Raw genomic sequence first — 57671 nt, forward strand, 5'->3', positions numbered from 1 at the left:
GCTGGATGACCCTGCTGGAAGGCGTCGAGCTGGATAAGTCCGATGTGGAGACCTACGGCGAAGAGATGGCGCTGGAGCTCGCCGGCGTGCGCTCCTCGCTGAAGAAGCTGCGCAGCTTCCCGGCTCTGAAGGAGCGCGAGGCGCAAGGGCTCGTCTCCCTGCACGGGCTGCACCTCGATATTGGAGATAATAAGCTCGTCCAGCTTGACACTGCGAATGGCTGCTTCGTGCCGATTGTCGAGGATGTGGCAAGCGTGCCAGGGTAAATCGCTCGAAGCGAGTCGTCACTTAGTTCGGTGTGTTCGACAAGAAGAGTTGGCCACTCAGAGCTCCTTCAGACGCTAAGAAGCATGGTGTATGTAGTAACGCAGCAGAAGGCAACGAAGCTAGCGGATAATTGTAACGCGGCGAGGTCGTTTTCATTCGGTGGAGAGGGCGAGAACTTCCCGCCTAACGCCAGAACCTGCTTCCGGTAGGGGTGACACCAGTCCACGCAACGAGGCGAGGGTGAATTCATAGAACAACTAATCGTCCAACCTTTCGTGTTAGAAGATGCAAATAGAAATACACCGGATTTATGAAAGGCCGCTTCCTTCTGGCTATCGAGTGTTAGTGGACCGATTGTGGCCTCGTGGAATCTCGAAAAAGGACGTTGATCTCGATGCTCACTGGACAGACTGTGCCCCTTCGGATGGGCTGCGGAAGTGGTTTTCCCACGATCCGGTGAAATGGGCCGATTTCAGGAAGAAATACTTGCATGAGCTCAGTCAGAATCGAGAGCGCGTGAGAGTGTTGCTAGAGGGTGTAGGGAAAGACAAACTTGTACTTCTGTATGGGGCCAAGGACGAGGCCCATACCCACGCAAGGGTGCTAAAAGAGTACCTGGAGAAGCTGAAATAGAATCGCGGGGTGTGTCGGCGTCGCCTCAGTCATTCCTGGACGACGTGCCGCAAGCCTTCCAAGGCAATATCTAGGGAGTCATCGTCACTTTGAGCGGAACAAACGGCGTAGACGGGGTAGAAAAAGCTCGGAGCGCCGGGCACAAGATGCAGCCGGCCGGAGCGGAGATGTGTCTCGACCATCCTCTTGCGGAAATATCCGCAGCCACCGCCCTGGACGATGTAGTTCAGACCGAGCAGGCCCAATCCCCCCACGACGATTGGTGGGTTGCTGATCTCGGGGAACGCCATCGCGTGTTGCTTCGCGAATTCCGGGCCCCAATCGACATAGACATATTTCTCAGGTTCGCAGTCACGCATGTCCGGATCGGAGCTGACCAGGACGAGTTTTTCTTCCAGAAGCAACTCAACTCTGACGCCCGGTCGATATTGTGGTGCATACATGATGGCGAGATCGAGCACGCCGGCCGTAACCTGCTCCATCAGCGACTCTGGAAGATCTACCTGGATGCGTAGCGCTATCTCCGGAGCCGTATGACGCATCCAGTGCAGCCACTCAAGCATCCATGGATGCCATAGGATCAGCTCGCCACCGACTGCGAGAGATGCGCGGTGACCTTCGGGAATAGCCACCTGGTGGCGAGCTCGCTCCCAGAGTTGAAGAAATGTCGGAGCGTAGCGTAGGAATTGTTGTCCTTCCGGGGTCAAGGATGCCCCGCTCTTGTTGCGCACGAACATCCGCTTTCCGAGCTTCTCTTCCAAGGACCGAATGCGCGCGCTTACCGTCGTTTGACTAACGTTCAGTTGCTCGGCGGCACGTATAAAACTTTGGGTGCGCACGATCTCTAGAAAAGTGCGTGCTAGCTCGATGTCCAAAGAATGTCCCCTCAACTGGAATGATGCAGAATTATTGCACTCAACGATTGATTATATTCGCTTGTCTGAAGCAAGAGAATCCTCACAATAGGTTCCGTCATCGCCCGTGCCGAAAGGCGACAATCAGCGTTTGCGAAGATGCGACAGAGCCGACTTTCCTCACCTCCGTGCTTCTTGGAACTGTTCGACTCCTCCGACGAGGAGGAGCAGCCGCCTTATCATCTGCAGCGGTGGAGACAGATACAACGCCATCGGTTGATCGACGAGCGGCTCTCTCTGAGCCCGGAGATCCGAGGCTTCTACGCGCGACAGATCATAGAGAAGCTCAACCAATTTCTGCCGATAGTGAAGGATCTGACGGTTAGCGGCTATTGGCCGTGCAAGGGTGAGCCGGATCTTCGCCCTTGGTTGAAGTCCCTGCATAGGGGAGCTGGCCGCGCGGCCCTTCCTGTCGTCGTGGCAAAGAACAAGCCGCTCGATTTCCGAGCATGGCGGGACGGTGATCCGCTCGAACGTGGCGTTTGGAATATTCTTCATCCCGCTCAAGGATCCGACGTTCTCCCTGACGTCATTATCGCGCCGCTGGTGGGGTTTGATACGTCGGGCTATCGACTGGGTTACGGCGGCGGATATTTCGATCGGACATTGGCTGCGTTGGAGAACCGGCCCGTGATCGTAGGGGTAGGTTATGGAGAATCGAAACTCCGGACGATCCATCCGCAGGCCTACGATATCCCGATGGATGTCGTCATTACGCAAACCGAGATACTGACGTTTGATCGTTGATGCACCGCGATCTTTCCGCGGGCCATCGCAAGATGATGCAAGAAAATTGCTTTAAAGAACGAATTATATTCGTTTGCATGAACGGATCTCGGGCGCAACAGTGCTCCGGGCGGCCGGTCAGGTGCAGGCCCGCTGGGCCTTTTCTATCGATGGGTTGCAATGAGCGCGTTAGATTTTCAGAGTCTTGGACTTTCGGAACAGCAGTGGAGCCGCATCAAGGAATTGGCCAACAGCCTGAGCCCTGAGCAGGCTCTATGGCTGAGCGGCTATTTCGCGGGGATGGACTATCGGCTTAGAGAGGCCGGAAGTTCCGGCCAACTGCCTTCCGGGAAGAGTATCGGTAAGGGTGCCGACGGCGAAGTCGCGGCGAGGCCCATCTCAATACTTTTCGGCAGCGAGACGGGCAATAGTCGCGAACTTGCATCCGCGCTTGCGAGCGGGTTGCGAGTAGAGGGGTGTGATATCTCCTTGCAAGCCATGGGGGATTACAAGCCGCGCGAGCTCAAGAGCGAACATGATGTGTTGATCGTTACGAGCACCCATGGTGAGGGTGACCCTCCCGCGACGGCGCTCGACTTCTTTGAATTCCTGGAGAGCAAGAAGGCGCCTGAGCTCCCCCATCTTCGCTATTCGGTTCTGGCTCTTGGGGATTCCACCTACGAGCAATTTTGTGAAGCAGGCAAGCGGCTTGATCGTCGCCTCGAACAGCTTGGTGCAGAGCGTCTTGTCAATCGCGTCGACTGCGACGTCGATTACGAGGATACCGCTGCCGACTGGATCAGAACGGTCACGGAAAGGCTCAAAGAGTCGAACGACCGCGCCCAGCTCGGTGACGGGGCGGCGGACGACATCTCGTCTCTTAACCCAGCGTCCGCCGCCATATTCGATCAGTCCAATCCATTCGAAGCGAGTGTGATCGATAATTTCGTATTAACGGGGCGTGGCTCGAGCAAGGAGACTCGGCATGTTGAGCTCTCCGTCGAGGGGTCAGGATTAGGGTTCGAACCTGGCGATGCGCTCGGAATCTACGCCCGCAACGATCCTCGATTGGTGGAGAAGATACTCGAGAGCCTCGAAATGGCGGCCGACGCCGAGATCGTAATTGACGGCGAACCGCGTCGCCTGGATGTCGCCTTGTCCGAAAGCTTCGAGCTCACGTCTGGAACCACCCGCTTCATCAACAAATGGGCCGAGCTTACGGAGGCGGAAGAGCTCGACGCCTTGCGCGGTAAAGAGCAAGCTTCGGAGCGTGCGGCGTTTCTGGAGCGCAACCACATTATTGATATCGTCAGTCGGTTTCCGGCCAAGGGTATCAATCCGAACGAGTTCATCGCGGGTTTGCGCCAAATGCGTCCGCGCCTCTATTCCATTGCTTCGAGCTCTGCCTTCGCACCAGATGAGGTGCATCTGACTGTTGCCACTGTGAGATATCCGCTGAACGGAGAGGAGCGCAGCGGTATCGCGACGGGCCACATAGCGGATTTTTGTGAGACGGAAGCCATGCTTCCGGTCTACATCCAGCCCAACCCCCGCTTTCGGTTGGCGGCGGATGACACGCCGATACTCATGGTGGGAGCTGGCACGGGCGTCGCGCCGTTCCGTGCGTTCATGCAGGAACGGGAGGTGCGCGGAACCTCGGGACGTTCTTGGCTCGTCTTCGGCGAGCGAAACTTCCATACCGATTTCCTCTATCAGACCGAATGGCAGCAATGGCTTAGGGACCGACGTCTGAACCAGATGGATGTCGCCTTTTCACGAGACCAATCGGCCAAGGCGTATGTTCAACATCGCCTGGCGGAAAGGTCTCGGGACGTTCTCGCCTGGCTCGAAGAGGGTGCGACCCTCTACGTTTGCGGGGGACGAAATCTCGCTCCGGCCATTCACGCGACGCTTACCCAAATCCTGAAGCAGGAGGGCGGACACAGCGACGTGTCGGCGGCCGAGTATCTCGGCGCGATGCAGAGCGACAGCCGCTATCAGATTGATGTCTACTAGCTCCGCAGGCTCCACTCGGTCGGATCGTAGCGCCGACCTCTCTCAGCCTCTGGAAAAGCTGCACCCCGACGAGACGCTGAAGTCGGCGAGCGATCAACTTAGAGGAAGCATTGCGGAGGGGCTCGTCGATCCGCTTACCGCCGCAGTTCCCGGCGAAGATCCCAAGCTCATGAAGTTTCATGGGCTCTATCTTCAGGATGATCGGGATATTCGGGATGAGCGCAGGCGCCAGCGATTGGAGCCGGCCTTCTCCTTTATGGCCCGCGTGCGCCTTCCGGGCGGAGTCTGCAGTCCATCCCAATGGCTCAAGCTCGACAAATTAGCTCGCGACTACGGTGGAGAGAGCCTGCGTCTGACCACCCGACAGACCTTTCAGTTTCACCGCGTTCAGAAGCGGAATCTGCCTTCGCTGATGAAGGGGCTAGACGAGGTTCTGCTCGACACCAAAGCGGCGTGTGGAGACGATTGCCGCGGCGTGATGTGCTCGGTCAATCCCTCTTTGTCCGACCTTCATGCGCAGGTATACGCGATTGCGAAGGACGCGAGCGATTGGGCCATTCCCAAGACTGGAGCGTATCGAGAGATCTGGTTCGGAGAGGAACGGCGGTCTCCGTATGGGCCGGAGGAGCCGCTCTACGGAAAGACCTATCTGCCTCGCAAGTTCAAGATTGGTTTCGTCCTGCCACCGACCAACGACATCGACGTTTACGCTCAGGATCTCGGGTTTATCGCTATCGTCGAGAAGGGCAAGCTGGTCGGCTTCAACGTCGCTATTGGCGGCGGCATGGGACGGATCGACCGCAATCCGAACTCATATCCTCGTCTTGCTGACGTCATCGGCTTTGTGGAGGTCGAGGACGTTCTCCCCATGATCGAAGCCGTTATGTCGACCCAGCGAGATTACGGCAATCGTGCCGATCGCGCTCGCGCCCGCTTCAAGTACACCATCGACGACAAAGGGCTGCAATGGATCAAATCCGAGATTGAAGCCCGCCTCGGCTTCGATCTGGCGCCGGCTCATCCCTTCATCTTCACCTCCAACGGTGACGTTCTGGGCTGGCAGAATGGGAGTGATGGGTTCCATCACTTCACGCTCTTCATTCAGAGTGGCAGGCTCATCAATCGAGAGGAGACGAAGCTTCTAGACAGTGTCCGAGAGATCGCGGAAGTCCATACGGGAGAGTTCCGGGTCACGCCGAACCAGAACCTGATCATAGCGAAGGTTTCTGAAGGTGAGCTGGATGAAATCGAACGCTTGCTTGAAGCGAATGGGCTTTCCAACCTGAACCGTGGAAGCGGACTGCGGTTGAACTCCATGGCTTGCGTGGCGCTACCGACTTGCGGTTTAGCATGGCGGAAGCAGAACGCTACCTACCGACGCTCATTCCAAAGATTGAGTCCATTCTCGATGATCACGGTCTCTATGACGAGCCTATCACGCTCCGTATGACCGGTTGTCCGAATGGCTGTGCGCGGCCTTACATTTCCGATATCGGTCTCACAGGCCGGGCTCCCGGAAAATACAACCTCTATCTCGGCGGAGGATTCCACGGGCAGCGCCTCAATCGTTTGGTGCTGGAGAATGTCGGAGAGGAGGCCATTCTCGAAAAGCTCGCAAGCGTCATTGCTCATTATGCCTCCGAGCGGGAAGCATCGGAGCATCTCGGCGACTTCGTGGTACGTGCCGGCTATCTTTCGGAACAATGAATCGGAGCGGACACTTCGCGCCGGCAAGAGTGAAAGGAGATTCATGTCATTAGAGTTGGGACAAATCGCACCGGACTTCGAACAGCAAAGCACGGAGGGCCGGATCCGTTTCCATGAGTGGCTGGGAGATTCCTGGGGACTCTTCTTTAGTCATCCCAAAAACTTTACGCCGGTCTGCACCACGGAACTGGCCGAGGTCGCGCGTTTGAAACCCGAGTGGGATAAGCGAAACGTCAAGCCGATCGGGCTGTCTGTCGATCTGCTCGACAGTCACGCGACCTGGGAGCAGGATATTTCAGAAACGCAGGGGCACGCCCTCAATTTTCCACTTCTGGCCGACGCAGATAAGAGCGTGGCCTCGCTATACGGGATGATCCACCCGGAGGCCGATCCCGCCGTGACCGTCAGGGCGGTCTTTCTCATCGACCCCGCGAAGCGCATTCGGTTGGTGCTCGTCTATCCACCAAGTGCAGGGCGAAATTTTGCTGAGATCATTCGCGCCATCGACAGCATCCAGCTCAGCGACAAGTCGAAAGTGGCGACCCCGGTAAATTGGGAGCCGGGAGACTCCGTAATCGTCTCGCCAGCGCTTACCGATGAACAGGCGAAAGAATTGTTCCCGCAGGGCTGGCGAGCGTTGAGACCTTATCTCCGTATGGTCGATCTGCCGGATTGATCTCATCGATAGGAAACGCCATGAAGCGCAATCTCAAGCCTGAAACTGTCGCTGCCGGCAATGGTATTGCTACTGACGAGACTTATGGTGCCGTCACGCCTCCAATATACCTGTCGAGCACGTTTGCGTTCGAAGGCTTCGAGAGAAGTGGGCCCTACGATTACTCACGGACCGCAAATCCTAGCCGTGCCCTGCTGGCCGATACGATCGCTCGACTGGAAGGAGGGAGTGGAGCGATCATTACCTGCTCTGGAATGTCTGCAGTCGACCTGCTTCTCAGTCGCCTTTCGGCAGATGAGCTTGTCGTCGCACCGCACGATTGTTACGGCGGCACCTATCGCCTTCTGGCCAATAGAAGTGAGCGAGGGCATTTCTCCGTCAGCTTCGTAAATCAGGCCGATGAGACAGCTCTGGCGGCTGCGATGGAGCAGTATCCAGCGTTGGTCCTGATAGAGACTCCGAGCAATCCCCTGATGAGGGTCGTGGACATTGAACGGATCTCGAAGCGGGCAAAAGACGTCGGTGCCAAGGTAGCTGTCGACAACACGTTTCTCACACCAGCGCTACAACGTCCTCTTTCTCTCGGGGCCGACTATGTCATTCACTCCACAACAAAATACTTGAATGGTCATTCCGATGTCGTCGGTGGGGCGCTGGTCTGTGCTGAGGCTAGCGAGGTCGAAGAATTCGCTTCCTGGGCGAACATCACGGGCGTTACAGGCGCACCCTTTGATTCCTATCTAACGCTTCGAGGAGTTCGGACATTGTTCCCAAGAATGGGTCGGCAACAGTCGAACGCCAAACACATAGCCAGCTACTTAAACAAGCATCCCCAGGTCTCGGTGGTTCACTATCCGGGCCTGCCGGATCATCCCGGACACAGGATCGCGGGACGTCAGCAAAGCGGGTTCGGAGCCATGCTGAGCTTTGAGCTGAAGGGAGGAGTCGCTGCCGTTCGACCATTCGTCGAGGCCCTTTCAGTTTTCACTTTAGCGGAATCTCTTGGTGGCGTGGAGAGCTTGGCCGCGCATCCTGCGAGCATGACGCATCTCGGCATGGGTGCGTCGGCGCGCGAGGCGGCCGGGATCGGCGATGGCCTTCTCCGCCTATCCATAGGGGTCGAAGCCGTTAATGATTTGATCACAGATCTCGAAGAAGGCTTCGGCGCAATCCAAGATCGGACAGCAGCTTGAGGAGAAGCTCGATCGCATCGTTCGCGAGGCACTCATCTAATAGGGAGGCGTGAGATCTTCCGGTGACATCGGATAGAACGTGTACCGGAAGAAGATTAGTGTGATCAGGAGCAGGTAGAGAGCGCCTCCGTTTAGCCACAATACCAAGGCGGCAAGGAAAAGCTGAAGCCGTCGGCACCTTCGACACCGATCAAACGAATCGTTAGGATCGCTAGGGATTGGGCTGCGACAACGCTAACGAGCCATCCCCCATTTAAACCATCGGTCAGTGCTGGCTTCTTTGGAATGACCGTGAGTAGTGCGAAGAGGCCGTAGGTTACCAGCAGCCAGAGAGCTGCGGCTACCGCCCAAATTACGCTGGCCAGGCTCGGCGCGTCCGCCTGAATAAGCAACTGGCTGCCGAACATGGCCGACGCGGCTACTAGAGTGAAGATGCCAACGCCGCGAGTGTGACTTTTGAGATCGGCCATGAAGGCGCCTGGGCGAAGTAGCGCCCGGGCTAGTGTCAGAAAGATCAATGAGCCGAAGAAGACCGCATTTAGCCACAAAAGCAGAATCGGCAAAGACCGACACTTGGTGCAGATGCGTGGAGCGCGACAATGCCGGTGGCCATGACAAGCGCGAAATAAGCCAGATGGAGCGTCTCCAACTTGTCGGGATCAGCTCGCTGAATTCCAGCGCAAAAGAACTTCACCTGTCGAATGCCGGTGCTTCAAATTACGCCAAGGAAGCTCATTGCGTCGGCGACACGCACAAAGCCCGCGATATTGGCGCCGAGGACGTAGTCGCCAGGGGCGCCATATTCATCGGCCGTGGCCGCACAACTGTCGTGGATGTTCCGCATGATCGAGGCCAGCCGCATCTCCGTCTGCTCGAAGGACCAGCTGTCGCGCGAAGCGTTCTGCTGCATTTCAAGAGCCGACGTGGCGACGCCGCCGGCATTTGCCGCCTTTCCCGGACCGAAGAGTACGTCGGCCTCCTTGAAGAGTCGGATCGCTTCGGGCGTACACGGCATATTGGCCCCTTCGCCCACGGCGATGACCCCATTCTCGATGAGCATCTTGGCATCTTTACCGCTAAGTTCGTTTTGGGTTGCGGAGGGCATGGCGACATCGCAAGGCACCTCCCAGATTGAGCCGCCGGCAATGTAGTCGACATGGTCGCCTCTCAGGCGTGCATATTCAGAGATGCGTTCGCGACGGCTCTCCTTGATCTTCTTGAGCAGCGTGAGGTCGATTCCCTTCGCGTCCAGGACGTAGCCGCCGGAGTCCGAGCAGGCAACGACCGTTCCCCCTAGCGATTCGACCTTCTCGATGGTGTAAATGGCGACGTTGCCGGAGCCAGAGACGACCACGCGTTTGCCGTCGAAGTTGTCGTTCTTCGTGGCCAGCATCGACTGAACGAAATACGTATTGCCGTAGCCGGTGGCCTCGGTCCGCGCCCGCGAGCCTCCAAAAGATAGCCCCTTGCCCGTTAGGACCCCTGCCTCGTAGCGATTGGTGAGCCGCTTATATTGACCAAACATGTAACCAATCTCACGTCCGCCCACTCCAATATCGCCCGCCGGCACATCTGTCTTGTCCCCGATATGGCGGGAGAGTTCAGTCATATATGACTGGCAGAACCGCATGACTTCGGAGTCCGAGCGACCTCTCGGAGAGAAATCGGATCCCCCTTTACCGCCGCCGATTGGTAAGCCCGTCAGGGCATTCTTGAAGATTTGTTCGAAGCCAAGAAACTTGATGATCCCGAGATTGACGGAAGGGTGGAAGCGAATCCCTCCCTTGTACGGGCCGAGGGCAGAGTTAAACTGAACGCGAAAGCCACGGTTAATGTGGACTTGACCCTGGTCGTCCGTCCAAGGAACTCGAAAAATGATCTGACGTTCAGGCTCGCAGATCCGCTCGATCAAGGCATGGTTGGCGTATTCGGGATGTTTGGCGACTACCCGTCCCAGGCTCTCAAGTACCTCGCGAACCGCTTGAAGAAATTCCGGCTCTCCGGCATTCCTGCGACAGACCTCGTCAAAAATGGGTTCGAGCTTTTCGTCGAGACTAGGCATCGATCTCCTCTGATGAGAATGCGTAATTTCTAGGCAGGATGTAAACAGTAGTACCGCAATGCACGGGCAGCTTGCAGCTAGAAATGCCCAAAAAATAAGCGCGACTGTCAAAAAATGTTTAGAGGGGGAAGGGATGTTGTCCGAAGCGATGAGCGTAAATGTCCGGCGGCCAAACCGCCGCATCCCGTAGGTGGCCTTGCATAGCCTCTGCGATCCATGAGCGCTCTGGCGCTGTCACCCCGGTAGCGATGCTCGCTGCGTAGTAGATAGGCTTATTGTAGCCTTCAGGCCGGGCTCATTATCGGCAATTTCGAGCTGGGCGTCGTGAAGCTTCGCAATAGCTGCACTGAGGGGTATTCCCATCCCATGCCCCGCCACGCCAAGTGTGGCTTCTGGTCGGAAAAAAGGCGTAAAGACCTGTTCTCGATCATCTGAGGTCATTCCCGGTCCATCATCTGCGATGACAATAATCCAACCAGTCCGGTTGCCATTCTCTGTGAGAGAAATGGTGATGGTTGTGCCCGCCGGGCAATACCGGATGGCGTTCTCGATGAGGTTGCTGAGCATTTGGAACAAGAGTTCTGGCTCGCCTAAAATACTCCCATCGCCTGCTGTCAGTTCTTTGTTGAGAATCTGCCCAGCATCCTGGATGACGGGCTCGTAGACATCCATGAGCTTGTTCACTAGGCCTTTGAGGCTCGTCTTCATGAACCGTGAGCGCAAATGACCTGCTTCGATCTGTTTTATGTCGAGCATGGAATCGACCATGCCCAGCATAGAGTCGATCTCGCGAACCGATGTTTCCAATATACTCATAATATTCTCGTCCCCGCGGTTGCTTGCGTGCTCCAGCTGACTGCGCAATCGAATCAAAGGATGTTTCAGCGTATGGGCGATTTCTGCCGATGAATTGTTGAGGTTTTGGATCAGCAACTGCATCCGATCGAGCATGACGTTAATCTCGGCCATTGTCCTGCCGAGTCCGGTGCTCGATGTGGTGATCGGGATGCGTGCTCCTAAGTCGCCCGCCGCGACATGAGTGAGCGTCGATGTGATTCGGTTCAGATGTCTGTTGTAACGGGAATAGAGATAAAGAGCGGCTAGCACACCAGCTGAGCCAAGGATCCCAAGCAAAAGCGCGATGGCAAGGGCAGACGTGTGCAGCAACACCGAGATGCTGGTACATAGGTTTTTCATAATTGCCTTCGCTTATTCACCACTATCGACGCAATAGCCGCTACCGCGAACTGTGCGGATCAGTGGAGAAAAGGGGTCTCGATCCACCTTGGCCCGCAATCGAGAGATGTGAGTCTCTATGACGCTCGTCTTTGGTTCGAACCGAAGACCCCAGACTCTCTCCAGCAGCATCGTCCTCGTCACGACACGCCCCTTGTTCTGTAAAAGCACCTCAAGAAGGGCGAACTCACGCGGTAGGAGGTCAATCCGACTGGTTTGTCGTGTGACGCTGCGCGTGGCTGTATTCAACTCGAGATCTCCGGCTCTAAGTACATCATCTTCGGCACGCATCGGGGGACGGCGTGCGAGTGCATTGACCCGAGCGAGAAGCTCGGAGATCGCAAACGGCTTCACGAGGTAGTCATCTCCTCCGACTTCGAGCCCCTGCACGCGATCATTGATGCTGCTTAGAGCGGTCAAAAAGAGAATGGGACAGACGATCTGACTACTGCGGAGCGATTTGGCGACTGAGAGACCATCGAGGCCGGGCAGCATTCTATCTAAAATGATGAGGTCGTATTCTTCCTGGATTCCCAACACCAGGCCATCTCGACCATTCGCGATCAGGTCTACCGAGTGCCGGGCTTGACTCAGTCCATCGATAATGAGCGATGCTGCTTCTTCGTCATCTTCGACAACCAGGATACGCATCTCTGTTCCTTAGTAAGCCGAGGCTTCGTTCCGGGTAGGATTTGCTTCCAGTCACCTGGCCCGTCTCGACCGCGGAAGTGGATCATTACAGAATTTGTAAGCTTTATGAGAGCAGAGCCCAAGGTTCGATTGCTAGCATGTGATGGTGGCTATCTTCTGAAAGCGCTCAGCCGGCCCACACGGATCGATGATTTTTACTGCCACACATCATGGATCGAGGGCTGAATGTGAACGGAAGTGTTTATTCCTCACCTTGTCCGGCGCGATTTCGGACGCTCGGTTTGCCCGATGTCAGGCAATCGACATCGGGCAGACCTTTTTGCCGATATAGGCGTCGTGACCGAAGGCCTCACCCTCGGGCGAGGCGTTCCAGGTCTTGTTCCAATGCCTCGTGCAGCGCCTTGAGATCCATGGGCGCTAATGAAGGAGCGTCTCGTTTGGGGCAGAGTCGCGCTGTTCGGCCTTGGCTTCGGCGATGGCGGCGAGCTGTTCTGCATCTTTTACGGCCTTCGTCACGAGCTTCAGGGCGGCCTCGACATTGGTAGCGAATACGGCGAGCGTCATCGCTCGGACCAGAGCTGTCTGGCAGGGGCGGGGCTCGGTGCCGGTGAGCGTGCGGATATAACGGGCCGCTTCTGCGATCAAGGAGAGCAGGTGCCCTTTGGCAGCTTGGCGATCGATGGCGTCGCGTTCGATGAGAGAGGCAATCCGGGCCTCCAATTCAGCGCGTTGCTTCTCTAGATCCATGATTTCAGAATAGCACAACAAGTAATCATTGGAACTTATATTATATTGACGAAGTGACGATGCTTATATTATTGCAGTTATTGCGGTATTATTCTGCCGTGCACAGCCCCCGCCTTGGCGGGGGTCTTTTTGTGAGTGCCGCGCGTTTGAGCAATCACGTAGCGTTGCCACGCTGAAGTATACGGCTTAACGCCGTAGACTCGATCTCGTGAAACGTATCGCCGTCCTGTTGGTGCTGGGCCTCGCCGGGGCGGCGGTGGCATGGGCGCAGGACTGGGGCAGCTTCACGACGATCTCGAGCACGCTCGGCGTGAATGCAAACAGGCTCTGCATCGGGGAGGGGAGCCGGCCCACGGATATCGGCTGTCCCAGCTATACCCCAACCGTCGACGCCACGGGTCTTCTGAGGACGGGCAATGTCTCGGTGACCGGGAACGTCTCGGCGACGGGCACAATCTCGGCCGACAGGTTCGTCGGCGACGGTTCGGAGCTCACCGGCGTGATCGCCGCTTCCGGCGACCGCATCACCTCGGGCACGACCGGCATGGTCGCGATCTCCGAGACCGGCTATATCAGCATCACCACCGGCGGCGTGACGACCGGCTACTTCACCCCCGGCGGGGTCTTGGTGGCCAATGGGATCAGCGTTGCCACCGACCGGATGAGTGCGACGACCGGCTACTTCAGCGGCAAGGTCGGTATCGGCACCAAATCTCCCTCCGCCACGCTCCATGTCTCGGGCACCATCTCCGCCACCGACGCCATCCAGGTGGGGACGAGCGGCCTGGAATGCTCCAGCGCGGTGTCGGGGACCATCCGCTTCAGCCATGTCGGCGATACGTTGCAGGTCTGCACGGGAGAGGGCTGGAAGAGCCTGGTGAGCGGCACGATCGCCACCGCGCTTGCGGATTTGACCGATGTCGAGGTCTCGGGAAGCGTCGCCGGCAGCTATCTGCGCTTCGACGGCTCGAACTGGGTCACCAGCACGACCGAGGCGATCGAGATTCCGGCCACCGACCGCATCACCTCAGGCACCACCGCGATCATTGCGAACAGCGCCACCAGCTATGTGAGCCTCAGCAGCGGCGGCACCAGCTGGGGCTATCTGGGGCAGGGGGCCAGCTACCTGCCCAGGCTGACCATCGGCGCCGAGCTCGCCGCCGGCAAGGTGAGCAGCAGCAACATCTCCAGTACCTATGTCCAACTTTCCAGCGCCACGACAACGCTTAGCTGTAATGCGGGCGCGACCGGCACCATGCGCTACACCAGCGGCACGATGCAGGTCTGCGATGGCACCGACTGGAGCAATATCGGCATTGGCGTGCCGACCGGCACCATCGCGGCCTTCGCACGGAGCAGCTGCCCGACCGGATGGTCTGAGTACACGCCATCGCGCGGCCGGTTCCTGCGAGGAATCGATAACGGTGCGGGGAACGATCCGGATTGGCCTCGGTCGGCTGGATCGATTCAGGAGGATACGCTTCAGAATGTAGCGGGCGGCTTCAACCTAGGAAATGGAATGAGGGTCAATGGCGCGAGCGGGCCATTCAGTCTCTCAAACTCGACCAACAATGGTGGGCCGACAGCATCAAACGGCGGTTATCGCAGCGTGAATTTCGACCTTTCAGATGCAGCCCGCACAAGTTCCGAAACCCGCCCCAAGAACGTTGCCGTCACGTTCTGTCAATACAATGGCTATGGAAGCGAGATCGGATCGGCAGGCGTCGCAGCACTTGCCAGCCTCTCCGATGTCTCGGTGGGCGGTGCCACCAACGGCCAGGTACTCACCTATAGCGGAGGCACCTGGATCCCCAGCGATACCGCCGCCACCGTCTTGGCCATCGACGATCTCTCCGACGTCGAGACCTCCGGCGCATCGGCCGGCAGCTATCTGCGCTTCGACGGCTCGAACTGGGTCACCAGCACGACCGAGGCGATCGAGATTCCGGACACCGACCGCATCACCTCTGGCACCACCGCGATCATCGTCAACAGCGCTACCAGCTATGTGAGTTTCAGCAGCGGGGGCACCAGCTGGGGCTATCTGGGGCAGGGGGCCAGCTACCTGCCCAGGATGGCTATTGGCACGGACCTCACGGCCGACACGATCAGCGCCACGAACATCTCCGGCACCTACGTGCAGCTCTCGAGCGCGACCGCGGTGCTCACCTGCAATGCCGGCGCGACCGGCACCATGCGTTACACCAGCGGTACCATGCAGGTCTGCGATGGCTCCGACTGGAGGAATATCGGCATCGGCGTGCCGACGGGGATCATTGCTGCGTTCGCCCGTTCGAGCTGCCCGACCGGGTGGAGCGAATACACCCCGTCACGCGGTCGCTTCCTGCGGGGGATCGATAACGGCGCGGGGAACGATCCGGATGGCACCCGCGAACCCGGTGACACGCAGGGCGACGCCGCGCCGAATATTACCGGGAGCCTGGCTTCGGGTTCCGCCCGTCCGGTCTTCCTATCGGTGGGCGGTGCCTTCAAATCGCTGAACGGCGGTTCGGGCGGGTCATTCGAACCGGGTGGCAGCGGCACCCGGTATTCTACCGCAAACTTCGATGCATCGAAGTCAAGTTCCAAATACGGCGCCGCCGACGAAATCCGTCCCAAGAACGTTGCCGTCACCTTCTGCCAATATAACGGCTATGGAAGCGAGATCGGAACGGCGGGGGCTGCAGCACTTGCCAGTCTCTCCGATGTCTCTGTCGGTGGTGCCACCGACGGTCAGGTGCTCACCTATAGCGGTGGCACCTGGATCGCCAGCGATACAGCCGCCATTGTCTCCGCGTTGGACGACCTCACCGACGTCGATACCTCCGGCGCATCGATCGGCAGCTATCTGCGCTTCGACGGTTCCAGCTGGGTCATCAGCACGACCGATGCGGTTCAAATCCCGGACGCCGATCGCATAACCTCCGGCACCACCGCCATCATCGCCAACAGCGCCACGAGCTATGTGAGCCTCAGCAGCGGTGGCACCAGCTGGGGGTATCTGGGGCAGGGGGCCAGCTACCTGCCCAGGCTGACCGTGGGCGCCGATCTCACCGCCGGCAAGGTGAGCAGCACCAACATCTCCGGCACCTACGTGCAGCTCTCGAGCGCCACGACACCATTAGTCTGCGCGACAGGTGCGACCGGCACCATGCGTTACACCAGCGGCACGATGCAGGTCTGCGATGGCACCGACTGGAGCAATATCGGCATCGGCGTGCCGACAGGGACCATCGCGGCCTTCGCACGGAGCAGCTGCCCGACCGGGTGGTCTGAGTACACGCCATCGCGCGGCCGGTTCCTGCGAGGAATCGATAACGGTGCGGGGAACGATCCGGATGGCACCCGCCTACCCGGGAGTGTCCAAGCGGACGAGTTCAGAAGTCACAGGCACAATATGAGTTTCGAAGGAGGTGATGAGTTCAGCACCGTCACCGCATCTCCTGCCGGCCGACGAGCCGCAACCTCACCCGGTCCGCAGGTCCAACCTGCTGGTGGCGATGAAACCCGCCCCAAAAACGTCGCCGTCACCTTCTGCCGATACAATGGCTATGGGAGTCAGCTCTCCACCGGCGTGGCGACCCTCGCCAGCCTTAGCGACGTGAACATCGGCGGGGCCATAGCGGGGCAAGCGCTGGTGTTCGACGGCGCAAGCTGGGTGCCCAGCGCCACGACAGGTGGAAGCGGTGGCGCAAGTGGGAACGATACCGAAGTCCAGTTCAACGACGGCGGGAGCACATTAGGAGGCGACAGTACCTTCACCTACGACAAGAACGCTGGCTTGCTGACTGTAGGCACCGTCAGCACCGCCCTTGTGTCCGGAACCACGCTGTACATCGCGGGTAACATACGCTACGGCGGCCAGCTGACTGATGCGTCGGATAAGCGCCTGAAGACGGATATCAAGCCCCTAGAACGACGCTCGCTGGATAAACTGCTCAAGCTACGACCGGTGAGCTTCCGCATGAATGGAGAGGGGACCTCTATTGAGTTGGGCTTCATCGCTCAGGATGTACAGCCGGTGTTTCCCGACTTGGTGGCTACTGAGGCGGATGAAGTTGGTACCAAGAGCCTCAACTATATCGGCCTTATCGCGCCGATCGTGAAGGCTATTCAGGAATTGCGGGAGTGGGTTCTGACAATCGTGGCAGACCTGCGAATCGAAGACCGAAAACTCCGTGCCGAACATCAAGACCTTCGCGAGCAGATTGAGACGCTTCGAGTAGAGTTGAAGGCGGCGAAGGAGAATATCGACGCTCTGCGATTTCGTATCAATGCCGCACGGTGTGCCAGTGCAGCGGGCCATTGAGAGCCTTCTGCGAGACGCTCTATCCAATCCCAATAATGCAGCACGGAGAATCGCACGTCCTGCTGGTCGGTTAAGCTCCGCTGCGTTGACGCGGTGGGTTTGCAACCTACTTCTGCTTTGGGGCTCGAGTAGTCGTAGCAAGTTTCTCCACCAAGTGGAGGATGGCTCGTCGTTGATCGGCTCGCTGAATTTTTGCGAAGGCCTGCACCAGCCGTAGGGTCTTCGCATCGGAAATGAGGTTTGAGGCGACTACGGCATTATCATCGTTGGCTTGGTTCTCAAGACCCTCAAACAGCGATTGGATCGATGTCTCGAGTACCTCCGCTATCTGTTTCAATCGGCTTGCCCCGATACGGTTGGCTCCGCGCTCGTACTTTTGGATCTGTTGGAAGGTGACACCGATCTGATCACCAAGACGGATCTGGGAGATGCCCTTTGCAAGGCGGTGAAATCTGACGTTCCGGCCCACGACGACGTCAGTAAAATGCGGTGAGTCTTTGGGCATCGAATGAATGCGGCTTAAAAATTTGATGATGGAGTTGTAATGAGACTGTTTTTTGCCGCCACTAAGAGTCAATTTTTGGGCGCTATACACTGCGCCTGCACTCGGAGACGTGGCCGGTTGGTGGGCAGAACAACGTCGATGCTGTCGGAGAACCGTCAAATGGGCTGACGTCACTTAGGGCGATAACGTGGGCGCGCTCCTCGCCGAACTGGGTGGCTCCTCTTCGGTCTCGAGAGTTTGTCGAGACCTTCAGCTAGGATTTCAGAACATGTGAAGTGGCTCCGTCAGATCCAACGAGCGGCGGTGCAGTAGCGATCGCGTTCCGCCCATTCGATTTCACCGAATAGAGAGCACTGTCGGCTTCGGCAAATGCACCATCGGGGTTCTCAATCATCTCTGATGACCATGTTCCGATGCCGATGCTGCACGATAATTCGATTTCATCCTGACCGTAATGCAGCGGATCGGTTCGCAGAGCTTGTGCGATACGCATGCCTACGCGTGCGCCTCAGAATCCGACGTCTCAGCCATCAGGACACAGAATTCGTCACCGCCGAGTCTGGCGAGAACGTCAGTCTTCCGCAGACAGGACTTTGCGACACGAGCGAAATGAACCAGGCTTGCGTCGCCTCCCCTGTGTCCGAGCCGGTCGTTAACGGACTTGAAGTGATCGAGGTCCATTAGTAACAGGGCGTAGGGCCTGCCATTGCGAGCTGATCGTGCATTCTCAAATGTTAGCTGCTCATCGAACTTGCGCCGGTTCCATAATCCCGTAAGCGGATCTATATGGGCCAAAGCGGAAACCTCATCGCGCAGCCTCTCGATCGTCATCACCGCGAAGCCGAAGTTCCAGAGGACACCGCTGAATATGACGCTCAGCATTGATATGGATACGATAGCGGCCATAGCTATGACGGGCGGTTGACCAACCGCCAAGGCCACATTCATCGCCACGACAACGCTATGGCCTGCAAGTCCGATCCCGATCCCGATGCATGACATAATCGCTCCGGCCGCACGCGAGGAACGTTGCAGAAGAAACGCTATGCTTAGGACCATCGGGATCGACTGACCGATCGCATAAATGAGAGCACGCGCTTCGGCGCTTTCGTAGAGGGCGACCGTGAGCAACACGCATAAGACGGTTGCTGAGATGGCCAAGGTCCAGCCGCTTGTCACGTCGTAGAACCGGCGCAGGCCCAACCAGAACAGCCAGAATCCCAGAATGACCAGCCATTGCCGGCAGCCCCCGGTACGACCGGGATTGCAGCTGTATGCTGAAAGGGAAGTAGCAGACCGCCGAAGGCGGTGAGGGCGCATGCCGCGCACCAGATCCGAGCCGCATAAAACGATCGATATAGCCATCCGATCGTGGCCCAGATCGCCGCGAGCGAGATCGAGAGCAAAATGATCGTTATATAAAGTGTATAAAAATCCAGTACCACGACGAGAACACCATCCCGCTGACGCCGATCAAAATCGTAGTTGTGTAGGCCGGCGGTAATCGAATTTATGGAATTCGAATTCTCTCAATTATTGGAGAGAGGACTGTCACTGCAATCATAGCGGTAGATCAGGGTGTCGAATCGGTTAGTTCAGGATGCTGGCAAGCCTAAACCGACAAGCCGTCGTTATTTGAAACTCGTGCGTACAGGATAGAAAGCCAGACTAGGTTCCGGTCGTCAGAATCACGGCCGCCTCGGACGTCTGGGTCATATAGGTGAGCGTTTCTTGCAGATAGAGCGTTACCTCTTCGGCCGAGTGGCTGAGATAGCCAATTGAAATATCCTGGCCGAGATAAAGGTCGAAATCGCCGCCCCGCGTAGTCATAACGGCACCTCCCTTGATGGCTGGGCTCCAGACAATCTCCTTATCGACCAAACGCTGGATGTGCTTCAGCAGGGGATAGCCGTCCTCGCTGCCGCCGGTCAGTGCCGTATAGGGTTCGGCACCGAGCAGTAGCGCGTAGGGTCCGTTCACGCCCACGAGACGGAGTTGATTCACCGCCGCGGCAATGACCTCGGGGTAATTGTCGAGGTTATCCGGTAGCGCCATAGCGGGATTGCTGGATGTGTGCAGCATCCCTTCGATGCTGGCTTCACGGTAGCCTTCGAATACGACGTGATCTTCGGCGAAGGCAATTGTCTTGGCCGCGTTCTTGAGCGGCTGCCAGTCTGAATCGTTCGAACCGCGAGCCACATCGTCGATGGCGGCGCGGGTGAGCTGGAACGGCACTCTCAATTCGAGCAGCGGCTTCACATCGCGCCGGGAAACTTCAAGGCCTTCGCAGAAGGATGAGCCTTTGACGGTGTGCCCGGTCCCCACGGAAGAAAAGTCGAACCCGTTCGGTCCTTGAACGTCAACCATCCGCCGCGCACCGAGATAGCGCTTCAAGGTCCGCGTCGCTTCCTCTTCGATCTGTTCCCAAGCCTCGGTCGAGACTGGCGCCAGTTCGCGGTGAAGATTATTCATGTGTTTCATGCCTCGTGCTTCAGAGGTCCGATATTGAGTGAGCCGTCGGAATTGGGTGACGGCGAGGGTGCCGTGTTGGACTGTTCACTGCTCGTGGTGTCTAGAGCGGAAGGCGGAGTGCCTTCTGCCGTCACGCTGTCGAGAAATGTGATCGTGGGGCAGAAGAATAGTGAGCCGGTAATGGCGGTGCTGAAATCGAGCAGCCGGTCGTAATTGCCCGGTGGGTCCCCGACGAACATATTGTCGAGCATGCGCTCTGTACGACTCGGCGACCGCGCATAGCCGATAAAATAAGTGCCGTACTCGCCCTTACCGACTTCGCCGAACGGCATGTTATCGCGGACGATGTCGAGCTGATTGCCATTCTCGTCGTTGATCGAGGTCAACGCGTTATGTGCGTAAGACGGTTTCACGCTGTCCAACAGTTCGATATCGGAAAGCTTCTTGCGGCCGATGATATTCTCCTGCTGCTCGATCGGCACATCGTTCCATGCCTTCAGATCATGGAGGTACTTCTGCACGATGACGTAACTTGCGCCGGCAAAATCGGGATCCTCTTCGCCGATGAGCACTGCATCGAGACAGGGCTGTCCAGTTGGGTTCTCCGTACCGTCAACGAAGCCAATGAGGTCCCGATCGTCGAAGAATTTGAAGCCATGCGTCTCGTCGACGATGATGAGAGCGCTACCAAGCCGCGCCATGATCTGCGACGCGAGTTCAAAACAAAGGTCAGGTCGCTGCGCTCGGATATGAAAGAGGATGTCTCCGGGTGTCGAGGGGGCATGATGCACGCCATTGATCTCACGGAATCGGTGCAGCTCTTTGGGGATGGCGCGCCGAACAGGCGCTTCCAAGCGTCTGCACCGAAACCCGTAACACAGGAGAGATCGCCATCGAGATCGCGGAAGCCGACAGCCCGTACGATGCCAGAAAGGTCGCCGCAAAACGAGCGCAGGGTGGATGCCGCGCTGTCATCGTCGGCCAAAGTCCCAACGAGGAAGATTGCGGCGCGCGAGAGCCTCGCTGCAACTGCCTGGCTTTCAACTGAGTCCACAAGAACCGCTCCCCAACCGCAGGGACAGACGTTGTAGCTCGCTCCACGGTATCCTCTCAACCCCGAGCGGGCGAAGACGGTTTTCCCCTAGGGCGATCTGCTCTTTACGTCTCGAACCCCGCGAAGCCAAAGACCGAAATTGGTGATGAAGGTAAGAACTACCGTTGATCTGATGGACGTCTAAATTTTGCTCTTCGGGACGTCAATTGACATAATAATGATTATACGCAGATAAACTCTTGAAAGTAAAAGGTTTGTTCTTTCGTGTGTCGTGTATATTTATGTATTAGTTACAGAATTGTCCGTCACTCTGCCTGATTTCGAATAGTATATTGACGAATGCTTGATTTTCAGTCAAGTATTACTTTATGAAGATCGAAGCTGTCTCAAGGTCATCTGATGTGCAGCGAGAAGTTGCCGCAAGCAGCACCGAGCTGACTGAGCTTCAGGCGCTCTGTGCCGAGTATGCGGCATCCGGCAGCGAACTTGGTGAGGTCGCCTCGGAGATCTCTCGGATCAGTACTGAGCTCGGCCGGCTCTGCGCCATAGCCGATGATTTCCTCGCATCGTAAGGAGATGAGCTCCGGAGAGGATCAGCTCGAGCAGGCTCTTTTGACCCTTGGTCGGCAAGAGCTCGATTTGGAGATCCGCATAAGACGCCTGCAAGAACGTGCAAGGGAAGCTGGACGGAACGGCCGATTTGACGAGGCCGATAGAGCGTGGGGACTTCTGGAACGAACCCGAAGATCGTTGAGCGCGCTCCAATCCGATATCACCAATGTCGAACGCAAGCTCTACGGGCTGCGCTGGCGGCGCTAGGCGCTCCAACCACATCCGCTAAGTGGACGGTATGGATCAGGGAGGCGCGCGATAGGGTGATCGGCACCTCCGCAACGATGTCCGCTAGACCCGACCCTTCAGCCAGGCGACGGCTTCGGACGCTTGGCGGCGGCGGTGAAGATGGCGCGATTGTCGTGCTTCAGCAGCTCCAGCCAGCTTGAGAGATATTTGGAGTGGTCGGGCCGGGTGTCCTGGGTGACGCCAAGCTCGCTGCACAGGAAGGCGGAGCCGATCTCGGCGACCAGCTCCTCGGCCGCATAGGCCTTGGTGCCGAAGCGCTTGGCGAATTGGCGATCGAGACGGGATTTGCCACCGGTCCAGTGCACCAGCTCATGCAGCAAGACCGCATGATAAGCCTCGTGACGGGTCATGGTGTCGGTCCCGCAGAAGAGATTTTCATCGGGCATCTGGATGTGGTCGGTCGAGGGGCTGTAGAAGGCACGCTGTCCGCCATGCTCGATCCTGGCGCCGCTGGCGCCAACGAGCCTCTCGGCGGATCCGATCCGCTCTACGGGTCCAAGAGATGCAAGTGACGGTTCGGGAGACGGTATGGCGACTCCGTCAACCTGGTCGGCGTTGAAGACGGCCGAGGCTCGGGCGACGCGACGGCTGCCGTCATCGCTCTCGTCTTCAGGATCGGGATCTGCCCGATACTCCTTGTAGAAGATGACGGTGGCGGCTTTCTCGCCCTTGCGGACCTGAGCCCCCTTCTCGGCCCATTGGCGATAGGTCGCCCAGATCGGCGTGGTGAAGTGGCGGAGCTCGGCTGCCACCCACAGGGCGATGACGTTGATGCCGTTATAGGCGTTACCGGTCTGGGCGTTGACCGGCATGGAGAGCGGACCGGATGATTTGCGCCAGGGGAGCTGTGGTTCACCGGGATCGGCTTCGATGGCGGCGATGAGCTTCTCGGTGATTTCGGCGTGCAGGTCGCGCCGGCCGTTGGATTTTCTCGATATAGACATGACGTCGCTCCTTTCGCTTTCGGAGCCCGCCAGGCGGGGGCTCGAATGCCGGCGAAAGGCGACGGCGGCAGGCGGTCGTGGAACCGGGCCGAAGGCGCGGCGGCCCGGCGATAGCCGGAAGCCGAGGGCTTGCCCCTTGAAGCGGCCGCGCGCCGGCGCAAGGTCGGCATCCGTAAAGAGCCGCCCGGTAGGCGCATGAAACAGGAAAGGACGGAGTGACTGGTCGGGGAGAATCTACGGTCGTGTCAGGCGGGATGGCGTGAAGTCATTGGTGGTGGAGCTGCAGGCATCGCGGCCGAATTTCTAGAGACCGTGTGCAAGATCTTGTTACGACCCTTCTGAAGCAGCTCACGGGCCGGGCTCTGCGAGTGTAGTCTAATAGGTGCTTGGATCTGCTCAACGGAGTTTGATCACAGCGGAATCGCTTGATCGTAGGGGTTCGAATCCCACTCGGTCTCCTTTTGTTATCGACCTCACGATGTTACAGGGGTCAAATATTGGAGGCCAATGGCTATGGCTATGGCTCGGGCTGCCGCGAAGTCCAAAGTTTAGAGGGGCGGCGCATGGTTCATGGGAGGCTCGATCCTGACTTGCACCGGCCGCTCAGGATCGTGGTCGCAGCTGGGGACACGCCGATTCAGGACTGGATGCCACAGGTCGTGGAAAAGGCCGTGTCCGAGCACTGACCCAAGGTCGCCAAAGAGGGGGAATGATCGTGGCTGTCCAAGCTGCCGAGATACAGAGAACAACGGCCAAACCTGTGGCCGTCATCGTTCAGCAGGGCAAGCTCCTCGACTACATCGATGGCATAACCCAGCGCAACGAGACGCCCGAGGAGTATGTCAGGCAAGAGATCGCGAAGTCGCTTGTTCGCGAGTATGGATATGAGAAGCAAGAGATAGCGGTCGAGTTCATCCTTCGTCTCGGGTCACGTAAGCCAAGGGTTGACTTGGTGATATTCGACGAAAGCGAGCCACACGAACAAGACCGCGCCCGCGTCATCATCGAATGTAAATCGCAGAAGGTAAAATCCACCGACCGCAAAGAGGGTGTGGGTCAGTTGCAAAGCTACATGGCCGCATGCCCTAACGTCGCCTATGGGATGTGGACGAACGGCATCGAGCGATACTGCTATCGACGGGTCGATACCAATGGCAAGGTCGCGTTCGACGAAATTCCCGACATCCCCGGCAAGGGACGGACAGAGGATGAGGTCGAACGGCCGCGGTTCGACCAGTTGAAGGCCGCATCGTCGGACGCGCTGTTGTTCGCTTTCCGCCGTTGCCACAATTACATCGCCGGCAATCAGGGCCTCCAGAAGCCAGAGGCCTTCTGGGAGTTGCTGAAAATCATCTTCTGCAAAATTCACGACGAGCGCAGTTCTAACGAGGTAGAATTCTACGCTACTTCGAAGGAGCGCCACGGCTTGAATGGACGGCTGAAAGCGAAGAAGCGTGTCGATGGCTTGTTCGACGAAGTGAAGGCCGAGTATCCGACTATCTTTCGCGAGAACGAAGTCGTCGAGTTGAACCCTGAGGTTCTGGCCTACATCGTCAGCCAGTTGCAGATGTATTCGCTCCTTGAGAGCGACATCGATGTGAAGGGTCGAGCCTATGAGGAGATCGTCGGCTCGAACCTGCGAGGTGACAGGGGCGAGTTCTTCACGCCGCGCAACATCTGTCAGATGACCGTCGCCATGCTTGATCCCGGCGAGCGGCAAGTGATTCTCGATCCTGCCTGCGGCACTGGCGGCTTTCTAATCACCGCCATGAACTATGTGATCGAGAAGATTCGGGCTGCGGAAATCAGTAAGTGGGGAGATGTCGAGCGCGCAGAGATCGCGATCCGTCAGCGTGTCCAGCGGTTCGCGCAAAACTACGTCGTAGGGACGGACCTAAACCCGAACCTCGTCAAAGCCTCGAAGATGAACATGGTGATGAACAACGACGGGGCCGGCGGGTTGTTTCAGGCGAACTCGCTCAAGGCACCCGCCACATGGGATGAAGAGCTGCGGGACCGTCAAATTATTGGGCAAGTCGATCTCCTTTTCACCAATCCCCCCTTCGGCTCCAAGATTCCAATCGACGAACCGTCGATTTTGGAGGCCTATGACCTTGGACACATCTGGAACTATGAGCCGGATACCGACACGTGGACCAGGACGGACGCGGTGCAGAAATCGCAGCCGCCCGAGATCCTATTTATCGAACGATGCGTGAAATTCCTGAAACCAGGCACCGGGCGATGCGCAATCGTACTGCCGGATGGTATCCTCGGCTCGCCGGGGCTTGGCTATGTGCGCGAGTGGATTCTTCAAAATACGCGCGTGCTCGCCAGCATCGACCTGCATCCAGACACGTTTCAACCTCATGTCAGCGTGCAGACAAGCGTGCTGGTCTTGGAGCGTAAGACCGGTGAGCAAATCGCCGTCGAAACGGCTGCAGGTTGCCTGAACGACTATGAGGTTTTCATGGCCGTCGCGAACCACATCGGTCACGATAAGCGCGGCAATGTAACCTACGTACGCGATCGAAAAGGCAACGAGATAGTCGAGGAAGTCGAGGAAACGCTCAAAGAATACGAAGACGGCAAGCCGGTCTACAAGAAGCAGCGTACGCAGCGCAAAGTCATCGACGACAACACTCTCCAAATCGCACAGGCGTTCCGGTCATGGCTCTACGAGCGAGACTAACCCCGCCGCGCGAGACCAAGACGGATTGGCCTTGGCACAAGGTTAAGTCGTCCTCGCTTCGTGCGTCGCTTCTGTTCGGCGGTGGTCGTCGAATGGAGGCCGAAAATTTCCTCGCAGATGGCTTCGGCACGAGGCTGTCAGTCGAGTCGAAATCAGCTGGATGGACTCGGCTCGTCGAGGTCGCCCGCACATGGCAGCCCTCGCGGCTGAAAGGTATTCAAGTTAGCCCGCAGTTCGGGACACCGTTTCTCGCTGCCACACAAGTATATGATGCCCGCCCAGTCCCTAGGAAATGGCTTTCTCTGGCTCGAACCAACGATCATTTGGAACGCTTCGTTTCGGAAGGGACAATCCTACTTACTTGCTCTGGGAGCGTGGGCCGCGCGACTTTGGCAGATGCTACGATTGATAACACCTTAATCTCTCACGACCTTCTTCGTATTGAAGCCACCGATGATAGTTGGCGAGGCTGGATATACGCCTATCTGCGCGCGCCAGCTGTTCGCGAGATGATGAAAGCCGCGCAGTACGGGCACATAATCAAGCATCTAGAAACACATCACCTCGATGGACTTCCGATCCTTCGGCTTCGCCAGGAACTGAGGGCACCTTTTGAACAGACTGCGAAAGCCATCATCGCTGCACGGGATCGAGCACATCATCTCGAGCTCGATGCGGAAGCTGAATATTCGCGAGCAATTGGCGCGCTTTTAGATCAGAACTGGGAAGCTGGCGGCTTTTCGGCCCGTGCAAGTGACATCTTCGGGCGCGGTCGCCGTCTCGAAGGAAACTACCATAACCCGAGAGCACGCGCTGCAGAAGAAGCCGTACGGAATGGAGCGAAACGCCTCGAGAGGGTGGCCGATCTCGCCGAGCGTGTATTTGTTCCTGGGCGCTTCAAGCATATCTACGGTGACGAAGGGGCGCCGTATCTCGACAGTGCACAGATCTTAGAGGTCGCGCCGGACGTCGATAAAAGGGTGCTCTCCTTAAAGGGTGAGAAGCAGGCAGGATACTTTGTCGATGCTGGCACACTTCTGATCCCGTGCTCTGGCCAACTTCATGGGATCATTGGGAGCGTTGTCCTTGCGACGGGATGGCATGAAAATAAGGTTCTAACCAATCACATTCTGCGAATCATTCCTAAGCCAAAGGCAGCCATCCGCATCGGCTACTTGCAAATGGTACTCGGCCATCCTCAGCTAGGAAGGCCACGAGTTTTGAAAGGCGCCTTCGGGTCGAGCGTGCCTGAGCTAGGGCCAGACTATATCAAAAATCTTACTGTTCCACGAATTTCTGCTGGGATTGAGGATAGGATTGCCGACGCGATGGAAGAAGCCGCCCACCTCCGTGGCAAAGCTGACGAACTGGAAGAGAAGATTTCTGCAGAAGCCGAGGAGCATCTAAACCAGTTTCTCGGGGGAGACTTGGGTCACATTGAACCGAGTGTTGCCTCATCGCCCTCATTTTGAGATCTGCGGTATCGTCGAACCCATAAATTCACGTCGTCAGAGTTAGCAAAGGGAATATAGATGTAGCGACCTCGCCGGCCTCCGGCTCGGCTTTCTGTACTTCTGGGCGGACGCCTGAGCATCGGGCTCGGTGCCTGTGCCATCTGTGCCATTCTCAGCCGACGGCTCTTCTGGCGTTTCAATCGTCTGTTGCTACCTGAACTCTGACTGCAGCCTCTTCGGAATAGACTTCGGTCACGATCACGCTAACGCTTACTGCACGAGCCATACGCAAGCGCCCTGGACGACTTTTATTACACCCCCCAGTGTTCGCTGCAACATAGTGCGTAGAGCACACGCGGTAATAAAAAATTAGGAATTCTAGCGATGCATAGAGTGCATTTCCGTGCTTGAACGAACTTGTCGTTACGTTGGACGAGCCGACCTGCGGACCATAAGGCTTTCATCGACAGGCTGATCTATAGCTGATCTATAATTGTCGGTATTAGTAAATTGGTTCGTCCTCTTCATAGTCAATTTCGCCTGTGCGCTTCTCAAGCCACTCCTCGAACGCATTTCGCACCGTCCCAGCATCCTTATCAGTCGGGACGGCAGCGAGCAGCTCTTCGCGCCGTAGGATGTGCTTCGGATCATTCTGGCAGGTTTCCCGAACCTCGGTCTCGAACGCATCCTCCGCAACCAGTCGAGCTCCAGTTGAGCGATTGAGATCTGCCTTGAGCCGGTCGAGTAGCGTCTCCACGTCTTGGAGAGGTACATTCTCTCGCTTCCAGTCGCCCCATTTATAATACCAGACGGCACGCTGATATGCTTCCTTGGCGCGCCTCTCGGTACGCTTCAGCGTGACGACGTAGAGGGCTTGATTTTCGAGCACGGGTTGCGCCATGTCGACATCTCTGGTGGGCCGGCTCGGGGCAGTTGATTCCTCAGCCGTGACTTCCGCTGATTGGGAGGGAGCATCAGAAGATCGCTTCGGCGACTCCTTACCTTCCAGTCCGGCCCGTTCCACTTCGCGAAGGCGTTGGCGCATCGCCGGATCGGCATTGATGACGCTCAGTATGCGATCTCTCTCTTCGCTCGCCTGGCGAAACTTCTTTGCCAGCCGTGCAATGAAGCGGTCTCGCGTCGCCGGCATCCAGAACGCCATCCGCACCTTCGCCTCGTAGTCGGTGAGGCGTTTGCGTCGACGGTCGAGACGCTGCAGGCGGGCGATCGGATCCATCGTGTGTGTCCCCCATAGATTCCCAGGAAGCAGAAACTACCGAGTAATGTGGCACGGCCGCCCGAAGGCTTCTAGGGTGGGGGAATGAACGACGAGCCACGAGAGATCTGGGACGTCAGAAGGCTTGCTGCGCGCATCGAACAACGTTCGGTCCGAGACGATGCGGTGCCTGGGGTCGAGGATGTTCTGATGGCCTATGCTCGTTGGACGTCGTGGGAGGGGTCGTACGCGATCGCCGCAGCACAGGAAAAGGAACGCCTTGACCGTCTGCTGGATCAGCTTCCGCCGGAGCGCTGGGAGGATCTGAAGGAGCTCGTCGGCCAGGTAGACGACAGATTGCTTCTGGAGGTTATGCGCTATTCCTCCCAACGGGCTCTGGAGGAGAGCAAGCAGATGGTCCGTGACCTTGAGGCCTTGCGTGACGCCCCAGACCGGGATGCAAAAGAGAAACCGTCGGAGCCGGATAGTGACGAGAGTAATGAGCCCCGCATGTAGATGCCATTATGGAGAGATGGAGAAGCTGCCGTTTCTCCAGGCCTCCCATTCTCTCGTCAGACCTCAGCGCGACAGCTCGGTTTCGCTTTGTTTGGCGTACCGTTTCCGAGTCTGGTTTGCTTTCGGACCGGTGAGCGCCTGCGCTTCCTCGCGGCTGAGCGGATATTGCGTGGTGCCGTCCAGGAAGGGGCCGTAACGGCCGGCACGGTCCCAGAGGGAGCCCCGCACCTCTTTCTCGCCCGATCCGCGCTGCCATTTGAGCCAATAGAGTGGTCGACGGTCGTTCGCCTCGGCCTGTGGTGCGTCGAGCTCGCCTGCTTCCGGCTTCAGCGTCTTGGCGTTGTTCAGGCGGATGACGATGGTATTGGGATTGAGCTCGTAGGGGTTCCCTTCGATCTCACCCGTTTCGGGATCCACTCGCGCCGCCTCGGCGTCGCTCATGCGCGCGGCCGCAAGATGATCCTCCACACCCGCCCGCGTCGACAGAGGCCGGACCGGTCCTGCAAGGAACGGTTTGTCTCCCCTGCCGATATAATCCCAAACGGCAAATTCGAACTGCTCGTCGGGCTTTTCCGGCGACGAGATCGTCCCGCGGAATAGCGGCTGTCGGTCGTTGTCGCGACGCTCTTCCGGCGTCATTCGCTGATAGCGGGCGTCGTGGGGAAGGATGCGGACGAAGTTCGCCTTCACTTTTCCGGTAGGTTGCTGAACGGGTGTTTCCATGGACCTCTCTTTCCTTGATTGATGGTCCAGGGAATCGTGCGCGTCCTCTAAGGCGTCGGTCAACGACACTGCCTAAGGCGGCGGCAACAAAATTACGGCCGGCGCTCAGTTCGACGAGAGGAGATCGTTCTCAGATTTCTGTCTCGGGCTTCGGCGTGTCCTGCTCTACCTCATCGTCGGATGCGAAGGGGTGCGCGTTCGAAGTGCGTAGCTGCGGGACTTCGGGTGGTTCTTGAACGAGATAGCCGAGATCCTGGAAGGCGGGACGTCGCTCAAGAATGACTGGGTAATCCTCCGAGGCGAAGACGAAAGTCTTGTTGCGGAATTTCGGCCCCCGGATCTCGGCGGCCGTCGCGAGTGATCGGCGCTCGCCGGTGAAGAGGTTCTCGGTTTCGCCGAGCGTGCGTGCGATGTGCTCGGCAATCGACTCGTCCGGCTTCATATAACAGCGCACGCGAGCGTCTTCCGGAATCGCCCTCCCGGCTTCCAGCCCATAGGCGGTATAGAGCTGACGAAGGTTCTGCACGAACATCCAGAGCCGCAAGCCTGCGCTACGGCCCACCGCCTGCATCTGCAGTATGCTCTTGAAGTTGCCGAGTTGTGGGAGCTCATCGAGAAAGAAGGTGATCGGGGGCTCGCCTGGTGCCGCGACGTGGTCGAGCAGAATCCGCATGTGCTGATAGATCATCAGCCTCAGAAGAGGTGAAAAGCTCGGCAGATCGCTGGTTGAAACGTTGAGATAAAGCGTGGTGCCGGTCTCGCGACGGAAATCGAGCGGGTGCCAGTCGCTCGTGCGGGTGACCTCCTGCACGAAGCGTCGTTGACTGAAGGGCGCAAGATGGTTGCGCGCGATATCCAAGATGCTCTCGCCACGATTGCTGTGCAGTCCGATGCCCGCTCGGATGGCATCGGAGACGGCACGAAGATCGGGGATGTCGTGCTTATCGCCGAGCGCGCTCAGTAACTTCAATGCGGCTTCCGTGGACGAGGCCAGGGTGATCACCCCATCCTCCTTCGTGCCGATGGTGCTTATGTTGAGGCATTGTGCGAGATGGGCGAGATTGCGCAGGCTCTTCGGCGTGCTGATCGCGATCATGGTGGCGAAGGCCCAGAGAAAATTGCGGGCGCGGTTCTGCCAGTAGGGGTCTCTCGTGTCGGGATTATCCGAGATGATCTCGTAGCCGAATGCGTCGCAATCGGCGGTTGCCTGGGCCGGATCGTCGGAGATGAAGTCGAAAGGATTGTAGCGATGAGAGCGTTGGTCCTTGTCGGCCGGCGAGAAGCGGTAGACAGGCCCGAAATGGGCGGCACGATGGCCCGCCGTCTGCTCCCAAAGCTCGCCCTTCACATCCAGCACGATGGCGGAGCCAGGATAGGTCAGAAGGTTGCGGATCACTTGCGAAGTGGTCTTGTAAGAGCCCGGGCCACCGGCCGTAATGAGGCTCTCATTACCGTTGAAGTAAACCGGTCGCTGACTGGCGTCGTCGGTGAAACCCAACGTCAGCGAGGCCGGCGTCCAGTCCAGTGAGAGCGACGCCGCATTCTCCATGTCCTCCGGCGTCATCAGACGAGGCGCGGAGAAAGGTTCGGGAGTTGGCGCTGTCGGACGGGGCGTGGCCGAGGGTGTCGGTGGTATGGCGTGAGCAGGGGCCGCTAGTCTCCTGCTGACGGCTACGACGCGCCTTCCGGCCTGGGCGATGACCGCCTGATAAGGAGACAAGGTCTGTTGCAGCAACAGCTGGGCAAGGCCGTAGGCGTCATTGATCTTTGGGTGGCGCGCACCGAGGAATCGGGTTCGAGATAGGCGAAGTTGCCCTCACCCCAAGCGAGCCGGGCCACGAACGCTCGCCAGTCGTCAAGATCGAGCTCCTGCAGCATCAGCAGCCGGGCCATGCCACGTAGGGTTTCCTGCTCGCGGGTATCGAAGGTGACGGTAGGGCGGCGGATGGTGAATGCGCCCATCAGATTCGCGGCCTTACCGTGATTGACGGCATGGGTCACTTGCTTGGTGGCGAAGGTGCCAATCGTCATAAACAGATCAAGCGCAGAATCGATCTGCCCAGCGAACGAACTGCCGCCAGGCTTCGACGAAAATGCCTCCCAGATGGCCTGGCTCTTCTTGGGCGGTTCCGCATAGTTCTTGTTCAGAAAGTGGTCCAACTGACGCTTGGTCAGGAGCGACAGGAAATGGCCGAACGGAACGACGATTTCCTCGCTCGGCTCGCGCAGCATAAAGTCGATCGTCAGGAGGAGATGCTCGGGATCTTCGAATACTTCAGGGTAATACACGACCTGCGTTTCCCGTCGTGTCTGCGGTGCTGCAACTATCGCTCCGGTTCGAAACCATGCTCATCGTCAAGGTCATTGATGCGCGTCTTCCGAGGCTTCGTGAGCCGCTTGCCTGAGGCGTCTGTTCGCTCTTCGGAACTACCAAAGAGGGTCTTTGTAGCATCGACAACCAGCTGATCAACAGCGGCCTGGTAGTTCGCGAGTGCGTCCTCTGCCGCTTCGCGCTCGGCCACGGCCTTCGCCAGCTGGCTTTCATCGACCAATCCGATCCGATGAAGGCAATAGGCAAAATCGGCCGAGGCTGCCGCTTCCGCATAGGAGAGATAAGCGCCATAACCCTCCTCATCCTTCGAAAGGGCTGCCAAGGGCCAGGCGGCTGCATCCGCCGACTTCTCATGGTGCTCTTGTTGCCTTTGCAGCTCTGAATCGTCGATCAACTGTTGGCCATGCAACAGCTTGGCAAGTTCCGCTCGTGTATGGGCGGCACGAAGATTGGGCTCCAGGGATTCAGTCTCAACGCTCTCCCTGCGCCGAAAATCGGTTAGGCCTTCGCCGAAGCGTTCCTGCAGCTGCTTGAGACGCACATTCTTGCCAAACGCCGACAATTTATGCTCGGCGCCGTCGCCAATGAGCACCGCCCCTTGCCCCTTGGCCTCAAGACGCAGCCCAAGGGCAGTGAGGGCATCGTCGAGCTGGCTCCAACTGCTGGCACCGCGGTAGATCGCCATGAAGGCAGCCTGCATTTCATTCGAGAGAGTGTTGGGGCGCATGCGTTCGCCGAGCCGCCGGGAACGGTGATAGCCACCGCTTCTGAGTCGGCGTCTGGGAGCCTGGGCATAGAAGCGTTCCGGATCGTTGTGACGCCCCGGCACGTAGTCTCGTCCCATCTCCTCCGATTGGCGCCTAAGACTTTTCTCGATGCGGCGATAATCGTTCGACGTCCTCCAGGCGCGTCTGGTCTCAGGATGAACCCTATTGACCACGATATGGACGTGCCGGTGATCGGTGTCGTCATGGCCGATGTAGAGCGCCTGATAGTCCGACAGGCCGAGATCTTCGCATGTCGTGTCGGCGACCTGGCGCATGAGATCGTCCGATGGTGCTTCGTCCCGGTGCCAAGAGATGACATAGTGATAGACCGGCTTCTTGACGCGTTTCGAGAATGCGGCTGTCGCGCGCATCACGGCAGGTACCTTCTCAGGATCGTCGACCAACAGGTTGCGGAATTCGCACCAGGCCACGCGATCCGGATCGTGAGGTTTCTTGCGATCGCCGTGCAGTAGGTAGCGCACGAGGCCTTTGAAGCCTTTCCCCGGCCTGGGCACCTTGCCGATCATCCAAGCGCTCGCTCCAACGCCGAAATTGCTTTGCTCATCACGACCTGGTGCTGGTTGAGCATATAGATCACTTCAGCGCGGGAGATTGGCACCATGCCGGCATTGGCTTGACGCGCAAGCTGGTTGATGTTGGTGCCAAGCTTCTTGATCTGCATGGCGAGGGCATGCATTTCAGCCAGTTGGAGCATGGCTGCGTGATGGCGTGCAGTGCTGGGGCGATTCGTCTTCGCCGATCGATCTTCAAGTGTCGTCAGGACTGTCGCGCGGATATAGCCGGCAACGGTCTGCCCGGTGGCATTCGCCTGGCGCGCAAGGGCATCCACTTGCGCATCGGTGAACTGGACCTTGATGCGATTGGACAGGGGATCGGTCTTGGTGTGGCCACTCGCTGGCATCGGTCTTCGAGCCCTCCCGGCGTCTGAGGGACAAGCAATCGTGCTCTTGAGGCCACGGGCCGAATGAGCGGTCTTTGGGTCCATTTTTGGGCCCAAAGACATTGCTTGCTCCCACTACGCTGACGATACAGCTGTTGCCCGGCCTTTCTCCATATGCACTGCACAAAGAATGCGCACTAACCTGCGTGGCGGCCATGCCCAGGGCGTGACGTTCTTCTCGGCGCGGGGGCGCTGCCCCCGGACCCCCGGGATTTATGGTCGATGATGCGTTTGGAGGGGATTGCTGCCGGAATAGGCCCTGTCGTGGCGCCAGCGGCCATCAGGAGCGGTTTTGCGCCGGCTCTCGGGCTCCGGGCTATGGACGAAAAGACCGGCAGAACGGCGCTCTAGCGGGCGGGATATGCGCGGTTCTTGCTGCGCCGGGCATAACGATAGTGCTCGGGCAGCTCAGGGGCGGCGATCTCCTTCAGAGCCGCCATGGAAACCGAGAAAAGTCGCGTCGGATCGACTCCGAGGCGCTCGGCCACGGAAGCGACGATCGCCTGGCGCACCGCCTCCACATTGCGCTCGTATTCGGAAGGCCAGGCCATCAAACCCGGCTCGGTATGCAAGGTGACGCCGCCGGTATCCTCATCGGCGGTGAAATAGCTCAGCACGGATGCGAAGCGCGTGATGTAGACGCGCTGCTCGCCGAGCTCGGTGCAAAGACTGATCAGCATGGTGCCAAGCTTTGCCCTGCCAGGTGCCACTGACAAGAGAGGGTGGTGCCAAGATAGGCACCCTCCGATCCTGGTGCCAAGATACGCCCGGGCTCTGTGGCACGTTGGAGACAGCTTCCAAAACCCTGCCGCATTCGCGGTGGTTTTCGGAGCCGCCCGTCGCTGGACCGGGTAGGCCCGGCGGGGCGGGGCCCGTCAAGGGGCTCTCCCAGCACTTCCCTTCTCTTGACGGGGAACGTCGCCGGGCTAGGCCAGCATCGGACGGGCGGCCCCGCCGCGGTATGACGGTGTTTCCGGCCGAGCTAGAATGTCTGGCTGTAGCCGACGCGCCCGTTGAGCGTGGCGAAATCGTCGAATTCCGTCGACACGCGACCCGACACCGAGACGACGCCTGCCTGGCTCACCTGATAGCGAGCACCGCCCATGAATTCCGCCCAGCCGTCGATATTGCCGGCCCCATCGGAAGACACTTCGAAGATATCGAGCACTGCGCCTCGCACCTCCGGATTGTCGACATCGAGCACCTGCGCCCAGGCGATGGAGCCGAAGACGGTGATGGTCTCGCTGACGTCCGTCTCCTCCATCACGCCGATCTGACCGACCGTGGTGTTGGTGTCAATGTCCTGGAAGGTCACCGGGAAGGGGCCGCCCGTCTCGCGATAGCCGTCGATCTGCACGTCGGTGTAGGCGAGCTGCACGAACGGGGTAATGAGGGTCTGCTCGTTTGCGCGCATGCCGTAGCCTACGCGGCCCAGCACGCCCCAGCCCTCGCCTTCCGTATCGCCGAAGGAGTGGGTGAGATCGACGCCGTTCAGATAGCCGCGTGCGATCTCCACGTCGGAAAGATCGCCCCACAGGCCGGCGCCGAACAGACGCAGTCCGGTACCGGGCATGTGGGCGAGATAGCCACCGATATGGAGTTCGTCGCTCCGGTAATTGCCGTCCCAGAGAAGGTCGGTGTCCGCCTGCCCCGCTCCGATGCTGACCCCCGCCGACGTCAGAGGCGTGAAGTAATGGGCCAGGCCCACATCGCCGGCGAACTGACCGCCACCGTCGATATCGTCGCCATTGAAGAGCCCACCCGTCCCAAAAGTGAAGAAGCACCAACCCTTTCCATCCTGATCCTCTGGTCGGATGCAGCGGTGGTTCTCCGCCATCTCGTTCAGTCCGGTGAGCGTCGCGCCGATATTGGTGCTGATGACAAGGGCCGTTGTGGAGATCTCGCTGAAGGAAACTGCCTGCTCCGCCATTGTAGTGAAACCTGAAAGAGATTCGGCGTCGCGACCGAGCCTTGCGATGAAGCCTGGAAGCGGTGCGCCCCGGATCTCGCCGGTGTTGGAGCCGTCGCCGGAGATGATGAAGAAGTCGTCCTGCTCCCGGACGCCAGTGGCCGTGAACAGAATCCAGGAGCCGATATCCACGCCTTCGGCCTTTAGAACGTCGCCGAGATACTGGCCCTGCTTTCCGTATTCCTCGCTCCAGAAATAGGCCAGGCGGAAGAGCGGGTCTCCGCCTCTCTCGGTGTCGTAGCCGAAGGACTGATAACCCGCGATGCCCTTGCCGCGCTCGCTGACACCCAGCGCGACGGAGCCGAGAGGAATGATCGGTCTCCCCTCAATGTCGTCGGAAAAGTCGGAGGCCACCGTTGCCGCCAGGCTCTCGGGAAGATCGAAAACCCCGAGCCCCTGCGCGCCGGACCAAGCGCTGCCGGACCGGGTCCAGCGGACGGCTTCCAGATAAGGCTGACCGTCGCTGCGTGCCGGGCGGTCGCTCCAGCCGACGATGGTGCTCGTATCTGCACTGATGGCGGTCGCCTCGCTTCGGTGCAGGTTTGCAGCCTCGCCGGATAGACTGAGCAGCGCCTTCATGCCGGTTTCCTGCGTCCAGACGAACGCGTGCGGATTGAAGCTGGAGCTGAACAGATTAGAATCCTCGTCACTGCCCTGGATTACGTGACGTTCAGAGCCGGCGCGGCCGCTCCAGCCGACCACGACCGGTTTGCCGCCATCATCGACCGCGACGCCGTTGGCCACGCTGTCGTCGTCGTCATCGGTGAGATAGTAGAGCCTCCGGGCCGTGTCCCAGCTGTTGGCGCCGGTCCTCACCCAAAGGACAGCCTGGGTGTTGATGAACCCATCGAGATTGTTCTGGCTGTTCCAGCCGACGGCGAACTTGCCTTCGTCACTCACACCACGAGCACCGGCATAATCAAAGTACTCGTGGGGCTTCAGTTCCGTTACGCGCGCATTGGAGCTGGACCAAGGCGCGTTTGCATTGCGGGTCCAGACAAGGGCGCGGAAGCGTGGACCGTCATTGGTGAAGCTGCCCGGCGGATCCTCGACGAAGTAGTCGAACTGGTCGCGCCCGACGATGGTGTCGCCGTCGGCGTCGATGGAGCGGGCCTGAGACCAATACCGGTCCCGCCCCGTCGGTAGTCCCGCTGTAAGGACCGGCAAGATAAAGGGATCGTCAACCCCAGGACCTCCGTCGAAGCTCGGCGACCAGACAACCGCCATTGTACAGACCGAGCCGGGACCCGGCCGGATGGTGTTGACGCTGCAACCTTCGACATTGGCTTCACCGGCCACATAGGCGGCGCCCACAGACGTACCCCACGCGAAGGTGTAAACCTCGGAGTCGTTGTCTGGATTCGGGCCTTGATGTCGAAAATCGGCTCGGGCTATGTCAAACGCAAAGCAATAAAAAATACCTGCCGCTGCGACGGCAGCGGGCCTAAAGGCAATACCCACAGCTCCCCCCAAAGCAATATGAGAATTCGTGCGCCCCGCTGCATGGTAGAATAATGTGGGTGGTTCTACCACACGACGTTGAAGTTCTCAATTCATACGCTGGTCCTCATCTTGGACGAGAACTTGGGCCGCATCGCCTTCGAGGTCCGTCTTGCAATGCCTAATCTGATGAGGGAACCGCGGACATAATCTCCGAATAAAACTTCGACGGCGTCCGGGTGCTATTTGGCAGCGAAGGGACGCAATCGATCGCGCTTCGACAAGCTAATTCTGAAAACATTCGTGCCTCCGACTGGATTCGAACCTTCAATCGTCACATCAGAAGTGGGCCAATAGCCTTGCCTTGGTGGTCGAGATCACATTCAGCGAATTCTGGGCTCGCTCGTGTGGTAGCTATTGGGCTCTAAAGTGATCTTCCCACAGAGCAACGAAGGCATGCTCCTGTGAGAAGACCGGTGCCGGCTGGTGGATCCGGGTGTCCGCTCTACTGATCAGGAAGCATGGTGCCATGCTTTGCCGCCCGAGGTGCCTCTGACACGAGAGGGTGCTGCCAAGATTGGCACTCCCCGAGCTTGGCACCAAGATACGTCCAGGCTCTGTAGTACCTTGGAGCAGCTTCCAAAACCCCTGCCGCATTCGCGGTGGTTTTCGGAGCCGCCCGTCGCTGGGCCGGATAGGCCCGGCGGGCCGGGGCCCCGTCAAGGGGCTGTCCCAGCACTTCCCTTCCCCTTGACGGGGAACGTCGCCGGGCTAGGCCAGCATCGGACGGGCGGACCCGCCGCGGCGTGACGGTGGCTTTTGGTGCGACCGGTGCGGATTACAGCCGATCGCGATTTGCTGGCGTTCTTACGGCGAGGGCGCCGGCCGATATGCGAGCCGTTGGACTGCACGAATATGCAGTCCGTCCGTTTGATCGTTGGTGCAACTGCGTATCGAGTAGCCCGATCAAAGAGTGAGTCTGTTGCCGCTGATTAGAGAGAGCGGCCGATCCACATAGCTGCGAAAAGACCAGCTATGCCGCCTCCGATGGACATCCCCATATACAACGCAGCGAGGGCAGGTTCGCCACGGTCCCAAATCGATACGGCATCGAGTGAAAACGTCGAGAACGTCGTAAAACCGCCAAGGATGCCGGTGGTAAGGAACAAGCGCCAAGCTTGGCCGGGATCCGCCTTAAGGGCAAACCACGCAATGGCCAGCCCCATGATAAAGGAGCCGACGACATTTACGGCCAAGGTGCCATACGGAAAATTGTGTCCGAAGGTTCGGAGACAGAGGATATTGGCTGCATGACGCAAGGCGCCACCGAGGCCGGCACCTGCAAAGACAAGCAAGAATTCGTACAACGTCGTTCTCCTGTTCGTAGTCGAACTAGCAAACAGGAGTCATCAGTCCTCATGGACGGTTGTCGGGGAACCCCATCCCCTTCATTGGTAGCGTAATCTACTTGGTGCGGCGATCTAGGGGAAGGGAGACTTCGCTCGCCCAAATGTACGTGCATGAGTGACGGTTTGGTGCGCGTTCGGTCTCGCAGCGTAAAGGAGCCCGGCCACTCCGAATAGAGTGGCCGACTCCGATAGCTAGGGACTCTCAAGGAAAGAAAACGTCGTCTTCAGTCGTCCGTCCGTGCACAGAAATCACGAACGATCAGACAAGCCTAGCTCAAACGAGGTTGCCGGTCTACGGAGTCGCCTCAGCCGTCTTTTGAACGGCTGAATCGATTCCACAGCGCACGTCGTCATAGGTTTCCGGCCGCGACCAGTTGATGACTCGCGTGATGCCGGCCTCATCGGACGCCAGGTTCATCACTTCTCCCCTGCCGTGTCCGACCCCCGTTTCACCGGCCAGCCAGTCGCAATGGAGATGGATCACCAGATAGGTCTCGCTGCAAGCATTCTGCACGCGGGCTTCCGCTGAGACGATTCCTGACGCTCTGTACGTGTCCTCGACAGTCAGTTCGAGACATGTGGGCGTTTGGGCTGCGTGGCTTGGGGCTCCGGGAATTATCCATCCCGCGCCCCAGAGCAGATAGAGGAGGACGCGCATCTCGCTCTCCTTATGGCAATGCGGTTATGGCGATATGGCCTTCGCCAGAGTGCAAAGACTGAATTGCAGGTGGTCCTTCAGGCCCTGTCTGGCATAACGCAAGAAGTGCGGCATGGGTTGAGCGGTCGAGCGCTGGTTTATCGATTCCCTCGCGTCTCAGCTTAAAACGCGGTCTGGCACGACTTCCAGCGTGGCGATGCCCTAGAATCTCGGCTCGTCGTCCGGGTGTTCTCGCTCGTAAGAGCCGGTGCCCGGCTCGAGGGATCTGCTCTCGAGTTCCTGTGCGTCTTTCGTCATTACTGACTCAAGACGATAGCCTCGTCCGGGGTCGTCCAGAAACGTCAAGGTATCGGAGATCGGGTCGATGACGCATTCACGCGCATCGATGCAGTAGCGGCGCTGCCTGGTGGGATCGGCGGCACAGAGAATATCCTCGCGCCTTGCGTAAAGCTCGTCGAGAAGCTCGGTCCGTTGCATCAATTCGTCGAGAGCCGCGGTGACCTCTTTCGCCTCCGACTCGCTGACAGGCCGTTTCAAGCCGAAACCACCTGGACTTTCCTGCATGCGGGCAACGGCAAACTCTACTCCGAACTCGTCGCAGACTTCGATCAGCACGGCGCGATTGATGTCGGATGGGGAGACGGATAGCACGTGGTTGACGGCACTGGCATAGTCCTGCCGTGCCAAGTCTATTTGGCTCTGAAGATTGTTGATGTCGAGCGTGTCGGCCACGATAGTGCCTCAACAAGAACCAGGGGGCGAATATAAGCCGTGGCAGAGAATTGGGAAAACCGCAAGACGTCGCCCTATATGCGGCCGGCGGAAGCTGCCGAATATGTGCGGCTGTCGGTTTCCACGCTCGCCCAGATGCGTGTCGAGCAGCGCGGGCCGAAGTACTTCAAGGCCGGGGGGAGAGTGCTTTATCGGTTGAGCGATCTCGAAGAATGGGTGGAATCGCGCATCTACGTAGGTACGGGAAGCTCTTTGCCTAAGGGCGCATCGAACTGAATCTGGTGTTGCGGGATTAGCGACGGAGACCGGATTCTGAAATCTAAAATGCGCACGCGTATTCGATATTATTGCTTAGAATGCCGACGTCCGGAGGAATGGCGGCCGGGAATACATCGGTGGCCGGCTGGAATGTTGCGCCGAAAGCGACCTCACTGCTGGAGTTGGGATATTGATGCGGTTCTGATCCGAACGCCCACGCGGGACCGACGGGGCTCGCCTGAGCGCGGATATGACCGCCGCGGCGCCGCTTCTCTGAGTTGCGTTACCTGATGTCTCTTCCACGCCACATTAACGAGTGCATCTTGCGGGATTAATTCTCGCCTGCTTGCTGAACGGAAGCGAACGGGAATTATGGGGCAGGCGAGTTGCCGAGGCTCGGCTGTCAGAGGGAATGCCAATGTATCAGCGCTGGCTGATTACCCCCATTATCGTGGCCATTGGTCTCGTAGCCGGCGGCTATCTCTCTGCGCATCGCGGTCTCGCCGTCGCTGATAGCGCGAATGACGAGTTGCACTCTCTAAATCCGATCGCGGTGTCCACGGTTATTGCCGAGAAGGCGGATTTTCCGATACGGCGGCGCTCGATCGGCGTCATGGAGTCGCCCGCCGTCGTGATCATCCGATCGCGCATCGATAGTCAGATACTCGAGCAGCACGTCAAGGATGGACAAATCGTCAGGACGGGCGATCTCTTGTTCAGTCTCGACGACCGCGAGGTGAAGGCAGCTTTGGCGCGAGCCGAAGCAACGCTCGAGAAGGACCTCGCCAATAAGGCGAGAGCGGATCTCGATCTCAACCGAATGAAGCAACTTCTCGAGCGGAACGCTGCAGCGAAGCAGCAGCTCGACCAGGCGACAGCCGACGCCAAAGCGGCAGCGGCCACCGTCGCAAGTGATCGGGCACAGGTGGATACCGAGAAGCTCCGGCTCTCTTATACGGAAATCCGAGCACCGATCTCGGGCAGGATCGGCTCGGTTCGAGTGACCCCCGGCAATCTCGTATCCGCCAATGATATGAGCGGGACTGGCTTGGTCACGATCACCCAGGTGCGGCCAATCCGTGTCTCCTTCACCGTGCCGGAAAAAGATCTGGCGCTCGTCAGGAATGCATATTGGCGTAAGCTCCGGCGCCCAGGGCCACCGTCAGGGTGCTGCAGCCTGTCACCGGTCAGCTCATTGCATCGGGTCCCCTGAGCTTCATCGACAGCGCGGTCGACAGCTTGTCGGGGACGCTCACCGCAAAGGCTGTGTTCGACAACACCGATTACACGCTTGTGCCGGGGCAGTATGTCGACGTTCAGATCGATCTCGACGTGGCCCCCGGTACGGTCATCATACCGACCGTCTCACTTCAAACGGGCCCTGCCGGTTCCTTCGTCTTCGTCGTCGACGACGAGAACCGGATTGATGTGGCGCCCGTCACTGTCCTTGGTACGGAAGGCAACATGGCCGCCATCGAGAGCGGGCTATCGGCGGGTGCTCACGTCGTCGTGGAAGGACAGTTGAAGCTCGAACGCGGTACCCTGGTTGCAGACAATGTGAGCGAGGCCGATTGGGCCACGCTCGATACACCGGAATCGCTCAGGGATAGACATCCGAAGACGGTCGCCGATCACAACGATACCGCGGAACGACGCGCCCAATGAGCGTCTCGGAATTCTGCATTCGTCATCCGGTGGCGACCACGCTGATGTCGGCGGCGCTGATCATCGGCGGCCTTTTCGCTTTCGTTCAGTTGCCGGTCGCAGCGCTGCCCCAGACCGATTTCCCGGTGATCGATGTCTCTGCCTCGCTGTCCGGGGCCTCGCCGGACACGATGGCGAATGCCGTGGCGACACCGCTCATCAAGCAATTCGCGACCATTTCGGGCATCAGTTCCATCACCGCGACCAGTTCCCTCGGTGCCACCTCGGTGAGCGTGGAGTTTAATCTGGATCGCGATATCGATGCCGCGGCCGCCGACGTTCAGGCGGCCATCGCACGGGTCCAGCGACAGCTGCCGGAGGAGATGGTCGAGCCTCCGAGCTATCGGAAGATCAACCCGGCCGACAGCTCCATCGCCTGGCTCGCGCTGCAAAGCGACACCCTTCCGCTCTCGAAGCTCGACGAAATGGCGCAGCAGATGCTTTCCCCGTCCATCGCGACGATCGATGGCGTGGCGCAATTGCGGGTGTTCGGCAGCCAGAAATTCGCCGTACGCATCCAGGTCGATCCGAACGCGCTTGCCATGCGAGGCATCGGTGTCGGGCAGGTGGAGGACGCTGTGGCGGCGGCGAACTCTTCCACCCCCGTCGGCACTCTGCAGAACAACAATCAAAGCGTCACCATCGACGCCGATACGGAGCTCTTCAAAGCGGACGAGTTCGGCGAGGTCATCATAGCCAACCCGAACGGACGGCCCGTTCGGCTGAAAGACGTGGCAAACGTTATCGACTCGGTCGAGAATAATCAGACGGCGAGTTGGGTCAACGGGGATCGCGGCATCCTGCTCGGCGTCTACCGCCAGCCGGGGGCCAATACGGTCGATGTCGTCGACCGGGTGAAGGCGGCGCTCCCGCAATTGCAGGCTCAGCTTCCTCCAGCGGCAAAGGTAAGCCTGCTGCTCGACCGGTCGACATCCGTCCGCGCCGCCGTCGAGGATGTGGAGTACACCCTCATTCTGACGATCGCGCTGGTGATCCTCGTTATCCTGATCTTCCTCCGAAAGCTGTCGGCGACCTTCATCGCGGGGCTAGCGGTGCCGATCTCGATCATCGCTACCTTGGGTGCGATGCATCTTTTCGGCTTCTCCCTGAACAACATCTCGCTTCTTGGCCTCACCCTCTCCGTCGGTCTGGTGGTGGACGATGCGATCGTGATGCTGGAGAACATCTACCGGCATATGGAAGAGGGAAAGACCCGCTATGAGGCAGCGATCGCGGGTGCGCGCGAGATCAGCTTCACCATCATCTCGATCACCGTTTCGCTGGTGGCGGTGTTTATACCGGTGCTCCTCATGGGCGGCGTCGTCGGGCGGGTCTTCAACGAGTTCGCTGTCGTGGTGACATGCGCATTGCTGGCATCGGCATTCGTTTCCCTCACCCTGACCCCGATGCTGTGTGCCCGCATGTTGACCGCGCCAACGGCCCATAGGGAGTCTGAAGGGTGGAAGGCCGGCTGGTTCGAGCGCGGCTTCGACAAGATGCATGCCGGGTATGACTGGCTGCTGCAGGCGTCGTTGCGGCACCGCGCTACCGTGCTGATGATCTTCGTCATGAGCGTCGCGGCCACCGCCTTCTTATTTTACATCATACCGAAGGGCTTCTTCCCGACGCAGGATATCGGCCAGCTCCGGGTCTCGACCGAGGCCCGACAGGACATCTCGCTCCAGGATATGGCGAGGCTTCAGGCCAAGGTTGAGCAGGTCTTCGAGAAATCTCCCTATGTCACGGATCTGCTCTCCATCGTCGGATCCACCGGCGGTTCGAGCGACTCCACTCTCAATCGGGGAAGGCTCTTCGTGCAGCTGGTTCCAAAATCGGAACGGCCGCCACTGGACACCATGCTGGAGGCCTTCCGCAAGGAGTTGGCCCAAGTACCCGGTATCGATACGTTCATGCGGCCGGAACAAGATCTCAGATTCGGAACGCGCAGCAGCAAAAGCCAATTCCAGTTCGTCATGCAGGGCCTCGACCAGGAGAAGCTTTACGACTGGTCTGAGCGGATGAAGACCGCTATGGGCAGCGATCCCATGTTCGTCGACGTCACCACCGATCTGCAAAATCACGCTCTGCAGTCGGAGGTGGTGGTCGACAAGGACAAGGCACAGCATCTCGGCATTACGGCCGACCAGCTTCGGGCGACGCTGTATTCCGGCTTCGGCACCCGGCAGATTTCGACGATCTATTCGACCGGTGACAGCTATGCGGTGATCATGGAGTTCGATCCCCGCTTCGCGTGGACGAACAACCTGTTGGACGGCATCCATCTGCGCGCCTCGAATGGCAGGGTCATTCCGCTCAGCGCGGTGGCGGAGGTGCGCAGGGGGAGCGGCACCCTTTCGGTCAATCAGCTCGGCCAGCTGCCCGCCGTCACGGTGTCTTTTAATTTGCCCAACGGAGTGGCCTTGGGCGAGGCGACCAAACGGATCGAGCGGCTGAAGGCCGAGATCAGACTGCCGGCGGACATTTCGACGACGTTTTCCGGAGAGGCTGACATCTTCCAGCAATCTCTCGGCAATCAGAACCTGCTCATCTTTGCTGCGGTGCTTACCATCTACATCGTGCTCGGCATCCTCTATGAAAGCTTCATCCATCCCCTGACCATCCTCACCGGATTGCCGGCGGCGGCGTTCGGCGCGCTGGGGAGCTTGATGATCTTCGGTATGGATCTCAGCGTGATCGCCGTTATCGGCGTCCTGATGCTGATCGGCATCGTGAAGAAGAACGCGATCATGATGATCGACGTGGCGCTTGATCTGCAGCGGCAGGGAATGCCGTCGGAGGAAGCGATCTATCGCGCCTGCCTTATGCGCTTCCGACCCATTATGATGACCACGTTCGCGGCGCTGGTGGGTGCCTTGCCGATAGCGGTCGGACTTGGCCACGGTGCAGAGCTGCGGCAGCCGCTCGGCGTCGCCGTAGTCGGCGGACTGCTCGTTTCGCAAGCCCTCACGCTCTTCATCACCCCGGTGATTTATCTTTACATGGACCGTCTGGCGGGCGCTCTGGGTGGCCGGGGTATTGAGACGCCCACCCCGACCGACGAGTTACGCGCCTAGGTCGCTTCGGACCAGCGTCGTATGTCAGAGAGATTCATTGACTGAGATTGGTCGCGATCTTCTGGGAGCGATCGTCCACTGCGATATTCCCTGAATTGATTGTATATGCATGAACCCCGACGATGGTGAAGTCTTTGGTGGGTCAAAACGGAGGCATTCTCGGTTGGGAGCGCTCCGGTGATCCACGCTAGCTGGGCTCCACGATCTGCGAAGGGCGCGATGTGGTAATGGCATGGAGCTATGTGAACTCGGAACAACGGTAATCTCCGAGAGTCTCGTGCTGCTGCCGGATACGCATCTATACGGGCGATCAACTCCGTTATTGCGGCGCGTGCTTTGATACAGTGAACCTCTGGTCGAGCTTGCTAGTTAGCGGTGGATTTACTGCGTCGCAGGCGGTGCGAATCCAAATGCCGTAATAACAGTGGAGAGCAATAGGCCTCCGCCAGACACCGCTAGGCTCCACCAAAGCATACGAAAAGCAAAGCGCCGCTTCGGCTCCTCGGCCGTGCCCAATGAGCCTGGCTTGGACGCGATCCTGAAAATTCGGAAGCCCATCAGTGGCGTCTTCGCGTCCAGTTGGATCAGCTCTGGATTGCTTAATCGAATGTGCGAGAGGTTGCGAAGGATCACGATCACGACAAGCACCGCGCCAAGAAAGGCGCAAATCCAGCCCAGGAAAATCGCGATGAAGGTTATTCCCATCAGCACATTCATAAATCCGCCCCTCATCCAAATTGGTGGGCAGAAGCTTAGCCGAAGGTGGGGGCTGCCGTACCGGACTTTCCAGCGTTTTCGCGGGGATGTGAGCGTATTGAACGTGGCTTCCAGGAAGGACGGCATCTCAGTGCCTGGCTCGAGACGCGGCACCGTCCTATGGCTTCCTGCCTGAATGCGCGATAAGGCTGCATAGCACTCCACATAGGTGACAGTTCCATGTCCTCGCAGAAATCCATCTCGGCCGAATTTCGAACAAGCGTCGCGGCTCTACGAACCAAGCCGGGCCGCAACAGCTGACAGTTAACGGTCTATCCATCCCCGTAGCTTACGCCTGCTGCAGCTCTTGGAAGGCTGTTCGCTTGAGATGAGGTCTACTGTGCTAACGCTCCTCAGGATGAGGTCACTACGTTTTTGGGTGGCACTTGGAATGGCGGTCGCTCTTCTCCCGGCGGCCATTTCCGCGAGCGTCGGCGGGCTGCTCGCCTTACGTTTGGCTACCGCGCTTGGGTCTTAGAAGTCTCGTTGACCTTCTCCAAATCTCCCGGCCGCCAGGTGCCGTTTAGAGCGGCTTGGGCGGGAGCGTAGAGTCGTAGAATGGCGAAGAAGCCACGGTTCGGCGCGGTCGCCAGCCAGTTCTCCTCTTTCCCTTCAGGCGCTTCCGGGCCGATATAAATGTCGGTGCTACCATCTGCATTTTGCTTTGGCTGGTCGAGCTTGCCCAACGAGGGGAACGGTTGACCGTTGGCAAGACCTGAAGCGTTTTCCGCTTCATAGAGCGTGACCGACCAAAAAAGTTCGGCAGGGATGTCTTTTGGCAGATTGACCACGTAGCTCTGCTTGCCGACGAGCGGATCACCATCCGCATCGTCGAATGCGATCATGTAGAAGGCACCCTTGCCAGGCGTCATGGATACCATGCCAGGACTAATCGAGTAGTAGTCGGTGAAAAACCACGCCCGCGCGTCAAGCTCACGGAATCCCGCATCGCCAGTCGCTTTGAAAGTGAGGTCGAGAGGTGTGTTGGGCCAGTGAGCAGTGACATTGTTGACGGGGTTCAGCCATCTGCGGTCTTCGTAAACATGGAAATTGACGCCCTTCATGCCTGGGGTGAACCCGAGCACCCGGCTGGTCTTGTATCCTGTCTTCGCGGCGGCCTCTAAGATCGTGCGAGTCCGCTCGTCCGGATCGAACGGCAGATCAAAAACGATGCCGATGCCTTGCAACATGCCTAGCCAATCAGGACCGGCGAGGTTTGTGCCCTCATCGTCGACGATCTGCTTAAGCTGATCAAATGCGGCGGCGTCGTTCGACGGGAGCATGTTCAGTTGTTTGCCCGACGCATCGGGAAACTCCATTGGCTTGGCGCTGTCCTTTTTGTCGAGCGGATAGATTGCCGATTGTTTGAGCAGATCCACCGCAGGGCTCGTGTCGGCCGGATCCGCATAGAACGCACGGAGGAAAATGAAAATGTTGTTCGTCGTCGAGCGGTAGATGTAATAGCCGTTGGGAACCGCCTGGTTGTAGCCTGGCGGCAGGATCAGAAACTTGCCGCCTGCGCCGGCGTCCGGTCCAGGCAGGCCGAGGTCGCCGAAGAACTTGCCGCCATCGACAGGCATTGGCCGCTGCCAGAAGTCGAGCAGGATTCCTTGCAGCTTCGATGGAGCCTCGAAGACGAGAGGTCCGGTGTTGGCGAGGTTTGCGAACACCATGCCGTAGATCAGATCCGAATTTGGTGTCGTGATCTTGGTCTTGGCATCCAGACGCTTAGTCCAGATCGGCATGACATTGTAGCCCGTGCCGAACGCCTCCGCTGCCCCGTCTCGCATGCCTGCCGTATTGAGAAGCGGCATTGCCCAGAGGTAGGTCTGCATCGCCCGCTGAAAGGTGAGCTCGTCCATGAGCGTCTTCGCCGTTTCGGGTGTCGGGCGATTCTGCTCGAACGGTAGTTTGGCGAGCGCTTCGATGCGCTGCATCTCAGCGGCCATGCCATGGGTCGTTGCCAAGGTTGCCGACAGGCACGCCGCAACGAGCGAAATGAACCGAAGCTTGCTCATGTGGCCGTCCTCCTTTGACCGGGGTGCCTCACTCAACCTTTGTGATGTCTGGCAACGACCAGGACTTGTCGAAGAAAGCTTCGGTCGGGCCGTAGAAGCGGAAATAGGCGAACCACCCCTTGTCGGGGTTGGTCTGTACCCAGTTCTCCAGGTGGCCCTTGGGCGCCTTGGGACCGAAATAGACATCGATGGAGCCGTCGTCGTTCTTAGCAATATCTTCCTTTCGCGAGGAGATGTCCGGACGCCCTTGCTCGGTGATCTGCATCTGCCGCGTGCCCTCGTCGTAAGCCGTAACCGACCAGAAGCCTTTGGCAGGCGGATTCGGTGGAACATGTAGCTTGTAGGTATTCTGGCCTGACAGCCAGTTGCCGTCCGCGTCCTTGTAGGACGCGATGTAGCGCTGCCCGACGCCCGGCGTCTGAGTCAGCATCGCTTTCGAGATAACCACCGCTTCGTAGAACCAGGCCGCACGCTCATCGAGCTGATCGTAGGTGTTGGCCTTCTGGTCGGTCGCGACGACCAGCGCGTGTTTCCAGTTCGTGCCCTTCCAGAATGGGGGTTCGACGCGCTTATCCGTCGTATTGACCTTGGCCATTGCCTCGCCGACAACAACCCCATCTTCGAGGATCTTCTTTTGGCGCGCATCAGGCTTGAAGGATTTCCCTTTCTCGATGCCGAGGAACTTGAGCTGTGCGAGGGTCAGCCGGTCGCGCTCGTCTACCGGGTTGCGCTGGATCACCTCGTTGAGGCTGTCCCAGTAAGCCATGCCGTGGGGCGGCATCTGGCTCCACTTCTTTTCGCCGGCCGCACGGGCGACCATCGGCTCGCCCGTGCCTTCAGGCCCCCAACTATAGGTCTTGATCTGCGGAACAAGCTCCGCGATCGCCTGCTCCTTGTCATCGCCCAGCAGCCGGAAGCCCGCTAAAACGTCCCGGCTCGTCGCCTCCACGACGAAATATCCGTCGGCTTCGACCGGACCGTATCCGGGGGGCAGGATCAGGTATTTGCCGCCTCTGCCCATGTCGGGCCCCACGACGCCGAGATCGGCAAGCACGCGCTGCCAATTGTCGAGAATCATGCCCGCGATCAGTCCGGCAGGCACCTCGATGACAAATGGCCCAGTTTCCCTCAAATCGATAAAGGTGGCGATATAGGGTGTCGTGTAATTAGGCGTAAGAATCCCCAGCTTCTCGGCAAAGTCGAAATAGTTCAGCATCTCGCCGCTTTTGCCGCCGAAGACGACATAGTGGGCTCGGCGCCACTCGTTGAGCCCGACGGCGGGGATACCCCAGATGTAGGCCTGAGCTGCCCGCTGGAAGTCCATCTCGTCATAGAGCTTCTGAACTGTCTCTCGAGAGGGATAGCCGCTCTCGAAGGTGAGCGGGCCGATGCGAGTGTCGATCGTCTTCTCGTTCTCTGCGGTAGAGTCTTCGGCCTTTGCGACAGATTGCGTCGCGACGACGCAAAACAGTGCTGCGATTGCAGCGACCGGTGCCAATGCACTTTTCATCGGACGTCCTCCTCTTAATTCTTTGCTGATCCCTCGTCGATCAGTTTGTGATGCTTGCTAGCCTCCCGTCGGGAAAAGGAACTGCACCTGGAAGCGAAGCTGCCAGTCGGCGGCGCCTTCCGGCGCAATGACGTTGTCGTAGGCACTCAGGGACATGTTTACGGGCTGCGAGCCGATATCGAAGACGCGCCCCACGCCGCCGCCCAGCGGCAGCGTCCACTGGTCGTCGGACGGGGCATTCCAGTCTGCGGTGATGATCGGCGCCGAGGTCAGATACCAGCCATCCTTCAGGTTGTAGTTCACGAAATACTGGAACAGGAACTGGTTGACGTCCGGCTCGTTCGAATCGCCCGCGAAGGACCAGATGTTGTTCACCAGCCCGCCGACCACCCACTTGCCCGGCGTCCAGACGACCGCGGCCGTCGGCCCGGCGCCCCACTTGTCCACGCCCAGGCTCGCATCCGTATTGGTCGGCAGCAAGAAGGTCGGTCCGCCGCCGATCATCAGCTCCGGATTGACCTGGGTGACGAAGAAGAAGCTCGGATTGAAATTGCCGAGGCCGAAATCGCTCTCATCGCCTTCATAGACCGGCGGCTGATACACCACCGGCAGGATCCAGCGGGTGACCAGGTTCCAGTCGTCGTTCAGCTTGAACGGAATGACCGGCTGGATGTTGAGGATGTTTTGCTCGTCTTCGAACGGCCCGACATTGAAGTTCGTATTGTTCTGGAAGGGGACCGAGATCAGATTGGCGATGGGATTCTGCGCCTGCTGAGCGAGATTACCCTCCTGCGCCTGGACGGAAGACAGCCCCAGGATGCCCAGCGATAACCCGATTAAGAATATGGCGACGCGGAGCCAATACATGAAACAGCCTCCAGGCTGAAGATCCGCTTTCGATCCTATATTCAGGATTAGAAACGCGTCTCTGGGTAGCGGCTATTGGCTTCTCGATCTATGCGGATTGTGCCAACCTTGAAATTGTCACTTCCGCTGAGTTTTTAACTCTGTCTATTCTGTGCGCGTGTTTTGGAAGGAAGCTCACCGAATAATTCGCGATACCACCCTGAAAAGCGGCCAAGCTCGCTGATGCCCCATTGATTGGCAATGGTCGCAATGGTGCAGGCTCTTTCTACCTCCGAGGTGAGATCCCGTCGTATTCGGTGCAGCCTCAATTTGCGCACATAAGTTTGCGGGCTCTCGTCGAGCACCCTTGCAAAGGCGCGGTGAAGCGTGCGGCGGGAAACGGAGGCTGCATTGGCTATGTCGTCGATGTTCAACGGTCGGTCTAGATGGGCCAGGATATATTCGCGACTCCGAGACACGATCCGAGCGTACCCCTGAGGATTTGTTTGTCCGAGCGGTGCCTTTGGCAGACGGCTAAAATGTCCCGCAATGGCATCAAGCATGGTTTCGGCCACCTGTGCGACGGATGGCAACGGGCCTTCATGGAGACGTCGGTATAGGCGCTGCAATTGGATCAATAGCCTCTGATCGCAGGGGCGCGCATGTACACCGCTGCCGCCGATGGATCGTACGTCAAGAATAAGGCCGCGCGCTTCCGCCATAGTTTCGATGGCTTCGGAACTTAGGGTGACGGCGGCATAGATCGTACCAGGAGTGTAGAGTGCGTCGTGCTCATCCCCCGGCATGAAGACGCCGATGTCTCCGGTCGAGACTTCGTTCAGCCAATGCCTGGTTCCCGGTGCGAGCCAAACCCCGAGACCGAAGGTTATCATCGATTCCGAAAGCGGGCCCCTGAGGGATATGCGGCCATCGATATAGCCGGAGCTCAGCAGAATACCCTGGTGCTGGGCAGAGGCTAGCTTGGCCGATAGCGGTGGTCGGGAAATCTGTACCGCATCGAGTCCGGCTCCCAGTACTGCATCGCTCAGCTCCTCAATCCGAGTGATACGAGTGCAGGTCCAACCTTCTCCATTTAACGGATCAACTTGCGCCGGCGCGGCAGCCGAACTGCGGTCCTCGGTGGTCCGGCCAAAAGGTGGAGCGACGCTTGCCATCCAGAAACCTCCGAGCGCACATCCTAAGACAATACTACAGGCCTTGCTGCAGCAAAGATATCGCCTAGGCCGCCGGATAATCGCGATAGCAACTGGTTGCTATATGGTAGCTACGATCGGCTCGCGGAGGAAAAGAGTATCACTAAGCATTTGAGTTAATTGGTGACCCCGGCTGGATTCGAACCAGCGACCCTCAGATTAGGAATCTGATGCTCTATCCTACTGAGCTACGGGGCCAGTGGCGCGCATACTGTAGCGCGGGGCCTCGAAGCTCAAGAGGAAGCCGGCGTTTCGGTGCAGATTGCGGAACCGGAAGTCTGCCCGCTAGCATCAGCCATGGGTTTGCGCCGCTGTTTCGCATTGGGTTTGATCGTGGTCTTCTGCTGGCACTCGGCACTGCTCGGGGCTGAGGGGGCGCCGGGCTGCGAGCTTTCGGAGCCGGAGCAGGGGACGGTGGTCGAGATCGTCGACGGCGAGACGCTGAAGCTCGCCGATGGCGGCACGGTGCGTCTCGTCGGGGCCAAGGCCCCGCGCCCTCCGGCGAGCACGGACGAGGGCGATTGGGCCTACTCTCGCAAAGCAATCGAGGCGTTGGAGAGCCTGACCAAAGGGAAGACGGTCTCTCTGCGCTTCGGCGGCAGCCGGACGGATCGGCACGGCTATCTGATGGCGCAGGTCTTCGTGGCGCCTGCGCCCGGCGAGGACCCGGTCTGGGTGCAGGAGGCGCTGGTGGGGGACGGTCTGGCCCGGGTTTATAGCCTTCCGGACAACGCGGCCTGCACCGATGCGCTGTTGGAGCGGGAAGAGGGCGCCAGAGCAGCACGGCGCGGGCTTTGGGCGTCCGGCTTCTATGGGGTGCGCGACGCCGGCGCTGTCGACCGCATGCGGCGCCTGAGGGGAACATTCCAGCTGGTGGAAGGGCGTGTCGCGAAGGTGGCTCAGGTAAAGGACTGGGTGTTCCTGAACTTCGATGAGGACTGGCGGGAGGATTTTACGGTCGCCATCGAAAAGAAGCAGGCCAAGGCCTTCGCGGAGGCCGGTTTCGATCTCCTCGCTCTCGAAGGAAAGCCGGTCCGCGTGCGGGGCTGGCTGGAATGGCGCTACGGTCCGTCCATCAAGGCGACTCATCTGGAGCAGATCGAGGTGCTGGAGGACGACGGCGAGGCGGAGGCTCCGCCGCCCCCTTAGGCCTCCGGCTCTTCGGGATAGGGCCCTTCGGTCTTGAGGCCGACAAGGCAATAGCTCATGGGAATCTGAGCCTCCTGATCGGCGTAGCCGTCGTATTCCGGCTCGCGGCCGCTTCGTCGGAAAAGCGTAAGGCAGCCTGACAAAACAAAAGGGCGGGAGATGCTCCCGCCCTTCGAACGCGTTCTGAAACGAAGCCCGGCTGCTTACGCGGCCTGCTCCTCGTTCTCGGCCTCGACTGCCTCCTGCGCCGCCTTCAGGCTTTTGGCGCTCTTGGCGAGGATGTCGTCGATCTTGGTGACGGCCACATCGGTCTCGGTCTTCTCGACGGCCGCGATTTCGCGGGCCATGCGGTCCAGGGCAGCTTCGTAAAGCTGACGCTCGGAGTAGGACTGCTCGGGCTGGGCCTCGGAGCGATAGAGGTCGCGGACCACTTCGGCGATGGAGATGAGATCGCCGGAGTTGATCTTGGCTTCGTATTCCTGGGCGCGGCGCGACCACATCGTGCGCTTCACGCGGGCCTTGCCCTTCAGGATCTGAAGCGCCTTCTTGACCGTCTTGTCGTCGGAGAGCTTGCGCATGCCGACAGTCTCGAGCTTGGAGGTGGGCACCCGGAGGGTCATCTTGTCCTGCTCGAAATTGATCACGAACAGTTCGAGGCTCGCGCCGGCGATCTCCTGCTGTTCGATCTCATGAATGCGACCGACGCCGTGAGCAGGATAGACGATGAACTCATTGGTGCGAAAACCATGCCGCTGCTGTGGCTTCTTTTTCTTCTCAACCATACTCTCTCGCTTTGCTATCTTGGGGGACGCGGCGCTCAAGCCGTTATTCGTACGCTCCGGGCATCGAAATACCTGCCGCGGACGGAATATGCCGTATGCGGCCTAAACAAACGATCCACGCTGAAAGCTCCGACGCCGGCCATTGTTCCCGTTCGCCCGGGAGGCCTGCCGCAGGCGCGGGACCGGACACGGCGGAACATGACAGGCGCTCCTGCTCGTCCGGCTGCCCTCGCGCCGGAAACAAGGCTTGGTGCGGAAACTGGCGACCCGTAGAGGGGGTGCCTCACCTGGTTCTCGTCCCGTGGTGCCCAATTGGCGGGCAAATGACCGCCAATTCACAACCCTACCATATTTTTGGCTATTTCGGAAGACGTGCTGCAGTGCAAGGCGGCGAATTCGCGCTTCGCCCCTGCGACATTTTATCCTACCGGTAAACGGCCGATGACCGGCCGCCTTGCCGTCTAGTCGCCCTCGCCCGGCTCCGGCGAGAAGTACTTCTCGTACTTGTCCTGCTGCTTAGCCATTTCGTCGGCGTCTTCCGGCGCCGGCTTCTTGGTCGTCAGGTTCGGCCACTCTTCGGAGAACTTGGCGTTCACCTCAAGCCATTTGTCGAGATTGGGCTCGGTATCGGGCTTAATGGCCTCGACGGGACATTCCGGTTCGCACACACCGCAATCGATGCATTCGTCCGGATGGATCACGAGCATGTTCTCGCCCTCGTAGAAGCAATCCACGGGGCAGACTTCGACACAGTCTGTATATTTGCACTTAATGCAAACTTCGGTGACGACGTAAGTCATCTCATCTCACACGTGCTTAGGGATCGGCCGGATCACAAGGGCCGAAAGAGCGACCTTAGAGGCAGCCAGCCGGATGGCCTGCCTATAACACTCGCCGGGTTTGCACAAGGCGTCCGGTGGCCGCTGCAGGAATTCGCAGCCTGCATCGCAATGGTCAGGCATTGGTCGCAAAATATTTCCAACGTGAAGCCTGAAATCAAGAGAAATTGCTAGGCGGTACAGGGCTTTGGCGAGAAGCGGAGAACGGATTTCTCAAAATCCAACGCTTCAGGAGCGAATTCGCTCCGTGATCGAACCCGGTGTCAGGTTTTCGTATAGCCCTGCCACGGCGCTGGGCGGCACGCGCCGCTCAGCTGAATCGATCACTCGTACGACCCAAAGCCTGCCGCCATGGGCACCTGTCAGCACGTCGCCGGGCCGGACGCGGCGGCTCGCCTTTCGGACACGTTCGCCGTTGATGCGGATCTTTCCGGCTTCCACCAGGCTGGTGGCGAGAGTCCGCGTTTTCACGAGGCGTGCGCACCAGATCCACTTATCGAGGCGCTGGCCGTCGACATGCTGGTTGTCGGGACGCGAGCTCTGAGAGGCGCTGTCCTGCACGGAGGCGTCAGTTCCCTTCCGATCCGCGAGACATCATGTTGCGCTTGAGCTGCTCCAGGGCGGCGAAGGGCGAATGTGCCGGATCGGGCGCTTTCTCGCGCCGCTCCCGCGGCGGCCGGTTCGGCTTGCCGTTGTTGCGATTCTGGGGCGGCCGATTGCGCTTGCGCTGGCCTTCCTGCTTGGGGGCGCCGCCGCCCCGGCGGGCGCCGCGCTCCTGAGGACGGTTCTGGGCGCGCCGCGACGGACGCCAGACCTCGTCGAACCGTTCTTCTGGTTCAACGGACGCCTTGGCTTCTGTCTTCTCGGCCGCGACGGGCGAAGGATCGCTCCCCTGGGCCGCGTCGGCGGCCGGTGCCGGCGCTTCCGGCTTCGTCTCTTCGGGGGCGGGCGGAAGAGGAGTCCGCTGGCAGCGGAAGCCGAGGGCCTTCAGAATGGAGGTGAAGTCCTCGCCGGAGCAGCCCACCACGCTCATCAACTCGGGCACGACGCGAAAGCCGCCATCGCCGGTGGCACCGCTCGGCGGCTCGTTGGAGGGCGCCTGCTTCTTCTTCTTGCTGATGCCGGCGCGTTTGGCCAAAGCGTCGGACCGCATGCGGCTGAGCGCGGGTTGCGGCTTGTCCTGCTTGTCGTCGCCCGGTGCAGCTTGGCCGTCGGTTTGAGCGGTCTGGTTGGGGATATCCGCCGCCGTCTCGGTCTGAGCCGCTGCACTGGTTTCGGCAGGCGCTTCGGCTTCCAGTATGGCGGCGGGAGCGCCGTCGGAGGGCTGCGCCTCTGCCATTACCGCAGGCTCGTTCGTTTCGTCTTCCGCCTGAGCCTCGGTGTCCGGCTTCACGGGCTCGATGCCCGCCTGCTCCGTCGGGGGCCGCCAGCTCACCCGCTGGCGGATCATATCGGACAGCCGTTCCAGCATGTCGATGCGTACGGCGCGGGCGCCGGCGACGTGGAATCCTGCGGCGTGCCAGAAGGCGACAGGCACCGATTTGTCGATGGCGACGGAGGTAAGCCCCTGGCTCGGGCGCTCGGGCATGGAATCGGGCGTGATGCCGTGGGCCTCGCCGTCATGAAGGACCCAGAGCAGCAGCAGCAGCTCGGCGGCGTCGGGCTTGAGCAGGGTCGGCACGTAGACGTTGAAACCGCCGAACCGGACGCCGTGCTGGCGGAGCTGCCGGCGGGTCGGCTGGTCGAGGGCGCGGATCTCCTCGGCGAGGGAATCACGGCGCAGTACGCCCAGATTCTCGGTGAGGCGGAACGCGAAGCCTCGGGCGAGCCCCGTAAGGTGCTCCGCCTCGGCGAGGGTCAGGAGCGGGCCGATGCGCGCCTTCAGGTGATTGTCGAGCCAGGTCTGGAGGCGCTTCTCGATCCGCTCGCGATCCGGCGGCAGGAGATGCTCGCCGGCGATCAGCTGGACGCGGGGCTTGAGGGCGGTCTCGCCGCGCTCCAGGCGCGCGATCTCGTCGCCCTTCCAGACGACGCGGCCATGGGGCGTGAGGGCGATCTCCGAATCGGGAGCGTCCGACAGGGCCTGTGCCCGGCTGGTCAGCTCCTGGGCGACAACCTTGCTCGCCGCGTGGCGCGCAGCCTTGCCGTGAATACCCTCGCCCCCGGCGTCAGCGTGAAGAGAAACCCCTGCAACTGGCCGACATAGTGGTTCTCGACCAAAATCTTTCCGTCACTTCCGACCTCCGCCACGAATTCCTCCTTGTCGCGCAGGCGCCGCATCAACACCGATGTCCGCCGATCGACAAAGCGCAGGGCCAGCCGTTCGTGCAAGGCATCGGAAAGCGTGTCCTCTATCTCGCGGCTGCGCCCTTGCCAATACTCGGGATCCTCCAGCCACTGCCCCCGATGAGAGACGAACGTCCATGTCCGAATTTGGGCAAGGCGCGCGGAAAGCGTATCGATATCTCCATCGGTGCGTTCACATCTTTCGATCTGTTGTCTGAACCAGTCTGCCGGAATACGTCCCGTCTCGCTCATCACAAAGCCGTAAAGCGTGGCGATGAGCTCGGCATGGCTGGTGGCCGAGATCTTCCGATAGTCCGGAATCTGGCACATCTCCCATAGCAGACCGATGGCCGCGGGCGCCTTCGCCATGTCGCGGATCTTGGGATCCACGGAGACGTTCTCCAGCGCGATGACATCGTCGACCATGCGGGCGCGCATGAGGCGACGATTGTCCGGCGTGATTCTCAGACTCTCCTTCAACCGGTCGATCGAGCCGTAGTCGAGCTTACGGTTGCGCCATTGCAGTGTGGTGACGGGGTCGAATTGATGATCCTCGAGCTGGGTTACCAACTCCGGATCGAAGGGCGGGACCTTGCCGGTGACGCCGAACGTGCCGTCGTTCATGTAGCGGCCGGCGCGGCCGGCGATCTGGCCGAGCTCCGGCGCGGTCAGGTTGCGATGGACGCGACCGTCGAACTTGCGGATGCCGGCGAAGGCGACGTGATCGACATTCAGGTTCAGCCCCATGCCGATGGCGTCGGTGGCGACCAGAAAGTCCACATCACCATTCTGGTAGAGCGCAACTTGGGCGTTGCGGGTGCGCGGCGAGAGCGCGCCGAGCACAACCGCCGCGCCGCCGCGCTGACGGCGCACCAACTCGGCGATGGCGTAGACCTCGTTCGCCGAGAAGGCGACGATGGCCGTGCGCCTGGGGAGACGGGTGATCTTCTTGTCGGCCGCGTAGCTGAGCTTCGAGAGCCGGGGCCTCGAGACGAGATTGGCACCGGGCAGGAGATCGCGGATCGCCTCGCGCATCGTCGCTGCGCCCAGCAACAGCGTCTCGTTCAATCCGCGGGCGTTGAACAGCCGGTCGGTGAAGATGTGGCCGCGCTCGTCGTCGGCTGCGAGCTGGATCTCGTCGATGGCCACGAAGTCCGCCTCGATATCCATCGGCATGGCCTCGACCGTACAGATGTAATAGCGGGCGTTGGCCGGCTTGATCTTCTCCTCGCCGGTGATCAGGGCAACTTGCGATGCACCGATGCGCGCGACGACCTTGTCGTAGACCTCGCGGGCGAGTAGGCGCAGCGGCAGGCCGATAATACCGACGTCGTGCGCCAGCATGCGCTCGATGGCGAGGTGGGTCTTGCCAGTGTTGGTGGGGCCGAGCACC

48 protein-coding genes, 1 tRNA gene, 4 pseudogenes and 1 riboswitch (1 of these 54 running past the window's edge) are annotated in these 57671 nt (G+C 59.2%); of the genes and pseudogenes, 19 read left to right on the top strand and 34 right to left on the bottom strand.

Annotated features, from left to right (window positions below; all coding sequences use genetic code 11):
- Both A7A08_RS16380 and A7A08_RS14385 read left to right on the top strand, forming a co-directional pair.
- A pseudogene (locus A7A08_RS16380) lies at positions 1-266 on the top strand (carbonic anhydrase); the annotation flags it as partial.
- 286 nt (positions 267-552) lie between these two features.
- A complete protein-coding gene (locus A7A08_RS14385; RefSeq protein WP_069096167.1) occupies positions 553-900 on the top strand; it encodes a DUF488 domain-containing protein in 348 nt (115 codons plus the stop codon).
- 29 nt (positions 901-929) lie between these two features.
- Here the strand turns inward: A7A08_RS14385 and A7A08_RS14390 are convergent, their stop codons facing one another.
- The gene (locus A7A08_RS14390) at positions 930-1775 is read right to left on the bottom strand and encodes a LysR family transcriptional regulator (protein WP_069096168.1); all 846 of its coding nucleotides are present in this window, start codon (positions 1773-1775) and stop codon (positions 930-932) included.
- 174 nt (positions 1776-1949) lie between these two features.
- On the opposite strand from A7A08_RS14390, the gene A7A08_RS14395 reads away from it, so the two are divergent.
- The 6 genes from A7A08_RS14395 to metB all read left to right on the top strand — a co-directional run bounded on the left by A7A08_RS14395 (position 1950) and on the right by metB (position 8132).
- A complete protein-coding gene (locus tag A7A08_RS14395) occupies positions 1950-2561 on the top strand; it encodes a 5-formyltetrahydrofolate cyclo-ligase (protein WP_069096169.1) in 612 nt (203 codons plus the stop codon).
- Positions 2562-2720: 159 nt separating this feature from the next.
- On the top strand, positions 2721-4556 hold the full coding sequence (locus A7A08_RS14400) for an assimilatory sulfite reductase (NADPH) flavoprotein subunit (RefSeq protein WP_069096170.1): 1836 nt from the start codon (positions 2721-2723) through the stop codon (positions 4554-4556).
- Positions 4546-6006 carry an NADPH-dependent assimilatory sulfite reductase hemoprotein subunit gene (locus A7A08_RS14405; protein ID WP_425349037.1) on the top strand — a complete coding sequence of 487 codons (1461 nt, stop codon included), beginning with the start codon at positions 4546-4548 and terminating at the stop codon, positions 6004-6006. The genes A7A08_RS14400 and A7A08_RS14405 overlap by 11 nt, the downstream gene beginning before the upstream one ends.
- The gene (locus tag A7A08_RS17675) at positions 6003-6263 is read left to right on the top strand and encodes a hypothetical protein (protein WP_425349038.1); all 261 of its coding nucleotides are present in this window, start codon (positions 6003-6005) and stop codon (positions 6261-6263) included. The genes A7A08_RS14405 and A7A08_RS17675 overlap by 4 nt, the downstream gene beginning before the upstream one ends.
- Before the next feature lie 43 nt (positions 6264-6306).
- Entirely contained in the window at positions 6307-6939 is a 633-nt protein-coding gene (locus A7A08_RS14410; RefSeq protein ID WP_069096171.1) for a peroxiredoxin, read from the top strand.
- Positions 6940-6959: 20 nt separating this feature from the next.
- Positions 6960-8132 (top strand): cystathionine gamma-synthase, encoded by a 1173-nt coding sequence (gene metB / locus A7A08_RS14415; RefSeq protein WP_069096172.1) that lies wholly within the window; start codon positions 6960-6962, stop codon positions 8130-8132.
- Between the two features lie 131 nt (positions 8133-8263).
- Here the strand turns inward: metB and A7A08_RS14420 are convergent, their stop codons facing one another.
- From A7A08_RS14420 to A7A08_RS14440, 5 genes are all read right to left on the bottom strand, one after another.
- Positions 8264-8695 carry an SLAC1 family transporter gene (locus A7A08_RS14420; protein WP_169823018.1) on the bottom strand — a complete coding sequence of 144 codons (432 nt, stop codon included), beginning with the start codon at positions 8693-8695 and terminating at the stop codon, positions 8264-8266.
- A gap of 149 nt (positions 8696-8844) precedes the next feature.
- The gene (gene gdhA / locus A7A08_RS14425) at positions 8845-10194 is read right to left on the bottom strand and encodes an NADP-specific glutamate dehydrogenase (protein ID WP_069096174.1); all 1350 of its coding nucleotides are present in this window, start codon (positions 10192-10194) and stop codon (positions 8845-8847) included.
- A gap of 234 nt (positions 10195-10428) precedes the next feature.
- Complete coding sequence (locus A7A08_RS14430) at positions 10429-11391, bottom strand: sensor histidine kinase (RefSeq protein WP_069096175.1); 963 nt, start codon at positions 11389-11391, stop codon at positions 10429-10431.
- Between the two features lie 12 nt (positions 11392-11403).
- Positions 11404-12081 carry a response regulator transcription factor gene (locus A7A08_RS14435; protein WP_069096176.1) on the bottom strand — a complete coding sequence of 226 codons (678 nt, stop codon included), beginning with the start codon at positions 12079-12081 and terminating at the stop codon, positions 11404-11406.
- A gap of 417 nt (positions 12082-12498) precedes the next feature.
- Positions 12499-12801 (bottom strand): hypothetical protein, encoded by a 303-nt coding sequence (locus A7A08_RS14440; RefSeq protein WP_069096177.1) that lies wholly within the window; start codon positions 12799-12801, stop codon positions 12499-12501.
- A gap of 235 nt (positions 12802-13036) precedes the next feature.
- Between A7A08_RS14440 and A7A08_RS14445 the strand changes: the two genes are divergently transcribed.
- Positions 13037-17137, top strand: a complete 4101-nt coding sequence (locus A7A08_RS14445; protein WP_069096178.1) for a tail fiber domain-containing protein — start codon at positions 13037-13039, stop codon at positions 17135-17137.
- A gap of 106 nt (positions 17138-17243) precedes the next feature.
- On the opposite strand, the gene A7A08_RS14450 is transcribed toward A7A08_RS14445, so the two are convergent.
- The 5 genes and pseudogenes from A7A08_RS14450 to A7A08_RS14465 all read right to left on the bottom strand — a co-directional run bounded on the left by A7A08_RS14450 (position 17244) and on the right by A7A08_RS14465 (position 21168).
- Positions 17244-17732 (bottom strand): helix-turn-helix domain-containing protein, encoded by a 489-nt coding sequence (locus A7A08_RS14450; RefSeq protein ID WP_245290958.1) that lies wholly within the window; start codon positions 17730-17732, stop codon positions 17244-17246.
- A gap of 163 nt (positions 17733-17895) precedes the next feature.
- On the bottom strand, positions 17896-18135 hold the full coding sequence (locus A7A08_RS17210) for a GGDEF domain-containing protein (protein WP_083226827.1): 240 nt from the start codon (positions 18133-18135) through the stop codon (positions 17896-17898).
- 2 nt (positions 18136-18137) lie between these two features.
- A complete protein-coding gene (locus A7A08_RS17215; RefSeq protein WP_083226828.1) occupies positions 18138-19007 on the bottom strand; it encodes a GGDEF domain-containing protein in 870 nt (289 codons plus the stop codon).
- Between the two features lie 303 nt (positions 19008-19310).
- On the bottom strand, positions 19311-20114 hold the full coding sequence (locus A7A08_RS14460; RefSeq protein WP_069096181.1) for a family 1 encapsulin nanocompartment shell protein: 804 nt from the start codon (positions 20112-20114) through the stop codon (positions 19311-19313).
- A gap of 5 nt (positions 20115-20119) precedes the next feature.
- Positions 20120-21168 (bottom strand): annotated as a pseudogene (locus A7A08_RS14465) (Dyp-type peroxidase).
- A gap of 368 nt (positions 21169-21536) precedes the next feature.
- Between A7A08_RS14465 and A7A08_RS16385 the strand changes: the two are divergent.
- On the top strand, positions 21537-21740 hold the full coding sequence (locus A7A08_RS16385) for a hypothetical protein (RefSeq protein ID WP_069096182.1): 204 nt from the start codon (positions 21537-21539) through the stop codon (positions 21738-21740).
- A 345-nt stretch (positions 21741-22085) separates the two neighbouring features.
- On the opposite strand, the gene A7A08_RS14480 is transcribed toward A7A08_RS16385, so the two are convergent.
- Positions 22086-22973, bottom strand: a complete 888-nt coding sequence (locus A7A08_RS14480) for an ArdC family protein (RefSeq protein WP_069096184.1) — start codon at positions 22971-22973, stop codon at positions 22086-22088.
- Positions 22974-23682: 709 nt separating this feature from the next.
- On the opposite strand from A7A08_RS14480, the gene A7A08_RS14485 reads away from it, so the two are divergent.
- Together A7A08_RS14485 and A7A08_RS16065 are read left to right on the top strand one after the other, a co-directional pair.
- A complete protein-coding gene (locus A7A08_RS14485) occupies positions 23683-25665 on the top strand; it encodes an N-6 DNA methylase (protein WP_083226829.1) in 1983 nt (660 codons plus the stop codon).
- 374 nt (positions 25666-26039) lie between these two features.
- Positions 26040-27137, top strand: coding sequence for a restriction endonuclease subunit S domain-containing protein (locus tag A7A08_RS16065; protein ID WP_141694023.1), 1098 nt, complete (start codon positions 26040-26042; stop codon positions 27135-27137).
- Positions 27138-27621: 484 nt separating this feature from the next.
- Here the strand turns inward: A7A08_RS16065 and A7A08_RS14495 are convergent, their stop codons facing one another.
- Positions 27622-28356 (bottom strand): hypothetical protein, encoded by a 735-nt coding sequence (locus A7A08_RS14495; protein WP_069096187.1) that lies wholly within the window; start codon positions 28354-28356, stop codon positions 27622-27624.
- A gap of 84 nt (positions 28357-28440) precedes the next feature.
- Between A7A08_RS14495 and A7A08_RS14500 the strand changes: the two genes are divergently transcribed.
- Positions 28441-28851: a hypothetical protein gene (locus A7A08_RS14500; protein WP_069096188.1), complete on the top strand. Its 411-nt coding sequence runs from the start codon at positions 28441-28443 to the stop codon at positions 28849-28851.
- A 63-nt stretch (positions 28852-28914) separates the two neighbouring features.
- On the opposite strand, the gene A7A08_RS14505 is transcribed toward A7A08_RS14500, so the two are convergent.
- From A7A08_RS14505 to A7A08_RS14550, 10 genes are all read right to left on the bottom strand, one after another.
- Complete coding sequence (locus A7A08_RS14505; protein WP_141694024.1) at positions 28915-29574, bottom strand: hypothetical protein; 660 nt, start codon at positions 29572-29574, stop codon at positions 28915-28917.
- Between the two features lie 130 nt (positions 29575-29704).
- Entirely contained in the window at positions 29705-31138 is a 1434-nt protein-coding gene (locus A7A08_RS14510) for a type IV secretory system conjugative DNA transfer family protein (protein WP_069096190.1), read from the bottom strand.
- A gap of 107 nt (positions 31139-31245) precedes the next feature.
- Positions 31246-31806, bottom strand: a complete 561-nt coding sequence (locus A7A08_RS14515; RefSeq protein ID WP_141694025.1) for a hypothetical protein — start codon at positions 31804-31806, stop codon at positions 31246-31248.
- A 92-nt stretch (positions 31807-31898) separates the two neighbouring features.
- The gene (locus tag A7A08_RS14520; RefSeq protein WP_069096192.1) at positions 31899-33200 is read right to left on the bottom strand and encodes a relaxase/mobilization nuclease domain-containing protein; all 1302 of its coding nucleotides are present in this window, start codon (positions 33198-33200) and stop codon (positions 31899-31901) included.
- The gene (locus A7A08_RS14525) at positions 33197-33595 is read right to left on the bottom strand and encodes a plasmid mobilization protein (protein ID WP_069096193.1); all 399 of its coding nucleotides are present in this window, start codon (positions 33593-33595) and stop codon (positions 33197-33199) included. Before A7A08_RS14525 ends, A7A08_RS14520 begins: the two co-directional genes overlap by 4 nt.
- Positions 33596-33981: 386 nt before the next feature.
- Complete coding sequence (locus A7A08_RS14530) at positions 33982-34314, bottom strand: hypothetical protein (protein WP_069096194.1); 333 nt, start codon at positions 34312-34314, stop codon at positions 33982-33984.
- A 302-nt stretch (positions 34315-34616) separates the two neighbouring features.
- Positions 34617-36770, bottom strand: coding sequence for an autotransporter domain-containing protein (locus A7A08_RS14535; protein ID WP_169823021.1), 2154 nt, complete (start codon positions 36768-36770; stop codon positions 34617-34619).
- A 1265-nt stretch (positions 36771-38035) separates the two neighbouring features.
- Positions 38036-38410, bottom strand: coding sequence for a fluoride efflux transporter CrcB (gene crcB / locus A7A08_RS14540; protein ID WP_069096196.1), 375 nt, complete (start codon positions 38408-38410; stop codon positions 38036-38038).
- 26 nt (positions 38411-38436) lie between these two features.
- A riboswitch (Fluoride riboswitch) is annotated at positions 38437-38499 on the bottom strand.
- Between the two features lie 245 nt (positions 38500-38744).
- The gene (locus tag A7A08_RS14545) at positions 38745-38966 is read right to left on the bottom strand and encodes a hypothetical protein (protein ID WP_069096197.1); all 222 of its coding nucleotides are present in this window, start codon (positions 38964-38966) and stop codon (positions 38745-38747) included.
- A gap of 345 nt (positions 38967-39311) precedes the next feature.
- Complete coding sequence (locus A7A08_RS14550) at positions 39312-39842, bottom strand: hypothetical protein (protein ID WP_069096198.1); 531 nt, start codon at positions 39840-39842, stop codon at positions 39312-39314.
- Between the two features lie 39 nt (positions 39843-39881).
- Between A7A08_RS14550 and A7A08_RS14555 the strand changes: the two genes are divergently transcribed.
- The 4 genes from A7A08_RS14555 to A7A08_RS14570 all read left to right on the top strand — a co-directional run bounded on the left by A7A08_RS14555 (position 39882) and on the right by A7A08_RS14570 (position 44878).
- Entirely contained in the window at positions 39882-40118 is a 237-nt protein-coding gene (locus A7A08_RS14555) for a helix-turn-helix transcriptional regulator (RefSeq protein ID WP_069096199.1), read from the top strand.
- A 400-nt stretch (positions 40119-40518) separates the two neighbouring features.
- The gene (locus tag A7A08_RS14560) at positions 40519-41313 is read left to right on the top strand and encodes an efflux RND transporter periplasmic adaptor subunit (RefSeq protein ID WP_069096200.1); all 795 of its coding nucleotides are present in this window, start codon (positions 40519-40521) and stop codon (positions 41311-41313) included.
- A complete protein-coding gene (locus A7A08_RS14565) occupies positions 41268-41765 on the top strand; it encodes an efflux RND transporter periplasmic adaptor subunit (RefSeq protein WP_069096201.1) in 498 nt (165 codons plus the stop codon). The genes A7A08_RS14560 and A7A08_RS14565 overlap by 46 nt, the downstream gene beginning before the upstream one ends.
- Positions 41762-44878, top strand: coding sequence for an efflux RND transporter permease subunit (locus A7A08_RS14570; RefSeq protein ID WP_069096202.1), 3117 nt, complete (start codon positions 41762-41764; stop codon positions 44876-44878). Before A7A08_RS14565 ends, A7A08_RS14570 begins: the two co-directional genes overlap by 4 nt.
- A gap of 381 nt (positions 44879-45259) precedes the next feature.
- Here the strand turns inward: A7A08_RS14570 and A7A08_RS14575 are convergent, their stop codons facing one another.
- From A7A08_RS14575 to A7A08_RS14600, 6 genes are all read right to left on the bottom strand, one after another.
- Positions 45260-45595 carry a hypothetical protein gene (locus tag A7A08_RS14575; RefSeq protein ID WP_069096203.1) on the bottom strand — a complete coding sequence of 112 codons (336 nt, stop codon included), beginning with the start codon at positions 45593-45595 and terminating at the stop codon, positions 45260-45262.
- Between the two features lie 497 nt (positions 45596-46092).
- Positions 46093-47583: a DUF1214 domain-containing protein gene (locus tag A7A08_RS14580; protein ID WP_069096228.1), complete on the bottom strand. Its 1491-nt coding sequence runs from the start codon at positions 47581-47583 to the stop codon at positions 46093-46095.
- A gap of 97 nt (positions 47584-47680) precedes the next feature.
- Positions 47681-49162: a DUF1254 domain-containing protein gene (locus A7A08_RS14585; RefSeq protein ID WP_069096204.1), complete on the bottom strand. Its 1482-nt coding sequence runs from the start codon at positions 49160-49162 to the stop codon at positions 47681-47683.
- A gap of 57 nt (positions 49163-49219) precedes the next feature.
- Positions 49220-50029 carry a hypothetical protein gene (locus A7A08_RS14590; protein WP_208430650.1) on the bottom strand — a complete coding sequence of 270 codons (810 nt, stop codon included), beginning with the start codon at positions 50027-50029 and terminating at the stop codon, positions 49220-49222.
- A gap of 134 nt (positions 50030-50163) precedes the next feature.
- On the bottom strand, positions 50164-51183 hold the full coding sequence (locus A7A08_RS14595) for a helix-turn-helix domain-containing protein (RefSeq protein ID WP_083226833.1): 1020 nt from the start codon (positions 51181-51183) through the stop codon (positions 50164-50166).
- A 160-nt stretch (positions 51184-51343) separates the two neighbouring features.
- Positions 51344-51420, bottom strand: a tRNA-Arg gene (locus tag A7A08_RS14600).
- Between the two features lie 99 nt (positions 51421-51519).
- Here A7A08_RS14600 and A7A08_RS14605 point away from each other — a divergent pair.
- The gene (locus A7A08_RS14605; protein ID WP_069096205.1) at positions 51520-52371 is read left to right on the top strand and encodes a thermonuclease family protein; all 852 of its coding nucleotides are present in this window, start codon (positions 51520-51522) and stop codon (positions 52369-52371) included.
- Positions 52372-52574: 203 nt separating this feature from the next.
- Here A7A08_RS14605 and A7A08_RS14610 read toward each other — a convergent pair.
- The 4 genes and pseudogenes from A7A08_RS14610 to A7A08_RS17485 all read right to left on the bottom strand — a co-directional run.
- Positions 52575-53186, bottom strand: a pseudogene (locus A7A08_RS14610) (CarD family transcriptional regulator); the annotation flags it as partial.
- A 428-nt stretch (positions 53187-53614) separates the two neighbouring features.
- Positions 53615-53953 carry a ferredoxin FdxA gene (gene fdxA, locus A7A08_RS14615; protein ID WP_069096207.1) on the bottom strand — a complete coding sequence of 113 codons (339 nt, stop codon included), beginning with the start codon at positions 53951-53953 and terminating at the stop codon, positions 53615-53617.
- Between the two features lie 267 nt (positions 53954-54220).
- Entirely contained in the window at positions 54221-54553 is a 333-nt protein-coding gene (locus A7A08_RS14620) for an RNA-binding S4 domain-containing protein (RefSeq protein WP_069096208.1), read from the bottom strand.
- 7 nt (positions 54554-54560) lie between these two features.
- Entirely contained in the window at positions 54561-55673 is a 1113-nt protein-coding gene (locus tag A7A08_RS17485) for a hypothetical protein (protein ID WP_342586699.1), read from the bottom strand.
- Positions 55674-55703: 30 nt separating this feature from the next.
- Here A7A08_RS17485 and A7A08_RS17490 point away from each other — a divergent pair, with 30 nt between their 5' ends.
- Positions 55704-56198, top strand: coding sequence for a hypothetical protein (locus A7A08_RS17490; RefSeq protein WP_342586700.1), 495 nt, complete (start codon positions 55704-55706; stop codon positions 56196-56198).
- A 110-nt stretch (positions 56199-56308) separates the two neighbouring features.
- Here the strand turns inward: A7A08_RS17490 and A7A08_RS17495 are convergent.
- Positions 56309-57671: pseudogene (locus A7A08_RS17495) on the bottom strand (helicase-related protein) (its annotated part continues 77 nt past the right edge of the window); the annotation flags it as partial.

Source organism: Methyloligella halotolerans (genome assembly GCF_001708935.1).
Taxonomy (GTDB): Bacteria; Pseudomonadota; Alphaproteobacteria; order Rhizobiales; family Methyloligellaceae; genus Methyloligella; species Methyloligella halotolerans.

Coding starts and splice junctions, on each gene's coding strand:
- A7A08_RS14410 (WP_069096171.1), top strand. CDS start 6,307: ATGTCATTAGAGTTGGGACAAATCGCACCGGACTTCGAACAGCAAAGC.
- fdxA (WP_069096207.1), bottom strand. CDS start 53,953: ATGACTTACGTCGTCACCGAAGTTTGCATTAAGTGCAAATATACAGAC.
- A7A08_RS14560 (WP_069096200.1), top strand. CDS start 40,519: ATGTATCAGCGCTGGCTGATTACCCCCATTATCGTGGCCATTGGTCTC.
- A7A08_RS14590 (WP_208430650.1), bottom strand. CDS start 50,029: ATGTATTGGCTCCGCGTCGCCATATTCTTAATCGGGTTATCGCTGGGC.
- A7A08_RS14580 (WP_069096228.1), bottom strand. CDS start 47,583: ATGGCCGCTGAGATGCAGCGCATCGAAGCGCTCGCCAAACTACCGTTC.
- A7A08_RS17210 (WP_083226827.1), bottom strand. CDS start 18,135: ATGCGTATCGCACAAGCTCTGCGAACCGATCCGCTGCATTACGGTCAG.
- A7A08_RS14400 (WP_069096170.1), top strand. CDS start 2,721: ATGAGCGCGTTAGATTTTCAGAGTCTTGGACTTTCGGAACAGCAGTGG.
- A7A08_RS14405 (WP_425349037.1), top strand. CDS start 4,546: ATGTCTACTAGCTCCGCAGGCTCCACTCGGTCGGATCGTAGCGCCGAC.
- A7A08_RS14585 (WP_069096204.1), bottom strand. CDS start 49,162: ATGAAAAGTGCATTGGCACCGGTCGCTGCAATCGCAGCACTGTTTTGC.
- metB (WP_069096172.1), top strand. CDS start 6,960: ATGAAGCGCAATCTCAAGCCTGAAACTGTCGCTGCCGGCAATGGTATT.
- A7A08_RS14495 (WP_069096187.1), bottom strand. CDS start 28,356: ATGGATCCGATCGCCCGCCTGCAGCGTCTCGACCGTCGACGCAAACGC.
- A7A08_RS14505 (WP_141694024.1), bottom strand. CDS start 29,574: ATGGAAACACCCGTTCAGCAACCTACCGGAAAAGTGAAGGCGAACTTC.
- A7A08_RS14430 (WP_069096175.1), bottom strand. CDS start 11,391: ATGAAAAACCTATGTACCAGCATCTCGGTGTTGCTGCACACGTCTGCC.
- A7A08_RS14500 (WP_069096188.1), top strand. CDS start 28,441: ATGAACGACGAGCCACGAGAGATCTGGGACGTCAGAAGGCTTGCTGCG.
- A7A08_RS14520 (WP_069096192.1), bottom strand. CDS start 33,200: ATGATCGGCAAGGTGCCCAGGCCGGGGAAAGGCTTCAAAGGCCTCGTG.
- A7A08_RS14435 (WP_069096176.1), bottom strand. CDS start 12,081: ATGCGTATCCTGGTTGTCGAAGATGACGAAGAAGCAGCATCGCTCATT.
- A7A08_RS14605 (WP_069096205.1), top strand. CDS start 51,520: ATGGGTTTGCGCCGCTGTTTCGCATTGGGTTTGATCGTGGTCTTCTGC.
- A7A08_RS16385 (WP_069096182.1), top strand. CDS start 21,537: ATGAAGATCGAAGCTGTCTCAAGGTCATCTGATGTGCAGCGAGAAGTT.
- gdhA (WP_069096174.1), bottom strand. CDS start 10,194: ATGCCTAGTCTCGACGAAAAGCTCGAACCCATTTTTGACGAGGTCTGT.
- A7A08_RS14530 (WP_069096194.1), bottom strand. CDS start 34,314: ATGCTGATCAGTCTTTGCACCGAGCTCGGCGAGCAGCGCGTCTACATC.
- A7A08_RS14570 (WP_069096202.1), top strand. CDS start 41,762: ATGAGCGTCTCGGAATTCTGCATTCGTCATCCGGTGGCGACCACGCTG.
- A7A08_RS14385 (WP_069096167.1), top strand. CDS start 553: ATGCAAATAGAAATACACCGGATTTATGAAAGGCCGCTTCCTTCTGGC.
- A7A08_RS17215 (WP_083226828.1), bottom strand. CDS start 19,007: ATGGCTATATCGATCGTTTTATGCGGCTCGGATCTGGTGCGCGGCATG.
- A7A08_RS14515 (WP_141694025.1), bottom strand. CDS start 31,806: ATGCTGCGCGAGCCGAGCGAGGAAATCGTCGTTCCGTTCGGCCATTTC.
- A7A08_RS14595 (WP_083226833.1), bottom strand. CDS start 51,183: ATGGCAAGCGTCGCTCCACCTTTTGGCCGGACCACCGAGGACCGCAGT.
- A7A08_RS17675 (WP_425349038.1), top strand. CDS start 6,003: ATGACCGGTTGTCCGAATGGCTGTGCGCGGCCTTACATTTCCGATATC.
- A7A08_RS14480 (WP_069096184.1), bottom strand. CDS start 22,973: ATGTCTATATCGAGAAAATCCAACGGCCGGCGCGACCTGCACGCCGAA.
- A7A08_RS14460 (WP_069096181.1), bottom strand. CDS start 20,114: ATGAATAATCTTCACCGCGAACTGGCGCCAGTCTCGACCGAGGCTTGG.
- A7A08_RS14575 (WP_069096203.1), bottom strand. CDS start 45,595: ATGAATGTGCTGATGGGAATAACCTTCATCGCGATTTTCCTGGGCTGG.
- A7A08_RS14485 (WP_083226829.1), top strand. CDS start 23,683: ATGATCGTGGCTGTCCAAGCTGCCGAGATACAGAGAACAACGGCCAAA.
- A7A08_RS14510 (WP_069096190.1), bottom strand. CDS start 31,138: ATGACGCCGGAGGACATGGAGAATGCGGCGTCGCTCTCACTGGACTGG.
- A7A08_RS14525 (WP_069096193.1), bottom strand. CDS start 33,595: ATGCCAGCGAGTGGCCACACCAAGACCGATCCCCTGTCCAATCGCATC.